This window comes from Mycobacterium sp. GA-1841 (genome assembly GCF_001954135.1).
In the GTDB taxonomy this organism is placed as follows: Bacteria; Actinomycetota; Actinomycetes; order Mycobacteriales; family Mycobacteriaceae; genus Mycobacterium.
The window spans coordinates 1-56,248 of the sequence record NZ_MBEQ01000121.1 but is presented as its reverse complement, the minus strand read 5'-3'; the positions used below and the strand labels follow the sequence as shown (position 1 = coordinate 56,248).

The 56,248-nt window shown below is 66.4% G+C and carries 59 protein-coding genes and 1 tRNA gene (1 of these 60 cut by a window edge); 31 read left to right on the top strand and 29 right to left on the bottom strand.

The window, feature by feature from the left end; all coding sequences use genetic code 11:
* The 8 genes from A5740_RS27710 to A5740_RS27675 form a co-directional block, all read left to right on the top strand.
* Nucleotides 1–269: the 3' portion of a cytochrome P450 gene (locus tag A5740_RS27710; RefSeq protein ID WP_076199580.1), read on the top strand. 943 nt of this gene lie to the left of the window's left edge; the window shows 269 of its 1,212 coding nt (coding positions 944–1,212); its start codon lies beyond the left edge, outside the window; its stop codon occupies nt 267–269.
* 20 nt (nt 270–289) lie between these two features.
* A complete protein-coding gene (locus A5740_RS27705) occupies nt 290–1,117 on the top strand; it encodes an SDR family oxidoreductase (protein WP_076199579.1) in 828 nt (275 codons plus the stop codon).
* A complete protein-coding gene (locus A5740_RS27700; protein WP_076199577.1) occupies nt 1,114–2,469 on the top strand; it encodes a cytochrome P450 in 1,356 nt (451 codons plus the stop codon). Before A5740_RS27705 ends, A5740_RS27700 begins: the two co-directional genes overlap by 4 nt.
* Nucleotides 2,470–2,473: 4 nt before the next feature.
* Nucleotides 2,474–2,680, top strand: coding sequence for a ferredoxin (locus A5740_RS27695; protein ID WP_036447484.1), 207 nt, complete (start codon nt 2,474–2,476; stop codon nt 2,678–2,680).
* Nucleotides 2,681–2,692: 12 nt separating this feature from the next.
* A complete protein-coding gene (locus A5740_RS27690; protein WP_076199575.1) occupies nt 2,693–3,232 on the top strand; it encodes a nuclear transport factor 2 family protein in 540 nt (179 codons plus the stop codon).
* A gap of 93 nt (nt 3,233–3,325) precedes the next feature.
* On the top strand, nt 3,326–4,459 hold the full coding sequence (locus A5740_RS27685) for an NDMA-dependent alcohol dehydrogenase (protein WP_076199573.1): 1,134 nt from the start codon (nt 3,326–3,328) through the stop codon (nt 4,457–4,459).
* A 130-nt stretch (nt 4,460–4,589) separates the two neighbouring features.
* Complete coding sequence (locus A5740_RS27680; RefSeq protein WP_076199608.1) at nt 4,590–5,015, top strand: nuclear transport factor 2 family protein; 426 nt, start codon at nt 4,590–4,592, stop codon at nt 5,013–5,015.
* Nucleotides 5,016–5,044: 29 nt separating this feature from the next.
* Nucleotides 5,045–5,872 carry an SDR family NAD(P)-dependent oxidoreductase gene (locus tag A5740_RS27675; RefSeq protein ID WP_076199606.1) on the top strand — a complete coding sequence of 276 codons (828 nt, stop codon included), beginning with the start codon at nt 5,045–5,047 and terminating at the stop codon, nt 5,870–5,872.
* Here A5740_RS27675 and A5740_RS27670 read toward each other — a convergent pair.
* The gene (locus tag A5740_RS27670) at nt 5,869–6,174 is read right to left on the bottom strand and encodes a hypothetical protein (RefSeq protein ID WP_076199604.1); all 306 of its coding nucleotides are present in this window, start codon (nt 6,172–6,174) and stop codon (nt 5,869–5,871) included. The genes A5740_RS27675 and A5740_RS27670 overlap by 4 nt on opposite strands.
* A gap of 107 nt (nt 6,175–6,281) precedes the next feature.
* Between A5740_RS27670 and A5740_RS27665 the strand changes: the two genes are divergently transcribed.
* Nucleotides 6,282–6,698 (top strand): HIT family protein, encoded by a 417-nt coding sequence (locus A5740_RS27665; RefSeq protein ID WP_076199602.1) that lies wholly within the window; start codon nt 6,282–6,284, stop codon nt 6,696–6,698.
* On the opposite strand, the gene A5740_RS27660 is transcribed toward A5740_RS27665, so the two are convergent.
* Entirely contained in the window at nt 6,658–8,091 is a 1,434-nt protein-coding gene (locus tag A5740_RS27660; protein WP_076199571.1) for a cell wall metabolism sensor histidine kinase WalK, read from the bottom strand. The two genes, A5740_RS27665 and A5740_RS27660, sit on opposite strands and share 41 nt — an antisense overlap.
* Before the next feature lie 30 nt (nt 8,092–8,121).
* A complete protein-coding gene (locus A5740_RS27655; RefSeq protein ID WP_076199600.1) occupies nt 8,122–8,841 on the bottom strand; it encodes a response regulator transcription factor in 720 nt (239 codons plus the stop codon).
* Between the two features lie 96 nt (nt 8,842–8,937).
* Between A5740_RS27655 and A5740_RS27650 the strand changes: the two genes are divergently transcribed.
* From A5740_RS27650 to A5740_RS27640, 3 genes are all read left to right on the top strand, one after another.
* Nucleotides 8,938–9,753 carry a hypothetical protein gene (locus A5740_RS27650; protein WP_076199569.1) on the top strand — a complete coding sequence of 272 codons (816 nt, stop codon included), beginning with the start codon at nt 8,938–8,940 and terminating at the stop codon, nt 9,751–9,753.
* 27 nt (nt 9,754–9,780) lie between these two features.
* A tRNA-Thr gene (locus tag A5740_RS27645) sits at nt 9,781–9,855 on the top strand.
* 40 nt (nt 9,856–9,895) lie between these two features.
* Nucleotides 9,896–10,300 carry an HNH endonuclease gene (locus A5740_RS27640; protein ID WP_076199567.1) on the top strand — a complete coding sequence of 135 codons (405 nt, stop codon included), beginning with the start codon at nt 9,896–9,898 and terminating at the stop codon, nt 10,298–10,300.
* Here the strand turns inward: A5740_RS27640 and A5740_RS27635 are convergent.
* The 7 genes from A5740_RS27635 to A5740_RS27610 form a co-directional block, all read right to left on the bottom strand.
* Complete coding sequence (locus tag A5740_RS27635; RefSeq protein WP_076199565.1) at nt 10,297–11,955, bottom strand: ABC-F family ATP-binding cassette domain-containing protein; 1,659 nt, start codon at nt 11,953–11,955, stop codon at nt 10,297–10,299. The genes A5740_RS27640 and A5740_RS27635 overlap by 4 nt on opposite strands.
* 85 nt (nt 11,956–12,040) lie before the next feature.
* Nucleotides 12,041–12,436 carry a type II toxin-antitoxin system VapC family toxin gene (locus tag A5740_RS27630; RefSeq protein WP_076199563.1) on the bottom strand — a complete coding sequence of 132 codons (396 nt, stop codon included), beginning with the start codon at nt 12,434–12,436 and terminating at the stop codon, nt 12,041–12,043.
* Complete coding sequence (locus A5740_RS27625; RefSeq protein WP_067773077.1) at nt 12,421–12,660, bottom strand: hypothetical protein; 240 nt, start codon at nt 12,658–12,660, stop codon at nt 12,421–12,423. Before A5740_RS27625 ends, A5740_RS27630 begins: the two co-directional genes overlap by 16 nt.
* Nucleotides 12,661–12,726: 66 nt before the next feature.
* A complete protein-coding gene (locus A5740_RS28900; protein ID WP_175616384.1) occupies nt 12,727–12,882 on the bottom strand; it encodes a hypothetical protein in 156 nt (51 codons plus the stop codon).
* Nucleotides 12,883–12,920: 38 nt separating this feature from the next.
* Nucleotides 12,921–14,066 carry a cellulase family glycosylhydrolase gene (locus tag A5740_RS27620; protein WP_076199561.1) on the bottom strand — a complete coding sequence of 382 codons (1,146 nt, stop codon included), beginning with the start codon at nt 14,064–14,066 and terminating at the stop codon, nt 12,921–12,923.
* Nucleotides 14,067–14,171: 105 nt separating this feature from the next.
* Nucleotides 14,172–14,873, bottom strand: a complete 702-nt coding sequence (locus tag A5740_RS27615; protein WP_076199559.1) for a cutinase family protein — start codon at nt 14,871–14,873, stop codon at nt 14,172–14,174.
* 84 nt (nt 14,874–14,957) lie between these two features.
* A complete protein-coding gene (locus A5740_RS27610) occupies nt 14,958–15,572 on the bottom strand; it encodes a M15 family metallopeptidase (protein ID WP_076199598.1) in 615 nt (204 codons plus the stop codon).
* A 125-nt stretch (nt 15,573–15,697) separates the two neighbouring features.
* Here A5740_RS27610 and A5740_RS27605 point away from each other — a divergent pair, with 125 nt between their 5' ends.
* Complete coding sequence (locus tag A5740_RS27605; RefSeq protein WP_076199557.1) at nt 15,698–18,883, top strand: adenylate/guanylate cyclase domain-containing protein; 3,186 nt, start codon at nt 15,698–15,700, stop codon at nt 18,881–18,883.
* Nucleotides 18,880–20,586 (top strand): FAD-dependent oxidoreductase, encoded by a 1,707-nt coding sequence (locus A5740_RS27600; RefSeq protein ID WP_076199555.1) that lies wholly within the window; start codon nt 18,880–18,882, stop codon nt 20,584–20,586. Before A5740_RS27605 ends, A5740_RS27600 begins: the two co-directional genes overlap by 4 nt.
* Here the strand turns inward: A5740_RS27600 and A5740_RS27595 are convergent.
* Nucleotides 20,534–21,427 (bottom strand): DUF5995 family protein, encoded by an 894-nt coding sequence (locus A5740_RS27595; protein ID WP_139335382.1) that lies wholly within the window; start codon nt 21,425–21,427, stop codon nt 20,534–20,536. The two genes, A5740_RS27600 and A5740_RS27595, sit on opposite strands and share 53 nt — an antisense overlap.
* Before the next feature lie 217 nt (nt 21,428–21,644).
* Between A5740_RS27595 and A5740_RS27590 the strand changes: the two genes are divergently transcribed.
* From A5740_RS27590 to A5740_RS27570, 5 genes are read left to right on the top strand one after another with little or no spacing between them, the layout of a single operon-like run.
* Nucleotides 21,645–24,035, top strand: coding sequence for a xanthine dehydrogenase family protein molybdopterin-binding subunit (locus A5740_RS27590; protein ID WP_076199551.1), 2,391 nt, complete (start codon nt 21,645–21,647; stop codon nt 24,033–24,035).
* 2 nt (nt 24,036–24,037) lie between these two features.
* Nucleotides 24,038–24,739, top strand: coding sequence for an SRPBCC family protein (locus A5740_RS27585; protein ID WP_076199549.1), 702 nt, complete (start codon nt 24,038–24,040; stop codon nt 24,737–24,739).
* Nucleotides 24,736–25,623 carry a xanthine dehydrogenase family protein subunit M gene (locus A5740_RS27580; RefSeq protein WP_076199547.1) on the top strand — a complete coding sequence of 296 codons (888 nt, stop codon included), beginning with the start codon at nt 24,736–24,738 and terminating at the stop codon, nt 25,621–25,623. Before A5740_RS27585 ends, A5740_RS27580 begins: the two co-directional genes overlap by 4 nt.
* Complete coding sequence (locus tag A5740_RS27575) at nt 25,616–26,125, top strand: (2Fe-2S)-binding protein (RefSeq protein ID WP_076199545.1); 510 nt, start codon at nt 25,616–25,618, stop codon at nt 26,123–26,125. The genes A5740_RS27580 and A5740_RS27575 overlap by 8 nt, the downstream gene beginning before the upstream one ends.
* A 38-nt stretch (nt 26,126–26,163) precedes the next feature.
* Complete coding sequence (locus A5740_RS27570) at nt 26,164–27,051, top strand: NAD(P)-dependent oxidoreductase (RefSeq protein ID WP_076199543.1); 888 nt, start codon at nt 26,164–26,166, stop codon at nt 27,049–27,051.
* 4 nt (nt 27,052–27,055) lie between these two features.
* Here the strand turns inward: A5740_RS27570 and A5740_RS27565 are convergent, their stop codons facing one another.
* Nucleotides 27,056–27,892 (bottom strand): SDR family oxidoreductase, encoded by an 837-nt coding sequence (locus A5740_RS27565; protein ID WP_076199541.1) that lies wholly within the window; start codon nt 27,890–27,892, stop codon nt 27,056–27,058.
* 39 nt (nt 27,893–27,931) lie between these two features.
* Nucleotides 27,932–28,840 (bottom strand): enoyl-CoA hydratase, encoded by a 909-nt coding sequence (locus tag A5740_RS27560; protein WP_076199539.1) that lies wholly within the window; start codon nt 28,838–28,840, stop codon nt 27,932–27,934.
* Between the two features lie 253 nt (nt 28,841–29,093).
* Here A5740_RS27560 and A5740_RS27555 point away from each other — a divergent pair, with 253 nt between their 5' ends.
* From A5740_RS27555 to A5740_RS27540, 5 genes are all read left to right on the top strand, one after another.
* Complete coding sequence (locus A5740_RS27555) at nt 29,094–29,471, top strand: intersectin-EH binding protein Ibp1 (protein ID WP_076199537.1); 378 nt, start codon at nt 29,094–29,096, stop codon at nt 29,469–29,471.
* Between the two features lie 125 nt (nt 29,472–29,596).
* Nucleotides 29,597–29,875, top strand: a complete 279-nt coding sequence (locus tag A5740_RS27550; RefSeq protein ID WP_076199596.1) for a hypothetical protein — start codon at nt 29,597–29,599, stop codon at nt 29,873–29,875.
* Nucleotides 29,876–29,985: 110 nt separating this feature from the next.
* Nucleotides 29,986–30,375 carry an intersectin-EH binding protein Ibp1 gene (locus A5740_RS27545; protein WP_083654477.1) on the top strand — a complete coding sequence of 130 codons (390 nt, stop codon included), beginning with the start codon at nt 29,986–29,988 and terminating at the stop codon, nt 30,373–30,375.
* Between the two features lie 46 nt (nt 30,376–30,421).
* Nucleotides 30,422–30,586, top strand: coding sequence for a hypothetical protein (locus tag A5740_RS28640; RefSeq protein ID WP_139335381.1), 165 nt, complete (start codon nt 30,422–30,424; stop codon nt 30,584–30,586).
* Nucleotides 30,587–32,038 (top strand): trehalose-6-phosphate synthase, encoded by a 1,452-nt coding sequence (locus A5740_RS27540; RefSeq protein ID WP_076199535.1) that lies wholly within the window; start codon nt 30,587–30,589, stop codon nt 32,036–32,038.
* 94 nt (nt 32,039–32,132) lie between these two features.
* Here A5740_RS27540 and A5740_RS27535 read toward each other — a convergent pair whose 3' ends face one another.
* The 12 genes from A5740_RS27535 to A5740_RS27480 form a co-directional block, all read right to left on the bottom strand.
* Nucleotides 32,133–32,618 (bottom strand): mammalian cell entry protein, encoded by a 486-nt coding sequence (locus A5740_RS27535; protein ID WP_076199533.1) that lies wholly within the window; start codon nt 32,616–32,618, stop codon nt 32,133–32,135.
* A 3-nt stretch (nt 32,619–32,621) separates the two neighbouring features.
* Nucleotides 32,622–33,326 (bottom strand): mammalian cell entry protein, encoded by a 705-nt coding sequence (locus tag A5740_RS27530; protein ID WP_076199531.1) that lies wholly within the window; start codon nt 33,324–33,326, stop codon nt 32,622–32,624.
* On the bottom strand, nt 33,326–35,014 hold the full coding sequence (locus A5740_RS27525) for an MCE family protein (protein WP_076199529.1): 1,689 nt from the start codon (nt 35,012–35,014) through the stop codon (nt 33,326–33,328). The genes A5740_RS27530 and A5740_RS27525 overlap by 1 nt, the downstream gene beginning before the upstream one ends.
* Nucleotides 35,014–36,210 (bottom strand): MCE family protein, encoded by a 1,197-nt coding sequence (locus tag A5740_RS27520; RefSeq protein WP_076199527.1) that lies wholly within the window; start codon nt 36,208–36,210, stop codon nt 35,014–35,016. Before A5740_RS27520 ends, A5740_RS27525 begins: the two co-directional genes overlap by 1 nt.
* Entirely contained in the window at nt 36,200–37,612 is a 1,413-nt protein-coding gene (locus A5740_RS27515; protein ID WP_076199525.1) for a virulence factor Mce family protein, read from the bottom strand. The genes A5740_RS27520 and A5740_RS27515 overlap by 11 nt, the downstream gene beginning before the upstream one ends.
* Nucleotides 37,609–38,667 carry an MCE family protein gene (locus tag A5740_RS27510; RefSeq protein WP_076199523.1) on the bottom strand — a complete coding sequence of 353 codons (1,059 nt, stop codon included), beginning with the start codon at nt 38,665–38,667 and terminating at the stop codon, nt 37,609–37,611. Before A5740_RS27510 ends, A5740_RS27515 begins: the two co-directional genes overlap by 4 nt.
* On the bottom strand, nt 38,660–39,709 hold the full coding sequence (locus tag A5740_RS27505) for an MCE family protein (protein WP_076199521.1): 1,050 nt from the start codon (nt 39,707–39,709) through the stop codon (nt 38,660–38,662). Before A5740_RS27505 ends, A5740_RS27510 begins: the two co-directional genes overlap by 8 nt.
* Nucleotides 39,709–40,914, bottom strand: coding sequence for an MCE family protein (locus tag A5740_RS27500; protein WP_076199519.1), 1,206 nt, complete (start codon nt 40,912–40,914; stop codon nt 39,709–39,711). The genes A5740_RS27505 and A5740_RS27500 overlap by 1 nt, the downstream gene beginning before the upstream one ends.
* 15 nt (nt 40,915–40,929) lie before the next feature.
* On the bottom strand, nt 40,930–41,772 hold the full coding sequence (locus tag A5740_RS27495) for an ABC transporter permease (RefSeq protein WP_076199517.1): 843 nt from the start codon (nt 41,770–41,772) through the stop codon (nt 40,930–40,932).
* A gap of 28 nt (nt 41,773–41,800) precedes the next feature.
* Complete coding sequence (locus A5740_RS27490; RefSeq protein ID WP_076199515.1) at nt 41,801–42,565, bottom strand: ABC transporter permease; 765 nt, start codon at nt 42,563–42,565, stop codon at nt 41,801–41,803.
* Between the two features lie 286 nt (nt 42,566–42,851).
* Nucleotides 42,852–43,769 (bottom strand): 3-oxoacyl-ACP reductase, encoded by a 918-nt coding sequence (locus A5740_RS27485; protein ID WP_076199513.1) that lies wholly within the window; start codon nt 43,767–43,769, stop codon nt 42,852–42,854.
* Between the two features lie 14 nt (nt 43,770–43,783).
* Complete coding sequence (locus tag A5740_RS27480; protein WP_076199592.1) at nt 43,784–43,975, bottom strand: ferredoxin; 192 nt, start codon at nt 43,973–43,975, stop codon at nt 43,784–43,786.
* 165 nt (nt 43,976–44,140) lie between these two features.
* On the opposite strand from A5740_RS27480, the gene A5740_RS27475 reads away from it, so the two are divergent.
* From A5740_RS27475 to A5740_RS27460, 4 genes are all read left to right on the top strand, one after another.
* Nucleotides 44,141–45,319, top strand: coding sequence for an acyl-CoA dehydrogenase family protein (locus A5740_RS27475; RefSeq protein WP_076199511.1), 1,179 nt, complete (start codon nt 44,141–44,143; stop codon nt 45,317–45,319).
* 8 nt (nt 45,320–45,327) lie between these two features.
* Entirely contained in the window at nt 45,328–46,410 is a 1,083-nt protein-coding gene (locus A5740_RS27470; protein ID WP_076199509.1) for an acyl-CoA dehydrogenase family protein, read from the top strand.
* Nucleotides 46,411–46,412: 2 nt separating this feature from the next.
* Nucleotides 46,413–47,912, top strand: a complete 1,500-nt coding sequence (fadD17, locus tag A5740_RS27465) for a long-chain-fatty-acid--CoA ligase FadD17 (RefSeq protein ID WP_076199507.1) — start codon at nt 46,413–46,415, stop codon at nt 47,910–47,912.
* A gap of 90 nt (nt 47,913–48,002) precedes the next feature.
* Nucleotides 48,003–48,977 carry an NAD-dependent epimerase/dehydratase family protein gene (locus A5740_RS27460; protein ID WP_076199505.1) on the top strand — a complete coding sequence of 325 codons (975 nt, stop codon included), beginning with the start codon at nt 48,003–48,005 and terminating at the stop codon, nt 48,975–48,977.
* Here A5740_RS27460 and A5740_RS27455 read toward each other — a convergent pair.
* The gene (locus A5740_RS27455) at nt 48,963–49,517 is read right to left on the bottom strand and encodes a helix-turn-helix domain-containing protein (RefSeq protein WP_076199503.1); all 555 of its coding nucleotides are present in this window, start codon (nt 49,515–49,517) and stop codon (nt 48,963–48,965) included. The genes A5740_RS27460 and A5740_RS27455 overlap by 15 nt on opposite strands.
* Nucleotides 49,518–49,560: 43 nt before the next feature.
* On the opposite strand from A5740_RS27455, the gene A5740_RS27450 reads away from it, so the two are divergent.
* A complete protein-coding gene (locus tag A5740_RS27450; RefSeq protein WP_175616383.1) occupies nt 49,561–50,277 on the top strand; it encodes an AraC family transcriptional regulator in 717 nt (238 codons plus the stop codon).
* On the opposite strand, the gene A5740_RS27445 is transcribed toward A5740_RS27450, so the two are convergent.
* Nucleotides 50,214–50,609: a VOC family protein gene (locus A5740_RS27445; RefSeq protein ID WP_076199501.1), complete on the bottom strand. Its 396-nt coding sequence runs from the start codon at nt 50,607–50,609 to the stop codon at nt 50,214–50,216. The two genes, A5740_RS27450 and A5740_RS27445, sit on opposite strands and share 64 nt — an antisense overlap.
* 128 nt (nt 50,610–50,737) lie before the next feature.
* Here A5740_RS27445 and A5740_RS27440 point away from each other — a divergent pair, with 128 nt between their 5' ends.
* The gene (locus tag A5740_RS27440) at nt 50,738–52,297 is read left to right on the top strand and encodes a succinic semialdehyde dehydrogenase (RefSeq protein ID WP_076199499.1); all 1,560 of its coding nucleotides are present in this window, start codon (nt 50,738–50,740) and stop codon (nt 52,295–52,297) included.
* A gap of 78 nt (nt 52,298–52,375) precedes the next feature.
* On the opposite strand, the gene A5740_RS27435 is transcribed toward A5740_RS27440, so the two are convergent.
* The gene (locus A5740_RS27435) at nt 52,376–53,497 is read right to left on the bottom strand and encodes a nitronate monooxygenase family protein (protein ID WP_076199497.1); all 1,122 of its coding nucleotides are present in this window, start codon (nt 53,495–53,497) and stop codon (nt 52,376–52,378) included.
* Complete coding sequence (locus tag A5740_RS27430) at nt 53,497–55,185, bottom strand: acyl-CoA synthetase (RefSeq protein ID WP_175616382.1); 1,689 nt, start codon at nt 55,183–55,185, stop codon at nt 53,497–53,499. Before A5740_RS27430 ends, A5740_RS27435 begins: the two co-directional genes overlap by 1 nt.
* A 33-nt stretch (nt 55,186–55,218) precedes the next feature.
* Here A5740_RS27430 and A5740_RS27425 point away from each other — a divergent pair, with 33 nt between their 5' ends.
* A complete protein-coding gene (locus A5740_RS27425) occupies nt 55,219–56,019 on the top strand; it encodes a crotonase/enoyl-CoA hydratase family protein (RefSeq protein WP_076199493.1) in 801 nt (266 codons plus the stop codon).
* Nucleotides 56,020–56,248: the final 229 nt, after the last annotated feature.

Below are 56,248 nucleotides of genomic sequence, written 5' to 3'. Positions count from 1 at the left end.
TCGGCTCGGCGAACCGCGACGAACGCGTCTTCGAGGATCCCGACGAGTACCGGATCGATCGCGAGATCGGCCCGAAACTGGTGAGTTTCGGCAGTGGTGCCCACTTCTGCCTCGGCGCGCATCTGGCGCGCATGGAGGCCCGGGTGGCACTGACCGAGTTGTTCAAGCGAATCCGCGGATACGAGGTGGATGAATCCGCGGCTGTGCGGGTGCATTCCAGCAGTGTCCGTGGATTCGCTCATCTCCCCATCACCGTCCAACCCCGCTAGGCCTGAAAGGTCCCGGACTCATGCCTCGTTTTGAACCCCTACCCGAACGTCGGCCAGCCCTGGTCGCCGGCGCCTCTTCCGGAATCGGTGAAGCCACCGCGATCAGGCTCGCGCGCAACGGTTTTCCCGTCGCCCTCGGTGCCCGCCGGGTGGAGAAACTGGAGGAAATCGTCGGCAAGATCCGCGCCGACGGCGGCGAAGCCATCGCCGTGCACCTCGACGTGACCGACCCCGACTCGGTCAAGGCCGCCGTCGAGCAGACCACCTCCGAACTCGGTGACATCGAGGTACTGGTCGCCGGCGCCGGCGACACCTACTTCGGCAAGCTCGACTCGATCAGCACCGAGCAGTTCGACTCCCAGATCCAGATCCATCTGATCGGAGCCAACCGGTTGGCCACCGCGGTGCTGCCCGGCATGATCGAACGCCGGCGCGGCGACCTGATCTTCGTGGGATCCGATGTGTCCCTGCGCCAGCGCCCGCACATGGGCGCCTACGGCGCCGCCAAGGCCGCTCTGGTCGCGATGGTCAACAACTATCAGATGGAGCTGGAAGGCACCGGCGTGCGCGCCTCGATCGTCCATCCCGGTCCGACCAAGACCTCGATGGGCTGGAGCCTGCCGGCCGAGCTGATCGGCCCCGCGCTGGAGGACTGGGCCAAGTGGGGCCAGGCGCGCCACGACTACTTCCTGCGCGCCGACGACTTGGCGCGTGCCATCACCTTCGTCGCCGAGACACCCCGCGGCGGCTTCATCGCCAACATGGAACTTCAGCCCGAAGCTCCGCTCGCCGACGTCAAGGACCGCCAGAAGCTCGCCCTGGGTGAAGAAGGGATGCCAAACCAGTGACTGCCCTCAAAGAAGTACAGCGCGTTTCGGGTGGCGAAGAAGACGAACACGGCCACCTGGAAGAATTCCGCACCGACCCGATCGGCCTGATGCAGCGCGTCCGTGACGAATGCGGCGACGTGGGTTGGTTCCAGCTGGCCGACAAGCAGGTGGTGCTGCTGAGCGGCGCGGAGGCCAACGAGTTCTTCTTCCGCTCCAGCGACAGCGAACTGAACCAGGCCGAGGCCTACCCGTTCATGACCCCGATCTTCGGTGAGGGCGTGGTGTTCGACGCGGACCCCGAGCGCCGCGCCGAGATGCTGCACAACACCGCGCTGCGCGGTGAGCAGATGAAGGGCCACGCGGCCACCATCGAGAACGAGGTCAAGAAGATCATCGCCGATTGGGGCGACCAGGGCGAGATCGAACTGCTCGACTTCTTCTCCGAGCTGACGATCTACACCTCGACGGCGTGCCTGATCGGGCTGAAGTTCCGCGAGCAGCTCGATCGTCGGTTCGCCGAGTACTACCACCAGTTGGAGCGGGGCACCGACCCGCTCTGCTACGTCGATCCCTACCTGGACATCGAGAGCTTCCGCATCCGCGACGAGTCGCGCGTCAAACTCGTTGCGCTGGTGCAGGAGATCATGGACGGTCGCATTGCCAATCCGCCGAAGGGCAAAGAGGACCGCGACCTGCTCGACGTACTGGTGTCGATCAAAGATGAGGAGGGCAACCCCCGGTTCACGGCCAACGAGGTCACCGGGATGTTCATCTCCCTGATGTTCGCCGGGCACCACACCAGTTCGGGTACGTCCTCGTGGACGCTCATCGAGCTGCTGCGCAACCCCGACGTGTACGCACAGGTGCAGCAGGAGCTCGACGACCTCTACGCCGACGGCCAGGAGGTGAGTTTCCATGCGCTGCGGCAGATTCCGAAGCTGGACAACTCGCTCAAGGAGACCCTGCGCCTGCACCCGCCGCTGATCATCCTGATGCGGGTGGCACAGGACGAGTTCGAAGTGCAGGGCTTCCCCATCCACAAGGGTCAGATGGTGGCCGCATCCCCGGCGATCTCCAACCGGATCCCGGAGGATTTCCCCGAACCGGACGCCTTCGATCCTGCCCGCTATGAGAAGCCGCGCCAGGAAGACCTGATCAACCGGTGGACCTGGATCCCGTTCGGCGCCGGTAAGCACCGCTGCGTGGGTGCGGCTTTCGCGCAGATGCAGATCAAGGCGATCTTCTCAATTCTGCTGCGCGAGTACGAGTTCGAGATGTCGCAGCCGGCCGACAGCTACCAGAACGACCACTCCAAGATGGTCGTCCAGCTGGCCCAACCGGCCAAGGTCCGTTACCGCAAGCGCAGGTAGCACCATGGGCTGCTACCGCGTTGAGGTCGACGAGGATCTGTGCCAGGGCCACGCCATGTGTGAGCTCGAAGCGCCCGACGTGTTCCGGGTGCCCAAACGCGGCGTCGTCGAGATCCTCGACCACGAACCCCCCGACGAGCTCCGCGATGCCGTGGAGATGGCCGTCGAGATGTGTCCTACCCGAGCACTATCAATCATCGAGAACGACTGAGAGGTAATGACAATGGCGTCAAGAGAAGAACTGGAAGCCTGGTCGGATCGCTGGCTCAAGGCCAACCAGGAGGCCGAGAAGGCCGGCGACTGGAAGCCGTTGGCGGACTTCTACACCGAAGACGCCACCTACGGCTGGAACATCGGGCCCAAGGAAGACGTGATGTGCGTCGGGCGCGACGAGATCCGCGACGTGGCACTCGGTTTGGAGATGGAAGGCCTGGAGAACTGGGTCTACGAATACCAGCGGGTGCTGATCGACGAGAAGCAGAACGAGATCGTCGGCTTCTGGAAGCAAATCGCCAACAAGAGCGACGGCAGCACAAGCGAGATCTACGGCATCGGCGGCAGCTGGTTCCGGCTCAACGATCAGCTGCTCATCGAATGGCAGCGGGATTTCTTCGATTTCGGCCACGTGGCCAAGGGGTACGGGAAGCTCATCGAATCCGGCGACCTGACGCCGACCATGCAGAAGCGCATCGAGCGCAGCCTGTCCGGCGAGAAACTCCCCGGTTATTACCCGCTGGGTCAAGCGCCGGTCAAGATCTGGTAGTTCCCGGCCAAGCAGTTGCTTGGGGGTGGGTGTGACCCACGCAACTAATGGCTCTAGTCTGTGGTCATCGGCTCTAGTGGAAGGCACGTGCGCATGAAGACAAAAGGCGCTCTCATCTGGGAGTTCAACCAGCCGTGGTCGATCGAGGAGATCGAGATCGGTGACCCCGTCAAGGACGAGGTCAAGATTCAGATGGAAGCCTCGGGCATGTGCCATTCCGATCACCACCTGGTGACCGGCGACATCCCGATGGCAGGGTTCCCGGTGCTCGGCGGCCACGAGGGCGCAGGCATCGTGACCGAGGTCGGCCCGGGTGTCGAACACCTCCAGCCCGGCGACCACGTCGTGCTGTCGTTCATCCCGTCCTGCGGTGAGTGTCCGGCCTGTCAGGAGGGGCTGCGCAACCTGTGCGACCTGGGTGCGCTCCTGCTGGCCGGCACCGCGGTGTCCGACGGCACGAATCGCATCCACGCGGTCAAGAACGGTCAGCCCGTCATCCCGATGACGCTGCTGGGAACCTTCAGCCCGTACATGGTGGTCCACAAGAGCTCGGTGGTGAAGATCGATCCGTCCATCCCGTTCGAGGTGGCCTGCCTGGTGGGCTGCGGTGTCACCACCGGTTACGGATCGGCCGTCCGCAGCGGCGACGTCCGCCCCGGCGACGACGTCGTCATCGTCGGCGTCGGCGGTGTCGGCACCGGTGCACTGCAGGGAGCGCTGGCCGCCGGTGCCCGCAACGTCTTCGCGGTGGATCCCGTTGAGTTCAAGCGCGACAACGCCCTGAAGTTCGGTGCCACCCACGCCTACCCGGACATCTTCTCCGCGATGGCCGGGGTCGCCGAGGTCACCCAGGGCCGGATGGCACACAAGACGATCGTCACCGTCGGTGAACTCAAGGGCGAGGACATCGACCACTACATGAACATCACCGCCAAGGGCGGCACCGTGGTGGCCACCGCGGTGGCCAACATGGCCGACAACGACGTCAAGCTCAACCTGTCAATGCTGACGCTGCTGCAGAAGCGCCTGCAGGGCACCATCTTTGGTGGCGGCAACCCGCACCACGACATCCCGCAGCTGCTGAGCATGTACAAGGCCGGCCGGCTGAACCTGGACGACATGGTCACCCGGCAGTACAAGCTGGAGCAGATCAACGACGGCTACAAGGACATGCTCGAGGGCCGCAACATCCGCGGGGTCATCCGCTACACCGACGCTGATCGGTAACCGCGGGCGCGACCGCTGATCTGACCCGATAGTCCGCGCCGAGCGTCACGCCAGAGTGGCTCCGAAGTTCGGGCGTCACTCCAGCGTGACACTCGGCGTGAATGCGTCAAGCACAACCGCCAGGAGAACCATGACCGAAACACAAACCGAGACCCCCGTCGTCCTTGCCTCCCGGTCGTCGTGGAAGTGCGTGCAGGCCGGTGATCGTGAGGGCTGGCTGGCGCTGATGGCCGACGACGTCCTGGTCGAGGACCCGATCGGTGAGGCCGTCACCAACCCCGACGGCACCGGAGTGCGCGGCAAGGAAGCCCTCGGTGCGTTCTACGACACCAACATCGGGCCCAACAAGCTGACCGTCACGTGCGAGGCGACGTTCCCGTCCAGCTCGCCGAACGAGATCGCCTACATCCTGGTGTTGCGCACCACGTTTCCCAATGGGTTCACCGCCACCGTGCGCGGTGTCTTCACCTACAAGGTGAACGACAAGGGGCTCATCACCAACCTGCGCGGCTACTGGAATATGGATGCCATGGTCTTCGCGCAGGAAGAGAACTGACCGGCGGAACGCTCGCCGGCCGCGGCGCGATCGTGGTCGGCGGCACCCGTGGCATCGGCCTGGCGGTCGCCGAACTGCTGGCCGCCCAAGGCGCCGGTGTGGTGGTCAACGGCCGTGACGCCGACGCCGCGCAGGTTGCGGCACAGCAGGTTTCGGGAGTGGCCCATGCCGGCTCCCCCGCTGACCCCGAGGTGGCCGACGCCCTCGTCGACACCTGCGTGGCCGAGTTCGGTCGCGTCGACATCCTGGTCAACTGTGCCGGCACCGCCGAACCGGCCGGCTCGTCGATCCTGACCGTGACCAGTGCCGAATTCCGGGAACTGCTCGACGCGCACCTCGGCACCGTGTTCGAGACCTGTCGTGCGGCGGCTCCGAAGATGGTGGCGCAAGGCGGCGGAGCCATCGTCAACACCAGCTCTTTTGCGTTCCTCGGCGATTACGGCGGCACCGGGTATCCGGCGGGCAAGGGCGCGGTCAACGGACTCACCCTGGCGATCGCCGCCGAGCTCAAGGAGCACGGGGTGCGGGCCAATGTGGTGTGCCCGGGGGCCCGCACCCGGTTGTCCACCGGATCGGACTACGAACAGCACATCGCCGAACTCAACCGGCGCGGATTGCTCGACGACGTCAGCATGCAGGGCGCGCTGGACGCGGCGCCACCGGAGTACGTGGCGCCCACGTACGGCTATCTGGTCAGTGACGCCGCACAGGACGTGACCGGCCGGATCTTCATCGCCGCCGGCGGGTTCATCGGTGAATTTGCCCGGCCGTCACCGGGTTTCATCGGTTTCCGCGACCACCACGGCACGCCGCCGTGGTCGGCGGCCGAGTTACACGAGCTGATCGCGGGCGGCTAACCGCACACGCCGCGGCCAGATCGGCCGCGCCATGCCGACCGGCTGCGCCGGCCGGTGTGGTGCAGGACGGGAAGTTTCAGCGGGCGGTAGTAGGTGAGCACCACCCAGTCCTCGTCGTAGGGCGAGGGGGTGCAGGAGTGGTACTTCCAGCCGTCCAGGCTGCGGCCGGCGATGTCGGGGTGGTCGACGACGTCCCACCACGTATCGGCCGGCACGTCCAGGTCGATCCACTCGAAGTGGGTGGGTCGCCCGGGTGGGGCTTGGTCGTCACTGTCAGTTTCCCGCTTGACCGCGTCGGTCACGATCGACATCCTTCAGGCAAAATTACTAAGCCCTGCTAGTCAACCGGGTTGTCGTTTCCTGCGCAACGAGATCAGCGTCTCATTCGTCCATCACTATGCTCGTGGCCATGGCGTCCGTCTTCACGAAGATCATCAACGGAGAACTGCCCGGACGATTCGTCTACCAAGACGATGAGATCGTCGCGTTCCTCACCATCGCACCGATGACCCAGGGTCACACCCTGGTGGTTCCGCGCGCCGAGATCGACAACTGGCAGGACGTCGAGCCGGCGGTGTTCGGCCGGGTGATGGAGGTGTCGCAGCTGATCGGCAAGGCCGTGTGCCGGGCGTTCGGCGCCGAGCGCGCCGGCGTCATCATCGCCGGTCTGGAGGTACCGCACCTGCACGTGCACGTCTTCCCGGCCTACAACCTGACCGACTTCGGCTTCGCCCACGTCGACAACAACCCGTCAGCCGAGTCCCTCGACGAGGCACAGACGAAGATCAAGGCTGCGCTGGAAGCTCTGCAATCCTCGGCAAGCTGACGGTGAACCGGCAGCCCTGACCCGGCGCCGTCGTCACCCGCACCGTTCCCCCGTGGGCCAGCACCAGCGAATGCACGATCGACAGGCCCAGACCGGTGCCGCCGCTGGCGCGGGCGCGTGAGGTATCGGCCCGGTAGAACCGTTCGAATATCCGTAGCGCATCGTCGGCGCTCATACCGGGTCCTTCGTCGCACACCTCGATGATCGCGTCGTCGCCCTCGGTGCCGACCCGCACCGTGATGCCGGCGGTCTCCGGGGTGTGTTGCACCGCGTTGGCGACGAGGTTGCTCAGCACCTGACGCAACCGGGCCTCGTCGCCCAGCACCTCGGGCGTGCCCGGTCCGTCGAACACCTCCATGCGCACGCGCCGTGCCGGGGCGATCGACTGGGTGTCGTGGACGGCGTCGGTCGCCAAGGTCAGCAGGTCGACCCGATGCTGGTCCAACGGTCGCTGGGCATCGAGCCGGGCCAGCAACAGCAGATCCTCCACCAACAGCCCCATCCGCCGGGACTCGCTCTCGATCCGGCCCATCAACATCTCGATGTCGCGGGCCGCCCCCTGCCGGTACAGCTCGGCGAATCCGCGGATCGTGGTCAGCGGGGTCCTCAGTTCGTGGCTGGCATCGGTGATGAACCGTCGCATGCGTTCCTCGGAGGTACGCGCCTGTTCGGCGGAGGCCTCCGACGACGCGACGGCCCGCTGGATCTGGGCGAGCATGCCGTTGAGCGCCAGGGACAGCCGGCCGACCTCGGTGCGTGGATCACGTTCGGGGACACGGCGATCCAACTGTCCGGCGGCGATCGCGGCCGCGGTCTGTTCCACCTCGACCAGCGGACGCAGGCTGCGGTGCACCACGGCGTAACCCACGATGCCGAGAAACAACAACACGACCGTGCCGATGCCGACCTGCGACCAGATCAACGCGCGGACCGACGACTGGACGTCGGACAGGTCGATCGCCACGGTGGTGCGTTCCCCGTTGGGGCCCTGCACCGTCATGGCCCGCCACTGAACGTCGGACGGCCCGACCGACTCGACGGTCACCGGTTCGGCGCCGACATCGTTGTCGTCGGGGAGCGAGGGTTCAGCCTCGCGGTCGTTGATCGCAATCCAGGTCCGGCCGTCCTGGTCGACGCCGCGCACATAGAAGTTCGACGGCGGGCGCGCGGGGTTCGGCCCTTCCAGCGGAGTCGATGGCATCTGGTGAGGCTCCTGCGCCCAGCCCCGTGAGGCGTCGAGCAGCGTCTGGTCGACGCGGCTGATCTCGGTGTGACGCATGATCGAGGTCACCGCGATGCCGGAGGCCAACAATCCGCAGGCCACCAGGAACAGCGCGACGGCCACCAGTCCGACGCGCAGCGGCACCCCATGCCGCTCTACCCGGTCAAACACCCCAAAAGTATGCCGCCGACAACCGAGGCGTCAGCGTGGCTCGCGCAAAACGTAGCCGACGCCGCGCAGGGTGTGCAGCAGGCGCTTTTCCCCGGTGTCGATCTTGCGCCGCAGGTAGGAGACATAGGACTCGACGACGTTGACGTCACCACCGAAGTCGTACCGCCAGACGTGGTCGAGGATCTTGGGCTTCGACAGCACGGTGCCGGCATTGATGATGAAGTAGCGCAGCAGGGTGAATTCGGTCGGTGACAGCGAGACGGGCTCGCCGGCCTTCCACACCTCGTGGGTGTCCTCGTCGAGCTCGATGTCGGCGAAGGACAGCTTGGCACTGCGAGGTTCCTCGACGCCGCGGCCAGAGCGACGCAGGATCACCCGCAAGCGGGCCACCACCTCTTCGAGGCTGAACGGCTTGGTCACGTAGTCGTCGCCGCCGAGGGTCAGCCCGGCGATCTTGTCCTGCAGGCTGTCGCGGGCGGTCAGGAACAGCGCCGGCGCATCGATGCCGTCGGCGCGCAGTCGGCGCAACAGTCCGAAGCCGTCCATGCCGGGCATCATCACGTCGAGGATCACCGCGTCGGGACGAACTTCCCTGGCCTTGTCGAGGGCCGCGGCGCCGTTGGACGCGGTGTGCACCTCGAACCCCTGGAACTTCAGACTGACCGAAAGCAACTCCACGATGTTGGCCTCGTCGTCGACGACGAGGATCCGGGCTTCCGGGACGCTCTCAGGTAATGCAGGCATGGCCATTCCCTGATGTTGGTGGTGCGTGTTGAACTCAACCTGCATGCACGCTGTGCACTTCCTGTGAGTTTAGCTGTGATCCGGGTAACTACACTGACGCACATGAACCTCGGCAAGACGCTGGTCCAGGTTGCCACCGCGCCCGTGCGCATCGGGCTGGCCGTGGCAGATGCCGGGCTGGGCATCGCCGGCGAGACGCTCAACGCGGTGCAACGGGGCATCAGCGATTCCAATCCGTTGGCTGGCAGATCGTCGATGGCAGGACTGTTGGGACTCGACGACGCGGTGGAGCGGGCCAACCGGCTGGCCCGGCTCCTGGACGACGACGCGCCACTGGGTCGCGCGCTTGCGCCGGACGGTCCGGTGAATCGTTTGCTGCGCCCCGGCGGTCTGGTCGACCAGATCACGGCCGAGGGCGGTCTGCTGGACAGACTGACCGCCGACAACGGCGCGGTGGCCCGCGCCGTCGCCCCCGGCGGCCTGGTGGATCAGATCACCCTGGAGGGCGGTCTGCTGGACCGGCTGACCACCGACGACGGCGCGTTGTCCCGGGTAATCGCCCCCGGCGGGCTGGCCGATCAACTGCTGGCCAACGACGGGCTGTTCGAACGGGTACTGCGGGAGGACGGCGTGGCCGATCGCCTGCTGGCCGAGGGCGGCCTGCTCGACACCCTGACCGATCCCGACGGGCCACTGCTCAAGCTCGCCGACGTGGCCGACACGTTGAACCGGCTGGCGCCCGGCTTGGAGGCATTGGCACCCACCATCGACGCCCTGCACGATGCGGTCATCACGCTCAGCCAGGTCGTCAACCCGTTGAGCAACATCGCCGACCGCATCCCCCTGCCCCGGCGATCGTCACGACGGAGCACTCCGCGTCCGGTGGTGTCACAGCGCATTGTCGACGCCGACGAGTGACCCGTTAAGCTAGGGCACGTTCCACCTGCCTCCTTAGCTCAGTGGTAGAGCAACATACTTGTAATATGTAGGTCATCGGTTCAATCCCGATAGGGGGCTCCACGCGCGCCGTTTTGTCGGTGCCTGCCAGTAACTTCCCGATATGAGGCTCTGTCAAGGCTGTGGCTCGCCATTGGCGAAGCGCAGTCAGAAGATTTACTGCGGCAACGCATGTCAAGCCGCAACCCGGCGGGACGCCAGGACAAAGCAGTGGCTTGAGTCCGGCGAAGCTCGCGTCCGCGGCGAGCAAGGCAATTACATCCGGCAGTATCTCGCCGCGGCGCAATCGGGCTGTTGCGCAATTTGCGGCGCCGCCAGCACATGGCAGGATCTTCCCCTGACATTGATCATGGACCACATCGACGGGAACCCCACCAACAATTGCCGGGAGAACCTTCGGCTGGTCTGCCCGAACTGCGACTCCCAGCTGCCGACGTACAAGAGCCGGAATCGCGGTAATGGACGGCACTTTCGTCGCCAGCGCTACGCCGATGGCCAGTCGTATTAGAGCTCGGATACTCGGCCGTTCTCCACCGCCCAGCGGCGGTCCAGCCGTACGTTCTGCAGCATTCGCCGGTCGTGGGTCACCAGCAGGAGCGCGCCCTCATAGCTCTCCAGCGCCTGTTCGAGTTGCTCGATGGCGGGCAGGTCGAGGTGGTTGGTCGGCTCGTCGAGAACCAGCACATTGGTGCCGCGAGCCTGCAGCAGCGCCAAGCCTGCGCGGGTGCGCTCTCCAGGTGAGAGCTGGTCCACCACGCGTTCCACGTGGTCGGCCCGCAAGCCGAACTTGGCCAACAGAGTTCGTACGTCTGCGGTCGACCAAGATGGCAGATACTGCTCGAAACGATCGACCAGTCGCGCGGTACCGGTGAAATCCGCACGGGCCTGGTCGATCTCGCCGATGGCGACGTTGGCCCCCAAAGCCGCGCGGCCCTCGTCGGGCTGTTGCCGGCCGAGCAGCAGCCTCAGCAATGTCGATTTGCCCGCCCCGTTGGGTCCGGTGATACCGATCCGGTCGCCGGCATCGACCTGCAGCGACACCGGTCCGAGAACGAAATCCCCCTGCCGCACAACGGCATTGTCGAGAGTCGCCACCACCGAGCTGGACCGTGGCGCGGCGCCGATGGTGAACTGCAGTGTCCATTCCTTGCGCGGTTCGTCGACTTCCTCCAGTCGGGCGATGCGGCTCTCCATCTGCCGGACCTTCTGCGCCTGCTTCTCACTGGACTCGCTGGCGGCTCGGCGCCGGATCTTGTCGTTGTCGGGCGCCTTGCGGATCGCGTTGCGGATGCCCTGGCTCGACCATTCGCGCTGGGTGCGCGCGCGAGCCACCAAGTCGGCTTTCTTCTCGGCGAACTCTTCGTATTGTTCGCGCTTGTGCCGGCGGCTCACCTCGCGTTCTTCCAGATAGCTTTCGTATCCGCCGCCGTAGACGGTGTTGTTGTGCTGCGCCAGATCCAGTTCCAGCACCCGAGTGACGCTGCGGGCCAGGAACTCCCGGTCGTGGCTGACCAGCACCACGCCGCCGCGAAGGTCACGGACAAACTGTTCGAGTCGGGCCAGCCCGTCGAGGTCGAGATCGTTGGTCGGCTCGTCGAGCAGGACGACGTCGAAACGCGACAGCAACAGTGCCGCCAACCCCACCCGCGCCGCCTGGCCGCCGGACAGCGCGGTCATGGATACCGAATCGGGTTGCGCCATGTCGAGTCCCAGGCCGGCCAGGACCGGCGGAATCCGGTCGTCGAGGTCGGCCGCGCCGGCAGCGAGCCAATGATCCAGGGCGGCAGCGTAGACGTCGGACGGGTCCACGCCCGGCACAGCCGTATCCGGCTCGGCCAGTGCCGCGGCCGCCGTTTCCATGGCCCGGGTGGCGTCGGTACAGCCGGTGCGGCGTGCGATGTAGGCCGCGACCGTCTCCCCCGGAATGCGTTCATGTTCCTGTGGGAGCCACCCGATGAACGCGTCGGCCGGGGCGACGCTGACCGTCCCCGCGAGCGGCGCGAGCTCCCCGGCCAGGATTCGCAACAGCGTGCTCTTGCCCGCGCCGTTCGCGCCGACAACTCCGACCACGTCGCCCGGCGCCACAGTCAGATCCAGGTTGTCGAACAGGGTGCGATGGGCGAATCCGCCGGCCACATCCTTGGCGACGAGCGTTGCGGTCATGGCCCTATGGTCGCATCGCGGTGGGTGGCGTTGAGCGTTGCCGCCCGGGCCTGAAGCGGTTCCACCGATATGGGATTGGCGGACGTCACACTTCGGTGAGGTCGACCAGGCTCAGCTGGGGGATTCGCTCGAAGTGGCGTCGATTCCGCGTTGCAAACGGCAAGTTGTTGCGGATACAGATTCCGGCTTGCAGGCAATCGGCGAAACCGATCGGCGTGCCCGCGTCGCGTAGAAGTGACGCGGCTTCACCTGCTCGCAGCCCAGCAGCCATGTCGAGCGGCAGAGTCCGCGCTTTCAGCAGCTTGAGTATCTCTTGATGGCGCCGGTGAAAATCGGTGCCCATGCGAAGCTCGAAAGCAGTTAGAGCCGTCAGCCGGATCCGCCGAGAACTGATCAGTTCACGCACGAGCGAAACGCCAGCACCCTTACCTCGCAGAAAATCGATCACCAGATCGGTGTCGACAACTACGAGGCCCGCCACGTCTCCCGCATTTCCCGAATTGCCTGTGTTGCCAGGTCTGCGTCGGCATCGGTGAACGTGCCCTCCAAGCTGAGCAGGGCGTCGACCTCATCCGGAGCAACACTCGCCAAGTAGGCATCGAGTGCCTCTTGAACGATGGATGAGAACCCGCGTACGCCTCGCTGCTGCGCCAACGCGCTCAGTGCACGGTGCTGAGGTTCGGTGATCTCGACGGTCGTGCGCATGCATGCATTCTAGCATCAATGCAGGTAGAGGCATCAACCGGGAATTATTTTCCCTGAGCCCCGCCGTCAGTTCTCGTCGGCGATCTGCTCGCGGCTTTCGTGTAACCCGGGACCATCCGGATCCCCGCCCCGATGGTCGAGCTCGTCCTGGACTTCCTGCTGTCCCTCGGTCGCTTTGCGTGCATCCTCGGGTATCGGGCGCCCATTTTCGCGTTGCTCCATGGCCCGTTTATTCACCCGCAGCAGCCCCGGCCAAACGTTCAGACCCGGGTGGTCAGTTTCTTCAACGTCTGGTACTCGGTGACTTTGTACGGCCGGCCGTCGGGTTGCAGCAGATCGCTGAACCACACGTTGGGCACCTTGGTGTAGGGCTTGTCCCACGAGTCCCAGGGGAAGTAGGTCTGGGTCTTTCCGGCCACCAGTCCCCAGCTGTACGCAGCAACGTTGTGCCGCTTGGCCACCGGAAGCACGCCCTCGACCGTGCTGCCCTGGTCGCGGGCCAGGTACTCGGTGCACAGGATCGGTCGACCCAGTGGGGCGAGCTCGTCGATGCGGGCCTCGAATTCGGCGGGACCGGCGTAGGAATGGAACGAGATGACGTCGGAGTTGTCGAGTTGGAAGGCGGCCATCTCGCTGCGGCCGGCCCGGTCCCAACTGCCCTGCCACACGCCACTGGTCAACGGCTGGGCGGCATTGACCGACCTCGCCCAGGAGAACACCTCGGGCAGGAGGCCGCCGACCGCGTCGATCTTGTCCTTGCGCTCGACCTTGCGGTATTGCTTGGCCGGGTTGTCCGGTTCGTTCCACAGGTCCCAGCCCAGCACGCGGTTGTCGTTGCGGAACTGGCTCATCACCCCGATGACGTAGTCACGCAGCACGGCCCGGTAGCGCGGGTCGTCGATGCGTTGTGCGCCGGGACTCTGCACCCAGCCCGAGTTGTGCACTCCCGGGGTCGGTGCGCGTTGGGCGCCGACCTGGGGCCGCGGATCCCAGCACGAGTCGAAGAAGACGAACAGCGGCTTGATGCCTTGGCGGGCCGCGATCCCGACGAATTGACTCAGCCGGCTTTGGAATCCGGTGCGGTCCTGCGCCCACAACAGATCGTGCAGGAACACGCGTACGGTGTTGAAGCCCAGCAGCCGGCAGGCCCCCAACTCGCTGTCGATGCGCCGCGCGTCGTAGGTTCCCGGCCCGAACATCTCGAGCTGGTTGATCGCGTTCGAGGTGATGAAGTTGGTGCCGACGAGCCAACCCTGCGCCTGGTACCACGCGTTGGCCCGTTCGACGGGCCATTGACCAGGAGCTGCGGTGGCGCGAGGGAGGACGGAAATCGCGGACAGTGCCGGAGTGAGGGCCGCTGATGCTGCCAGTACCAGCGGGATCTTGAGGGCCGTTCGACGGTGCACTTAGTGAACATAGTGGCGCCGGCAAAGACTCCGGCCTCACGTATCACATTGCAACCATTGAGGTTTCATATCGTTATCAACGCCGGTGAAGGCACCTGCCGGCGTCTAGAGCCGGCCCACCGTGAAATCCGCGGCCTGTCCCGGCATCCCGTTGAACACGTAGGCGGTGTGCGCGAAGGTGGGCACCCCGGCGGGCGTCCCGTCGCAGATGGTGTCACCGGGCTCGCACAGTTCGATGGTCTTGTCCTTGTATCGGGGACCGATCACCATGGGCGGCGCACCGATGCCGCGCATGAACTCGTCCGACGGCGTCCCGAGCAGCACCACCGAGGCCACGTGGTCGGACACTTCGAGCGGCATGGGGTCGGGGATGTACTGCTTGTATTCGGTCGGGATGCCGTCCGGCACGGCGGCGGAGGTGACGAATCCGGCGACCACCGCCCCCTGCGAATATCCGCCCAGCACCACCCTGGTGTCGGGGCAGTTCTTGGCGGTGGCCTCGATGTGGTCGGCGGCGTCGCGGATGCCGTCGACGACGGTCCTGGCGAACTCGATGCGATCACCGAAGTTGCCGCTGGCCGGGTAGTTGACCGGATACACCTCGACGGACCGCTCACCGGTACGCGCCCGCAGCGCGTCGACGAAGCTCTGGCCGGGGCCGCCCACTCCGGGTGGCTCGTAGGTGCCGCGGGCGAACACCACCTCGACGTCGGGGCACGGCTGCGCCGATGCGCGGGGCAACGGTGCGACCAGAACGGCGGAGGCGGTGACGAGCGCCGCTCCCATGAGCAGTTTGAGGACGTTCATATCGACTCCCGGCCAGTTGGGCCTGCTGGCCCGTGACGAACGTTGCCGTTCCCCATGCCGGCAATTCCCAAACCCGGGCGGGGCCTACGCCAGGGGCACACCCAGATGCGGTCGCGGATCACCGGCGCCGGGTCCGTCGAAGTGCCACCACTCCCCCCGGTAAGCCGTGAGGCCACCGGCACGCATGGCCTCACGGAGCCGAGCCCGATTGGCTTGCGCCGCCGGGCTGACCCCGTCGGTGGCGTACGCCAGGCTGCGCGGGGTGAAGTCGTCGAAACCGGTCCCCATGTCCGCTCCGGCGATCGTGACGTCGACCGAGCGGCCGGCCTCATGGCTGCGGGCGTAGTCGCCCGGCCGGGCCACCCAGTTCGGATTCGGCACCACCTCGAACATCCGCACCTGCACCTCGTGCGGGCGGTAGCAGTCCCAGAACACCAGGGTCTCGGGCCGCAGCGCAGCGGCGGCAACTGCCAGTCCTGAGGCCATCGACTCATGCACAAGGCACGGCGCCCCGACCGGGTACAGCTGCTCGCCGACGAAGTTGTCGCTGGTGCCGTAGCGCAGATCGATGATCGCGTCGGGGACGATCGACCGCACGTCGACGAGTCCGGCCTCAGCCGCCGGTGTGGCGCCGGCCGACGGCGCCGGAGCGACGAGCACACTCAACAGCAGCATCAGCGCGAGCAGGGCGGGTCGCATCGACACATTGCACCACAACGGATTTGATTGCCGGTTCAAGCAAAATTTCGGCGTTAACGTCAATTTCACCGGCCCGGTTGTCTGCAGAGATAGGCTTTTCCTGTTCCCCCGCAGGAGAACCGGAGATGAGCCCCGAACATAGCCCGACATCGATCGACGAACTGCTCGACCGAGCGGTACGTGCGTGCAACCGTGGCGACCGTGCCGCAGCAAATTCTCTGGCCGAACAGGTTCTGGCGGTCGACCACCACAATGCCGACGCCGAAGACCTGCTCACGGCGGCTGCCGACCAAGGTGAGATCCGCCGGCTCACCCTGATGTTCATCGACCTCGTCGATTCGACGCTGTTGTCCACCCGGATCGAACCCGAGACCTACCATACCGTGGTCGGACGGTATCGGGCCGAGGTGAAGCGACTGGTCAATCACTATGAGGGACATATCAGTTCGACGAAAGGCGACGGCCTGCTGGCCGTGTTCGGTCATCCCAAAGCCCACGAGGACGACACCCGGCGGGCGGTGGCGACGGGGCTGGAGATCACCCAGGTCGTGGCCCGCCTCAGTGAGCAGGCCAAGCGTCGGTTCGGCGTCGGGATCGATGTCCGGGTCGGCGTCCACCGGGGCATCGTCTACCTCGACACCGACCAGGACGACGTCTACGGTTTCGCCGCCAACTTCGCCGCCCGGATCTCGTCGCTGGCAATGCCGGGATCCGTTGCTGTATCCGACGTGGTCGCGGCGTTGGTGAACGACACCTTCGAGCTCACGGTGCGTCCACCGGCGGCCGTCAAAGGTGTCGCCGGCTTGGTGGGCCACCACCTGGTGCTCGCCGAGCATCTCCAGGCGGTCTTGACGAAACCGGCACCGCTGGTCGGACGGCACCGCGAACTGGCCTGGTTGCAGCACGCCTGGCAGCAGGTGTTGAACGGAGATTCAGAACGCCCGGGCGTCGCCTTCATCGGCGAGGCCGGCATCGGAAAGACCCGCCTGGCGCACGCCGCGGCGGCGCTGGCGCAGGACAGCGCCGGCACGGTCATCGAGCTTCGCGGCTCACCGCTGCACACCGATGCGGGTCTCTATCCCGTCCGGCGTCTGCTGGAGGGACGCTGCGGCATCACCCGACTCACCGGTGCCGCCGATCGGCTCCGCCTGCTGGAGGCCGAACTGCGCTCGCGCGCAATGGATCCCACGACGTACGTGCCGCTGCTCGCCCCGGTCCTCGGCGTGGGACCAGAACACGGATACCAGCCGGCCGCGGCCGAGGGTCGCAGCCTCTATGAGTCGATCGGCAGTGCCAGCCGCCGGTACCTGTTGGGTTGTCTCGACGGCAACGCCGGACTGATCATCGCCGAGGATCTCCAGTGGTTCGACTCATCGACCATCTCGCTGATCGAATCGCTGTTCTCCGCCGCGGACGGCCGGCTGCTGATGGTGTTGACCACGCGCGAGCAGAAGGGGCTCCAAACCGGTTGGCCAGTCGAGGTTTTCGAGCTGAAGCCACTGACCGTCGAGGAGTCCGACGCGCTCATCGAGGCCATCGATCCCGAGCTGACGTCAGCGCAGCGCAGCGCAGTGCGCCGGCGCAGCGAGGGAATCCCGTTCTACATCGAACACGTTCTGGCAGCGCTGGAGGCGTCCGGACACGATCCCGTCCCCGAGGCGCTCTACGAGCCGTTGTTCGCCCGGCTGCACACCCGCTCCGGCGCCGTGCCCGTGGTGGAAGCCGCCGCGGTCATCGGCCGCAGCGGCGACCTGGCCCTGCTGCGGGCCGTGGTGGGAGAGGACCGCGATGCCGAACTCGTCGTCGCCGAATTGGTGGAAGCCCAGGTTTTCGAGACCGACGGCATCGACCGGTGGCGATTCCGCCACGAATTGCTGCGGGAGGTGGCCGCCGAACTCGCCCCGCCGAGCATGCAGCGGGCCCTGCACGAACGCGTCGCAGAAGAGCTGGTCCGGGCCGCCTCGGGCGTACAGCCGGACTGGCATCTGGTGGCGCGCCATTACGAATGTGCACACAACTTCGGCGAGGCGGTCGCGGCCTACCGCAAGGCGTCGGTGGACGCCCGTCGCCGCGGCGCGGCCGAAGAGGCCTGCACGTACCTGACGAACGCGCTCAGCCAGCTCATGCGCTGCCCACCAGGGCCGACGCGGGACAAGACGGAGATCGCCGTCCGGCTGGAACGTGGTTTCCTGATCGGCGCCGCGCACGGCAGCATGAGCGGCGATTGCCCCGCCGACTACCAGCGCTGCCTGGACCTCGCCACCACCAGGTCGTACCAGGACGAATTGTTCTGGGCGCTGAACGCTTTGGTGAGCTACTGCATACCACGCGCCGAACTCCAGCGCGGCCGCGAACTGCTCGACTCGTTGTCCGGCCTGATCACCAAGGAACGACCATGGCTGCATACGGCCATCGCGTCGTCCATGGGGTCCATCGCATGGCTGCAAGGTGATTTCGCCATTGCACGTAGCCACCTCCTCAGCGCCCTCGAGGACAGTTCGGCCGCTGATCCACGGGAGCTGGACACCACGTGGTGGGGCAACACCGATCCGATTTCGGGCGCGCACACCTACCTCGCCCTCAGCGATCTGCTGCACGCCGACCTCGCCGGCGCCGAGAGTCATCTGGCCGAATCGGTGCGCCGGTGCGGCCTTCTCGAATTCCCGGTCGACGCATTCAACCGGGCCCACACGTATTTCAAACAGATCTGGGTCTGTCTGGAAAGCGGGCAGATCGAGGAGGCGATGACGTTGTCGGCCGGCATGCGCCGCTGCACCGAGGAGTCCGGCCTGGACCTGTGGCGGGTGGTCAGCGCCACCGTGTACGCCACGGTGAAGGCCATCACCGCCCTGCAGTCCGGTGCCGATCCGGTGGCCCTGATGGCGGCCGCGGACAACATCGCCAGGCGGGTCGACGGGTCTCGTGTCATGCATCTCAACGTCTATCTGAATTTTCACGACGCGATCATCGGCCGGTTGCTGATCGCGGCGGGGCAGCCGGATCTGGCTCGGGAGCGGCTGGAGCAGTCATTACTCATCGCGGGAGGAACGGGGATGCACTTTCACGACGCGGAACTGATGCGCTTACGCGCCCACACGTTCGACGAGGAACCCGCGCGACGTACCGCGCTGGCCGACGCGTTGGCGTGTGCTCGTGGCCAGCAGGCGTTGCTGTTCGAACTGCGCTGTCACCTGGATTCGTTCACGCTGTTGACAGAGGGGGACTCCGACGGGCTGGCCGCGGCGGTGCACCGCCTCCCGCAGGACGCCCGGTTCCCGGAACGCCAACTGGCAGAACAGCTCCTGTCATGACCACGGTGGCGGTGCTGGGCGGCGGTATCGGCGGTCTGACCGCAGCCCATGAACTGGCCGACCGCGGATTCGACGTGACGGTCTACGAGCGGCATCCGGCGTTCGGCGGCAAGGCGCGCTCGATGCCGTTTCCCGGGTCGGGCACCGGAGGACGCAAGGACCTGCCTGGTGAGCACGGATTCCGGTTCTTCCCGGGGTTTTACCGGCATGTCCCGGACACGATGGTGCGGATCCCGCACAACGGTCGGACGGTCGCCGACCATCTCGTCACCGCCACGCAGATGATGCTGGCGCAAGACCACGGCGCCAACGAGATCATCGTGGCCACCCAACTCGCCTCGGCATTCGGTGATCTGTCGGCCACCATGAAGGCCGTCTGGCAACTGGGTGTGGGGTTGGGTATCCCGCCGCACGAGATGTCGGCGTTCGTGGAACGGCTGCTCACCCTGCTGGCCTCGTGCGACGAACGTCGCTTTGGCCAATGGGAACAGACGAGTTGGTGGGACTTCATCGGCGCGGCCAACCGCTCACCGCAGTTCCAGAAGTTTCTGGCCAACGGGATGACCCGCACGCTGGTGGCAGCCAAGGCCACCGAAATTTCGGCGCGCACCGGTGGTTTGGTGCTGTGCCAGTTGCTGTTCGACCTGGTGCGCCCGGACGGGAAGGTGGACCGGGTGCTGGACGGGCCGACCAGTGATGTGTGGATCGATCCGTGGACCGCCCATATCGCGGGTCTGGGGGTCAACCTGTGCCACGGCTACGAGGTCACCGGGATCGATTGCGACGGAACCCGTATCACCGGCGTGACCATGTCCGTCGACGGCCATACCGAGCAGATCACGGCCGACCATTATGTGGCGGCCATGCCCAAAGAACGCCTTGAGAAACTGCTGACCCCGACATTGTGTGCCGCCGAGCCGCGGCTGACCGGCCTGTCGAGGCTCAAGACCGACTGGATGAACGGCGCGATGTTCTACCTGGACGTCGACAAGCGACTGGTCCATGGCCACGCCATCTTCATCGACTCCAAGTGGTCGTTGACCGCGATTTCCCAGGCACAGTTCTGGCGCAACTTCAACTGGGCGAACCGTGGCGACGGGCGCGTGGCAGGCATTTTGTCCGTGGACATCTCGGCGTGGGAGGTGCCCGGCAGCAACAAGCACAACGCCAAAATGTGCAGTCGGGATGAGATTCGCGCCGAGGTGTGGAAGCAGATCACCGACCACATCGACGACGGCTCCCTGACCGAGGCCAACGTGGTCGATTTCTTTCTCGATCCGGCGATCACGTTCGGCCCCGGGCCGAAGAGGTCCGAGTCGAAGAACGACGAGCCCTTGCTGATCAACATCAAAGGCTCGTGGGCGGACCGCCCGGATGCGGTCACCGCCATCCCGAACTTCTTCCTGGCGGCGGATTTCGTCCGGACCTACACCGACCTGGCGACGATGGAGGCCGCCAACGAGGCCGCGCGGCGCGCGGTCAACGGGATCCTCGAGGCCACCGGTTCGCCGGAGACCAAGTGCCCGGTGTGGCCGCTGCGTGAGCCGCGGGCGTTGGAGCCGTTCCGCCGGCTGGACAAGCTGCAGTGGAGTCTGGGCCGGGGGCCCGTCAAACCGCCGATCCAGATCGGTCTGGACGGCATCGCCGGTACTACCGGCGCCCTCGCGCGCGGGCTGCTCTCGTGGTGGAGCGGCTCAGGCTGAGCTCCTCCCGCAGAGACTCCGCCGACATGTGCGGCTTCTCGGCGATGCCGGCAAGCGCTCGCAGGTTACCGGCCACGTCTTGGTTCTCACGTGAGGTGATGCCGCGCAGAAGCAGCGCCACCGGCGGCCATTTCTTCGGCGGCTCCAGGTAGAAGGCGCCAAGACCGGACGCCCAGGCGAGCTGGTGGGTCCGTTTCGCGTGGGCGTCCTCCGGATACATGGCCAGCGCGGTCGCGAAATTCCAGGCTCCCTCCCGGAACTTGGTCAACGTCTCCTTGATGAACACGTCTTCCTTGGGGATCGCCCAGCGCAGCCACCGCACGCTCGGCGAACGCCGTTCGACGATGTCGAGCATGTCCCGGGTTTGCAGGGACACCAAGTCGTTGACGCGTTCGAAGTCGGCATGGATGTCGCCCAGCCGGTTCGCGGCGAGCTCGACCACCGCGTTCCCCAGGTCGTAGCAGATGTGCGCGTTCAGGCTGGCGACCATGTGCTGCAGCATCGACGCTTTGTGGTTGTGCTGGTTGAGAAACGCGATCTCCCACGGCAGGGTCAGTTCCTGCGGATCGTAGAAGCCCCGATGAAAGAAGGCGTTCAACGCGTCGAAGTATCGCTTGGCGAACACACAGTCGAGTTGCTCGATCCACTGTGCATCGGTGAAGTCGCCGGCGTGCGCTGCCCGCTGGATGGCGATCGTGCCCCGCTTGTACAGGGCGGCGAAGTATCCGATCGTGCTGTTGGCCCGGATCGACCAGTCGATGACCAGGTCCAGATTGTGGACCACGCCGTCGAACGTCGTGGCGTTCTCGAGGGGCTGCAGAACATCGGTTTGCATCGTCATCGTCATCCCACCTCCGTTGTCGGACGGAGTACAGAATCACTCCTGTCCGGGGACTCTGGCGTGAGTAGCCGACTACCCTAACCAGCGCGGGAAATGACGCTCTCCTCTTCTGAGATATCGCTTACCGATGTACGATAATCGCACTCTTGAGTCGTCGTCGCAGCCCCGACGGCCACTTACTTACGCGCAGAAGCAACCGAGGGATTGGAGCGACCCTATGGCGTCAGCCGTACCGGAGACCGTCGCGACCCGCTATGCCGGCAGACGAGTCGAACGGGTGGAGGACACCCGCCTGCTGACCGGACGCGGAACCTACGTCGACGACATCTCCCGACCTGGCCTGCTGCACGTCTGCTTCGTCCGGAGTCCCTACGCGCATGCCAGGTTCACCACCGTCGACGCCACCGCCGCCCTGGCCCTGCCCGGGGTGCACGCGGTGCTCACCGCGGCCGATCTCAACCCCGAGGTCAAGGAGGCCTGGCACGCCGTCGCCGGCAAGGATGTGCCGGACACGCCACGGCCACCCCTGGCCGAGGGTGAGGTGAAGTTCGTCGGTGATCCGGTGGCCCTCGTCATCGCCGAGAGTCGGTATGTCGCCGAGGACGCCGCCGACCTCGTCGACGTCGACTACGAGCCCCTGGCGGCGATCGCCGACTTCCGCCAGGCGCTGACCTCCGACGTCAGCGTCCACGAGGCGTTCCCGGACAACAACGCCGGTGGCATGGCCGGCATGCCACCGGACGAAGAGGTCTTCGGTTCGGCCGCGCACGTGGTGAAGGAACACATCTATCAGCAGATGCATGTGCCGGTGCCGATCGAATGCCGCGGCATGGTGGCGGAGTGGTCGGCCACTGGCACTTCGGCAGGCGAACTGACCATCTGGGCCTCCACCCAGACCCCGCACGAACTGCGCGCGTTCGCCGCCCGCCTGCTCGGCATCCCGGCCCAGCACGTGCGGGTCATCATGCGCGACACCGGCGGCGGATTCGGTCAGAAGGTCGTGCCGATGCGTGAGGACATGTGCGTCATGCTGGCCGCGCGCAAGGTTTCCACCGCGACGTCGAACGCGCGCTCAGGCACAGCGTTGAAGTGGATCGAGGACCGCCGGGAGAACCTGATGTCGGCCGGGCAGTCTCGGCATGTGGATGGAATGGCGCGCATAGCTTTTGATGACGACGGCAACATCTTGGCCGCCGACATCGACTTCATCCAGGACGTCGGCTCCTACCCCACCCCCTACCCGGTGCTCACCACCGCGGCCATCGGCATGTTCTTCCCCGGGCCTTACCGGGTTCCCAAAGCCAGCTTCAACTACAAGACGGTGTTCTCCAACACCGCGGGCCTGCACGCCTACCGCGGGCCCTGGCAGTACGAAACCCTGACCCGCGAAATCCTTCTCGACATCGCCGCCCGCAAGATGGGCATGGATCCGGTCGACCTGCGACGCAAGAATCTGCTCCGCGGCGACGAGATGCCGTACTTCAACCCCAACGGCATGCCCTACGACCACGTCGCCCCCATCGAAACGTTCGAGCAGGCCGTCAAGATCCTCGATCACGAGGGCTTCCGTAAGGAACAGGCCGAGGCACTGGCGCAGGGTCGCTATCTCGGGCTGGGCTTCTCGGCCTACATCGAGCCCACCGGCGCGGCCACGGGCCATCTGGCCAGCGAGGGCTGCACGATCCGGATGGAGCCCACCGGCAAGATCAATGTGTACGTCAATGGCGGGTCCACCGGAAACAGCTTGGAAACCACCGTCATTCAGCTGACCGCCGACGCACTGGGGGCTGATATCGACGATGTCGCCACAATCCAGGGCGATACCGCGGTGACGCCGTACGGCGCGGGCACCCAAGGCAGCCGCAGCGCCCCGATGACCGCGGGCGCGGTCAACGAGGCCGGCACGATCCTGCGCAACCAGCTGGTCGCGATGGCCGCGGCCCGTCTGGAGGTCGAGGAATCCGAGATCGAACTGGCCGGCTCGAAAGCGACCGCGCGCAACGATCCGGCGAAGAGCGTCACGTTCGCCGACCTGGCCTACCGCGCGCATTACGAACCACAGATGCTGCCACCGGGCATCTCGGCGAACCTGGAAGCAACCGCCCGCTACACCGCACCGCCCACCGCCCCGATCCACTGGGCCAATGCCACCCACGCCTGCACCTGCGAGGTCGACACCGTCACCGGCCACGTCACGCTCACCCGCTACATCGTCAGCGAGGATGTCGGTCCGATGATCAACCCCAACGTGGTCGAAGGGCAGATCGCCGGCGGTACCGTGCAGGGCATCGGCGGCGCGCTGCTGGAAAAGCTCTCCTACGACGACGCCGGAAACCCGCTGTCCTCAACGTTTGTCGATTACCTCCTGCCCACCGCCACCGAGGTCCCGGTGATCGAGTACGGCCACGTCGAGATCCCCGGCCCCGGGGTCGGCGGCTACAAGGGCGCGGGTGAGGGCGGCGCCATCGGCTCGACCCCGGCGGTGATCAATGCCGTCAACGACGCCCTGGCCCCGCTCGGAGTCACCCTGACGACGCTGCCGGCCACCCCGGCGGCCATCGTCGAAGCCATCGAACGTTCGCAGGCATCACAAGAAAGGGACCACTAATCGTGGAGCTCAACAACGAATTCCGGGTCGCGGTACCGGCAGCGAAAACCTGGGAGGTGCTCACCGATGTCGAGCGGGTGGCACCGTGCCTGCCCGGCGCCACCCTGCTGAGCGTCGACGGTGACGACTTCACCGGTGCGGTCAAGGTGAAGGTCGGCCCGATCACGGTGTCGTACAAGGGCGAGGCCACGTTCCAGGAAAAAGACACCGCCGCTCAGCGGGTGGTGCTCAAGGCCAGCGGCAAGGAGACCCGCGGCAACGGCACCGCCTCGGCCGTGGTGACCGCCCAACTCAAAGACGAGGGGGAATCCACGACCGTCGTCGTCACCACCGATCTGGCCATCTCCGGCAAAGCCGCCCAGTTCGGCCGCGGCGTGCTGGCCGACGTGGCCGGCAGCCTGATCGATCAGTTCGCGCGCAGCCTGGAAGCCGAGCTGACCGGCGGGACGACGCAGGCACCCACCGCCGGAACCGATGCCGGTGAAACCCCGCAAACACCGCAGGAGGCCGCGCCGATCAACGCGCTGGCCCTGGCCAAGGTGATGGCGGTGCCGATGGCCAAGCGTTTCGCCCCGGCCATCGGTGCGGTCGCCGCCGCCGGCGTGCTCGGATTCCTGTTGGGCCGCACGGGTCGCAACAAGCGCACGAGCAGCGGGATAACGTCCGAGGACCTGCACGCTGCGCTGCTGCGGTTGGTGTCATGAAAGCCGCCCCGTTCGCCTACCACCGGCCCGCGGATGTGGCCGAGGCCGTGGCGATGCTCGGTGAGTACGGCGAGGACGCCAAGATCCTGGCCGGCGGGCAGAGCCTGGTGCCGATGCTGGCCATGCGCCTGACCCACTTCGACAATCTGATCGACATCTCGCGAATCGCCGAGCTGAACGACATCACGTTGCAGGGCAACGAGGTTCGCATCGGCGCCGCGACCCCGCACGCCATGGTCGGGCTCGACGACGAGGTCGCCGAGTCGGTTCCGCTGCTGACGCTGGCCACGCCGCACATCGGGCACTTCCAGATCCGCAGTCGCGGCACCCTGGGCGGCGCGATCGCGCACGCCGATCCGGCCGCCGAATATGCGGCCGTCGCCCTGGCGCTCGACGCCACGATCGAGGCCACCTCCGCACGCGGCACGCGCGAGATCCCCGCGACGGAGTTCTTCACCGGCCTGTGGGAGACCTCGCTGGCCTCCGACGAGATCCTCACCGCAGTGCGCTTCCCGGTCGCAGCGGGCCGCAGTGGGTTCGGTATCGCCGAATTTGCACGGCGTCACGGCGATTTCGCGATCGCCGGCGCGGTGGTCGGTATCGAACTCGACGAGGATGACCGGATCACCCGCTGCGGCATCGGTCTGCTGGGCCTCGGCTCCACGCCGCTGCGGGCCACCGGCGCCGAAACTTCACTGCTCGGCACTCCGATCGGCGGCCTGGCCGCCGACGAAATCGGTGCACTGGCCATGTCCGAACTCACCGACATCCCCTCCGATCTGCAGGGTTCGGCGTCCTACCGGGCCCGGGTCGGTGCCGCCATGGTGTCCAGAGCCTGGACGCAGGCCGTCACGCACGTCACCGAGGAGGCGCTCCATGCATGAACTTCCCGTTGCACTTTCGGTCAACGGACGCGACTACCGCGATCAGGTCGAACCGCGCGTCACGCTGGCCGACTTCCTGCGGGAGAACTGCGGCCTCACCGGTACACACCTCGGCTGCGAGCACGGCGCCTGCGGGGCCTGCACGGTCCTGTTGGACGGTCAGGCGGTCCGGTCCTGTCTGGTGTTCGCGGTCCAGGTGGACGGCCAGGAGGTGACCACGGTCGAGGGCATCGCCGGCCCGGACGGAGAACTGTCACCGGTGCAGGCCGCCCTCAAGGAATGCCACGGCCTGCAATGCGGCTTCTGCACACCGGGTTTCGTCACCTCCATCACGGCGATGCTGAACGACAACCCGAGCCCCACCGATGAGGAGATCCGCGAGGGACTGTCGGGCAACTTCTGCCGCTGCACCGGCTACCAGGGCATCGTCAACGCGGTGCACCGGGCCTGCGAGGTAAACCGCGGGGCCGACCAGCAGCTCGACAACGCCGGCCAGCAGTAGGCCTTCACTTGCCGGGAACAACCGGTAAGAGTGGAGGCATGAGGATCGGTTTCATCGGCCTGGGCAACATGGGCGCGGCGATGGCCGCCAACCTGCTCAAGGCCGGGCACGAGGTCACCGCGTACAACCGCTCGCCCGAGAAGGTGACCGCGCTGGCCGCCCTGGGCGCCCTGCCTGCGGCATCGGTGGCCGACGCGTGTCAGGGCGACGTCGTGGTCACCATGCTGGCCGACGACGCCGCGGTCGAGGCGGTCTGTTTCGGCGACAACGGGATCGTGGCCACGCTGCCCGCCGACTCCGTGCACGTGTCGTCGTCGACCATCAGCGTCGCGCTCGCGCAACGACTCTCCGCCGCCCACGCCGAGGCCCGCAACGAGTTCGTCAGCGCCCCCGTGTTCGGCAGACCCGAGGCCGCTGCGGCGGCCCGACTGTTCATCGTGACGGCCGGGCCCTCAGCCGTACTCGACCAGGTCGGCCCGGTTTTCGAGGCGGTGGGTCAGCGTACGTTCGTGCTCGGCGAGGATCCCTCGGCCGCGAACCTCGTCAAGATCAGCGGCAACTTCCTGATTGCCTCGGTGATCGAATCCCTCGGTGAGGCAATGGCTCTCATAGGCAAGGCAGGGGTGGACAAACAGCAGTACCTGGAGTTGCTGACCTCGACGTTGTTCGACGCCCCGGTCTATCGCACCTACGGCGGACTGCTGGCCGGAGAGGAGTTCAGCCCGGCCGGGTTCGCCGCGGTGCTCGGGCTCAAGGACGTCAAGCTGGCGCTGAACGCAGGCGAGCAGCTACAGGTGCCGCTGCCCGTCGCGAGCCTGCTGCGCGACCGGTTCCTGACCCTGCTGGCCACCGGCGGCGGCGAGTTGGACTGGTCGGCCGTCGGCGCCCTGAGTGCGTGGGAGGCCGGAGCCGACCACCCGGCCTGACGGCCTAAGACTCGGCGACGACGCCCCGCAGGCCGTCGGCCCCGAACAACGGCTCCAGCATTCCGGAGATGTCGGGACCACGGCGCAGCCCGTGCCCACCGTCGACGTTGATGGTCTGGCCGGTGATCCAGCCGGAGGCATCGCTGAGCAGGAACACCGCCAGGTTGGCGATGTCGGAGACCTCGCCGAACCGCGGCAGCGGGGTGCAGGCCTTGTAGTCGTCGGTGACGGCGGGGACGTCCATGATCGGGCCGACCATCTCGGTGCGGGTCAGACCGGGTCGGATGCTGTTGACCCGCACCCAGGACGGTCCGAGCTCATCGGCCGCCAGCATCAACAGGTGATCGAGGGCAGCTTTGCTGACGCCGTAGGCGCCGAACCACCGGTGGATGTTGCTCGAAGCGATCGACGAGATGCCGACGAACGATCCTCCTCCACCGCGCACCATCTCCCGCCCCGTGTGCTTGAGCAGGTACATCGTTCCATTGACATTGAGATCGACGGTCTGGCGCCACAATTCGGAGTCGATCTGGGTGATCGGGCCGATGGTCTGCGAACCGCCGGCGCTGTGCACCACGCCGTGCAGCCGGCCATGCCAGGCGGTGGCGGCATCGACGGCGCGGCGGACCTCGTCCTCGTCGGTGACGTCGGCGGGTTCGTAGCGCACCGAGCCCGGACCGAGGGCTTCGAGTTCTTCGGCGGCGGCGCTGAGTTTGTCGGCGTTGCGGCCGACCAGCAGCGCGTTACCGCCGGAGGCGACGATCGCGGCCGCGGCACCTTTGCCGATGCCGCTACCGCCGCCGGTCACCAAATACGTACGATCCGCCAACGACAGCTGCACTGCTGGACTCCTTGCGAACTAGAACAGGTTCTCGTCAGGTCAAGGTGTATCACGGCGAGCCGGCTTGGGTGCGCCCAATGTGCGCCAATCGGGAACATCCGGCGGCATGCCGACCGGCCAGCGGTTCTCGTTGGCCGACGCCCAGTGCGCGTGCCCGAGCTCGTGGATGTGGAACGCGTGCCGCAGCGCCTCGGTGAAGCCCATCGCGTCGCTGGCCGCGTTGACCGAATCCTTCACCAGCAGGGCCGCCATCGTCGGCCGTTCGGCGATGCGGCGGGCGAATTCCAGCGTCTTGTCTTCGAGTTCGTCGCGGGCAAACACCTTGGACACCATGCCCAGTCGGTAGGCCTCGTCGGCATCGATCGAATCACCGGTCAGCAACAGCTCTTTGGCCTTGCGGGCACCGAATTCCCATGGGTGGGCGTAATATTCGACGCCCGGCATGCCCATCCGTACGCCGACGACATCGCTGAACTTCGCGTCGTCGGCCGCCACGATCAGGTCGCACGCCCAGATCAGCATCAGCGCCGCAGAGATGGCGTTGCCCTGCACCTGAGCGATGGTGATCTTGCGCAGATCGCGCCAGCGCCGGGTGTTCTCGAAGTAGAAGTGCCACTCCTGCAAGTAGGTTCGTTCGGCCACCCCGGCCGCGGTGGCTCCGTAACCGCGGAACGTGTGGTGCTGGCCGGGGCCCGGTTGGCGCTCGGCCAGCGCCTCCTCGGAGCCGAGATCGTGGCCGGCGGAGAAGTTCTTGCCGCGGGCGGCCAGGATCACCACCCGCACCGCGTCGTCGGCCTCGGCCCGGCCGAAGGCCTCGTCGAGTTGCACCAGCAGAGTGCGGGATTGGGCGTTCTGGGCGCCGGGACGATTCAGCCAGATCCGGGCGATGCGTCCGTCATCGAGTGTCTCGTATTCGACCTGGCGGGTTGCGTCGTCGGAACTGGCCATTGGATACCTCGCAGGTGGGGAAGGGCACTTAACAAACTGCACCTTACGTGTATCACGGCGACCGGCTCACACCGGCGTCACAGCTATCCTACAGTCGACTCACAGCCAGCTGTCGGCGGCGCCGTCCACACGCCACTTGCACAACCGTTTCCCCTTGTGACGAGTAGAATCTTGAAAAACCAACAACGGCGGACCAGCCTACGTCGGCCGGTCTTTCAGCAAACTTGTCAGACTCCGAAGGGACAGCGCGACAATGGCCATCTCCCCGCTTCGCATCCGCCGTTTCACCGTCGCGGCCGGTGTGGCCGCAGCGCTGCTGACAGCTCCCGGGATCACCGCCCTCGCCACGGGATCGCAGTCTCTCGCCTCCTGCCCCAACGGCGAGAGCGAGGACACCTACACCACGGTGTGTGTCCCCGACCTGGTGCCGAACTCACCATTTTCACCGATCCCGGGCAACCCGAACCTGCCCGCGGTGAACGCGCCGAACGGTGGTGGTGACATCCCCTGCACCGGCGCCAACTCGGGTGAGTGCATCGGCCTCGGCGAAGAGCAACAGGCCCAAGGCCCCGAACCGGTCCCGCAGTCGACGATCGGCAGCAGCCCGACCGTGCACGGTTCCATCGGCTGATCTCGCGCGGTCACAGTCCCGCCGCAGAGACCGCACAGTAACCGTCCAGCAGCCCTAAACTGCTGAGCGTGAAGTCACCTCTGCCCGCCGCACTGGCGGTGGCCGTCACCGGATTCGCCCTGTCGATGTGGTCGGGTACACCGACGGCACATGCGACGTGCACGTCCGGCGAGGAAGAGGATGTCTACACGACCGTCTGCACCCCGTTTCTGGTGCCGAATTCACCGTCCCCGTTCAGCGCCATCCCCGGTAATCCCGACCTGCCCGCGGTGAACGAGCCCGGCGGCGGCGGAGCGATCCCGTGCACCGGGCACAACGCCGGGGAATGCATCGGTCTGGCCGAAGAGGATGCCGCCGAGGGGCCGCGGGCCATTCCGCGCTCGACCATCAGCGCCAGTCCCTAGAAGCGGGGTCACCGCTTTGCCAGGCACCTCATAGAACTGATGCAGATTCTTCCCAGCTTCCATAGAATCCTCGGCGACGAAACAATCGAATACCTAGAGAAAGCGTGACGATGGCGACCCTCCCCATCTCGATGCGACGACTGATCCTCGGCTGCGGATTCGCGGTCGCTGTGGCCGCTGCCCCGGCCGTTGCCGTGCTGACCGTGCCGGCCTCGTCTGGCCCGGGGCTGGCGTGCCCGTCAGGCGAAGAAGAAGACCTCTACAGCGGACAGTGCGTCCCGCACACCGTGCCGAACTCCCCCAGCTCCTTCACCGGCATCCCGGGCAACCCCAACCTGCCCGCGGTGAGCGAGCCCGGCGGCGGCGGGGCCATCCCGTGCACCGGCGCCAACAGCGGCGAATGCATCGGCCTGGCCGAGGAGGCGCAATCCCAGGGCCCGGCGGTCACCCCCGAGTCGACGATCGGCAGCAGCCCGACCGTGCACGGTTCCATCGGCTGACTCATATGATGCGACCGGGTTTGGCCCGGTCGCATAGAGTTGTGTCATGCCTGCGAAAACTGATCCCGCCGACATCGACGACGTCGAGCCGCTCGCCGACAGCACTGCCAGCCAGGCGCGAAGGGTGGTGGCCACCTACGCCACCGACGCCGACGAATGCCGGATGTTCCTCTCGATGCTCGGCATTGGGCCCTCGAAGAACGAGGCGTAGATGAGCCCGGAGCGCGGCCGACCGGCCGCCTCCGGTAACTCCGACTTCGTCGTGGTGGCCAATCGGCTGCCCATCGACATGGAGCGGTTGCCGGATGGCAGCACAACCTTCAAGCGCAGCCCGGGCGGCCTGGTCACCGCGCTGGAGCCCCTGCTGCGGAAACGTCGCGGCGCCTGGATCGGCTGGGCCGGAATCCCCGACAGCGGCGAAGAGCCGATCGTCGAGGAGGATGTCCAGCTCTTCCCCGTCGAGCTGTCCGCGCAGGACGTCGCCGATTACTACGAGGGCTTTTCCAACGCCACGCTGTGGCCGCTCTATCACGACCTGATCGTCAAACCCGAGTACCACCGCGAATGGTGGGACAGCTACGTCGACGTGAACCGGCGGTTCGCCGAAGCCACGGCCCGGGCTGCCGCACCCGGTGCCACCGTCTGGATTCAGGACTACCAGCTGCAGCTCGTCCCCAAGATGCTGCGCATGCTCCGCCCCGATCTCACCATCGGGTTCTTTCTGCACATTCCTTTCCCGCCGGTCGAACTGTTCATGCAGATGCCCTGGCGCACCGAGATCGTCGAGGGTCTGCTGGGGGCGGACCTGGTCGGGTTCCACCTGCCCGGCGGGGCCCAGAATTTCCTGGTCCTGGCCCGTCGGCTGGTGGGGGCCAACACCTCGCGCGCCTCGATCGGCGTGCGGTCCCGTTTCGGTGAGATCTCCTACGGGTTCCGCACGGTGAGGGTCGGCGCTTTCCCCATCTCGATCGACTCCGCCGATCTGGATGCCAAGGCCCGCAACCGGACCGTCCGGCACCGGGCGCGACAGATCCGCGCGGAGCTCGGCAACCCGCGCAAGATCTTGTTGGGTGTCGACCGGCTCGACTACACCAAAGGCATCGACGTGCGGCTGCGCGCGTTCTCCGAACTTCTCGAAGAGGAGCGGGTCAAACGCGACGACACGGTCCTGGTGCAGCTGGCGACCCCCAGCCGGGAGCGCGTCGAGAGCTACAAGATGATGCGCGAGGACATCGAACGCCAGGTCGGTCACATCAACGGCGAGTACGGCGAGGTAGGCCATCCGGTGGTGCACTATCTGCATCGCCCGGTGCCGCGTGACGAGCTCATCGCGTTCTTCGTCGCCGCCGACGTCATGTTGGTCACCCCGCTTCGCGATGGGATGAACCTCGTGGCCAAGGAGTATGTGGCCTGCCGCAGCGATCTCGGCGGCGCGCTGGTGCTCTCGGAGTTCACCGGTGCGGCGGCCGAGCTACGCCAGGCCTACCTGACCAATCCACACCACCTCGAAGGCGTCAAGGATGCGATCGAGGCGGCCCTGAACCAGAGCCCCGAGGAGGGCAAGCGGCGGATGCGCGCGCTGCGCAGGCAGGTGCTGGCGCATGATGTGGATCGGTGGGCCCACGCGTTTCTCGACGCGCTGGCAAGCGCAAATCCAGCTTGAGCGCTGGCAAGCGCAAATCCAGCCTGAGCGCTGGCAAGCGCAAATCCAGCCTGAGCGCTGGCAAGCGCAAACCCGGCCTGAGCGCCGGCAAGCGTTAGATCGGGTTGATCGCGTTGATCAACCAGTCCCCGTCGACCTTGCGGTAGTCGACGCGTAGCCGACTGCCGTCGTAGAGGGGTTGACGGGACTTGTCCGTGACGGTGCGGTTCATGTAGACGAGCACCGATCCGGATTCGCGGGCCGCGGTCATCATGCCGACCCCGACCACGTTGATCTGGACCACCAGTTGACGCTTACGTGCCTCCGGGATCACCTTGGCAGTGGCGTCCTGCTCGAACTGGTGCCGAAAGTCCGGCGCCAGCAGTGGATACGTTTCCATCAGGCTGCGCTCGACGGTCTGGTAGTCGTAGCCGAACACCTTCGGGATCTGCTCGGCGGCCAGCGCGGGCAGCGCTGTCCTGGTGGCTTCCTGACCCCGCTGCATCACGCGGTTCCAGTACAGCGAGCCGCCGATTCCGCCGAGTGCGACGAAGGCCACCGACAGCACGCCGATCAGCAGGGCAACGAGTTTCGAGCGCATCTGTCAGTTTCCGCCGTCGGGGTACTTGAGGTCGTATCCGGTCATGTGCCCGCTGTCGTCCTCGTGCACGATGACCCGCAGTCGGTACGGCCGGGTCGGTGAATTGAGACCGTCCACGTCGGTGACCGTGACCCGCACCGCCACCAGAACCGAGGCGTTCTTGGCGATTTCGTCGATCTGCTCCAGCGCCGCGCCGTTGATCACCGCTTCCGAGCTGGCATTGGTGTCGCGGAACAACGCCTTGAGGTTGTCGGCGTTGTTGCCCTGACTCATCATGTCGCGCAGCGGGCCGCTGGTCCCGTCGATGAAACGGTTCACGCTTTCGTCGATGGTGTCCTGCGTGTAGCTGAACATGTTGACCACGGTCTGTTTGCCGGTATCGACGAAGCGCTCGTTGCGGGCCTGGACGTCGTCGACGGCACGTTGCTGGTCGAGCATCACGTAGGCCAGGACGCCGAGCGCGGCGGTGGCCAACGCCAGCACCGAGGCCGCCACCAGTGCCACCAGGGCGCGATGGGCGCGCCGCCGGGGCGGCGCCTTGACCGCGGTGGTCGCCCCCGCGCGACTGCTGCGAGGGGAGCCGGACGACGGTTCGACCACCACGGCCGTCGCGGTCGTCTCGGTCGCGGCCTTGGCGCCGGTCGGACCGGCCGCCCTGGACGCGCGCCTACGTACCGGCCTCTGGTTCGAGGCCGTTTCTTCGGACATCAAGCCTGCCTTGGATCCAGCATCAGGTCTACCCAGGTCTCCGCGGGTGCCAGATCTTCGGCGCCGGCTGCGTACACACCGGTGCCTCCGTCGGCGTCAGCGAAGACCCCACTGTGCTGATCGTAGGTGCCGATCCCGGGAGGGCTGGCCAGAGGTGGTGCCTCCGCCGGCAACGGCGCATCTGGAGCCGGCGCCGGAGCCGGTGCTTCCGGAGCCCCGGGAGGCGTCCGGCCGTACGGCGGCACGATCTGGTCCGGCGGCGCGAAGTACGGCCACGGCGGTGGCGGCGGTCCCGGCTTGTTCGGCGGCACCGGTAGCGGGAACGGCGCGTGCGGCGCCGGCCCCGGACCCGGCTGCACACCGGGCGGCAGCTGCACGGATGGCGGCCCCGGATCCGGATCGACCTGTGGCGGGATGTTCGGGAACTTGTTGGGCGGCAAGATGTTGCGCCCATCCTCGATGGGGGTGCCGTACGGGACCGGCGGACCGCGCCACGGGTTGCTGCCGATCGGCACATAGCCCTTGGGATCGCGGCACAGCTGGATGGTGGGTGCTCGCTTACCCGGGAACTCCATGCACGGATAGTTACGCGCACCGCGCACCACGGCCGGATCGTTCTGCGCGGTCTTGCAGTACAGGTCGGGCGGGAGCTCCCGCAGGGTCTCGTCGGCCGGTGAGCGGATCTGCGTCGCCGGGATGAAGCCCACCGAGCACGGCGGCGGATCGCCGAGGTCGATCTTGAAGTCCAGCTTGGCGCCCTCGTCGGCGGGCAGCCCACCGGCGACGGTGTTCAGCGCGGCCATCAGCGCCGGGAAGATCACCAGCGCCTGCTCGAGTGACTTGCTGTAGATCACCCCGATCCGGCCGAAGTTGGCCAGGTTGGCGGCCAGCACCGGGAAGGTCGGCCGGATACCGCTGAAGGCCGTGTTGGCGGCCTCGGTGGCGCCGGGAACGGTCTTGAGTGTCGTGCGCAGCTGCGGGTCGGCCTTGTTCACCTCACCGGTCAACCGGGCCAGCCCGTCGGCGAGCGACCGGATGTTGTCGCCGCTGCGCATCTGGGCTTCCAGGAAGGGCCCGGCCTGGTCGATGAGCTGGACGGTCTGCCCATAGTTCGCGTTGGCCTCGTCGATCAACAGCCGCGACGACTCGATCAGCCGGGCCAGCTCCGGCCCGGATCCGTTGAACGCCTTGAATGTCTCCCGCAACAGGTCCTGCAGTCGGCTGTTGCCGATACTGCTGACCAGGGTGTCGGCCTCGTGCAGCAGCCCGGCGATGTCCTGGCCCACCCGGGTGTTCTGCTGGTCGATCATGGCACCGTTGCGCAGCTTGCCCGAGGACGGATCTTCCGGCGGGATCAGGTCGATGTACTGCTCGCCGACAGCCGAGACGCTCTTGACCGTCGCGGTGACGTTGTCGGGTATCGCGGTATTGCTGTTGAGCTGCATATCGGCGATGACGCCGTCGGGAGCCAGCCCGACCGATTCCACCCGCCCCACGGTGACCCCGCGGTAGGTGACGTTGGCGTTCTGGTAGATGCCGCCACCGGAGGCGAAGTTCGCCTTGACGTGATAGGTGCCGATACCCACTGCCGCCGGCAGGTGCAGATAGAACAGCGAGATGGCACCGACGGTGAGGATCGTGACGACCCCGAAGATCATCAGTTGCAGGCGGGTGAGCCGGTCGATCATTACGGCGTCCCCTCGTCGTGTTGTGTCGCGGTGCCCGCCGGGATCTTGAACGGATCGGCGGCCTGGCCGGACAGGTTGGCCATCGCCCCGGTCAGGAAGTCCGGCGGATTGATGATCTCGCTCATGTGCTGCATGTTGGGGTCGAAGGCCCCGGTGGTGAAGATCGACTCACCGAACCGGCGCAGGGTCAGGTCGAAGGTGACGTACACGTTCAGATAGTCACCCCGCACGGCCTGGCGCAGGTACTTGTAGTGGAACGGGAAGGTGGGAAGGAACTCCAGGTCCTTGATGAAGTCGTCGGCGTTGTCGTTGAACGCCTTGATCACCGGATAGAGATCCTTGAGATCGGCCGCGAAGTCGTCCTTGGTCTCCGACAGGATGCGCGAACCCACCTCGGCGAAGCTGCGCAGCGCGGTGAACGCCTCGACTAAATTGGCCCGGTTGTCGTTGAGCACCTTGAGCGCGCCGGGCAGGGTATCCAGGGTGCGGCCGAGGTTGTCTTTACTGCGGGCCAAAGTGGAGGCGAACCGGTTCAACCCGTCGGCGGCGGCGATGATGTCGCCGGTCTGGTGGTCCAGCGACGAGGTCAACTCGGCCAGCCGGGGAATCAAATCGGTGAAGCTGCCTGCCCGTCCGGCGATCGCGGCGTAGGCCTCATCGGTGATGTCCTGCAGCGCACCGAGATTGCCCTTGTTGACCACCATGCCGAGTGAGGACAGCACCTCTTCGGTGGTGGGATAGCGGCCGGTCTGGGCCAGCGCGATGTTGGCACCCTCGTGCAACCGACCTTCCGGGGGTTCGTCGACCGGCTCGGCCAGCTCCACGTGCTGGGAGCCCAGCAGCGAGGTCTGGGCAACGCGCGCAACGGCATTCGCCGGAAGCTTCACGTCACCGTCGAGCGACAGCTCCACGGCGGCGTAGAAGGTGCCGTCCGGACGTTGCACGGCGTCCACGCCCGACACACTGCCGACGGTCACGTCGTCGACCATCACCGGTGAGTTCTGCGGCAGGGTCGCCACATCCGGCAGCTGCACCGTGATGGTGTAGGAGCCCGCACCATGCCCGGCGGTGCCGGGCATGTTGAGCGAGTTGAGTCCGCCGAACTGGCAGCCGGCCAACAGCACCGCACCGCTGCCGATCGCCAGCGTCCGGCCACCGATCCGGGAAGCTTTGCCCCTCAATGCTTTACCCCTCATCATCCACGGCCCCAGCCTCGGCAGGCGCGGCCGCGGCGGGCGCAGGCGCAGCTTCAGGCGCGGGCCCGGGCGCAGGACCGACGCCGGTTCCGGTTCCGGGTGCGGGCGCCGGCGCCTCCGGCGGCAGGACCAACGAGCTCAGCGTTGCGTCCGCCGGAATCTGCGGTGGCGTCACGCCCGGGGCGTTCTGCCACTGCAGGTACGGCACCGGCGTTTCGGACTTGGCCTCGGTTTCGGGGGTGTCGTAGATGATCTGCCCCTTGTAGGCGGTGATGGTGTTGACCGGATGGAACAGCACCGGCGGGTAGTTCATCGTGATCCGTCGCAGTACCGGAGCCATCCGCTGCCGGCAGATCTCGGCACGCTTGTAGTTCTCCGGATTCGCGCCGGTGTCGAAGTTTCCGCCGCACAAGAACTGCACCGGGTTGGCGAAGTTGGGCAGTGAGAGCAAACCACCGACAGTGCCCTGGGCCGGGTTGTAGATGTTGTAGAAGTTCGCCAACCCGTTGGGCGTGACGTGCAGGATCTGTTCGATGTCGTCACTGTGATCGGTGAGGATCTGGGTGAAGTCGGCCAGCTTGCCCACCTGGGCGATCAACGCGTCGTTGCTCTCGTTCAGGAACCCGCGGACATCACCGAGCGCCTGGTTCAGCGTGGACAACGTCTGGTCCAATCCGCTGGAGCTGTCGGCCAACACCTGCGACACCGACGCCACGTGGTTGGTGAACTGCACGATCTGCTCGTTGCTGTTGGCCAGCGCATCCACCAGGATCTGCAGGTTCTTCACCGTGCCGAACAGATCGGTGCGGGAATCCCCCAGTCGCCCGGCGGTTTGGGACAGTTCGCGCAAAGCGTTGCGGAACGAGTCGCCGTTGCCGTCGAACGTCGTCGCGGCCTGGTCGACGAACGCCGCCACCGGCCCCTGGACCGAGCCCGGCTGCGGGCCGAGCTGACTGCTCAGCTGGGTCAGCTGCTCTTTGACCTCGTCCCATTCCACCGGCACCCCGGTCCGGTCGAGACCGATGGACGCACCGTCGGCCATCTCGTCGCCCTCGGTGTAGGCCGGGGTCAGCTGAATGAACCGCGACGACACCAGGTTCGGCGAGATGATCAGGGCCTTGGCGTCCGCGGGCACCTTGATCCCGCGATCCAGTGTCATCTCGATCTTGACGTCCGAGGGCCTGGGCTCGATCGAATCGATCGTGCCCACCGGCACGCCAACGATTCGCACCTCGTCGCCTGGGTAGATGCCGACCGCATTGGTGAAGTAGGCGGTCAGCGTGTGTCCCTGACGCGACGGCCAGACCTGGTAGACGCCCACGGCGAGAACACCGATCAGCACCACAGCCAGCGCGATACGTAGCCAGCGACTCCGGCCGGGCGCCGAATTGTCTTGTGTCATGGCGATTTCGGCCTAACGATCGTCCGTTCGGAGATGTAACCGCGCAGCATGTCGGCCAGGCTGTCGGGCAGTTTGCCCGGCTGGAAGTAGGTGTCGAGCAGTACCTCGGAGATGGCCGCCGGCGGCAGACCGTACAGGTTGATCTGGAAGCCCGGGCCCGAACCGACGACCTCACCCAGCGCCGTCGCGTACCCCGGCAACCGCTTGAGCGCCTCTCCGATGTGTTCTCGACGCTCCAGCAGGTTGTCCATCACCAGGTTGAGCTTGTCCAGCGCCGGCTTGAATTCCTTGCGGTTGTCGGCGACGAATCCGGAAAGCTGGTGCGACACATCGTCGATCCCGGCGATCAGATTGCTCAGTGCCTGCCTGCGCTCGTCGAGCGCGGCGAACAGCTGATTGCCGTCGGTCAACAGCTGATTGACCTGACCGGCCCGTTGGGCCAGTAGATCCGATACGCGCTTGGCGTGCGTCAACAACCCCTCGAGGGCCTCGTCGCGCTTGTTGATGCTGCGGGACAGGTTCGCGACGCCGTCGAGCGCACCGCGCAACTGCGGCGTCGCGTCGCGCAGCGTGTCGGTGAGGACCTGCAATGCCTGCTCGAACTTCGGCTTGTCCAGCTCCGAGACATTGTGTCCCAGGTCCTGCAGGGCGGTGTTGAGCGTGTACGGGGTTGTGGTGCGGCCCAACGGGATAACCGTCGAGGTGCCGGAACCCTTGGGGCTCACCGCCAGCGACTTCTGCCCCAGCACGGTGTCCGTCTTGATCGCCACCAGCGACTGATCGCCGACTTTGATGTCGCGATCGACGGTGAAGCTCACCTTGGCGGTGTCACCGGCCAGGGCCACGTCGGTCACCTTGCCGACCGTGATTCCCGAGACGTTGACATCGTTGCCCGGGGAGATCCCGCCGGCATCGCTGAAGTAAGCCTCAAAGGGCTTGCCCTGCGGGAAGAACGGCAGACCGGTGTAGCCGAACGACACCAGTACCAGGCACGCCACCACGAAGATGCCGAGGATCCCGGTGCGCACGGGATTCGACTCGCGCGTACTAGCCATTGGTCGGCGCACACCTCCCCTTGGACGGGTCCGGCGGGCCGCCGAACGGAATCAGGATGTCGCTGCCGGCAGGGCCGTTGACCTTCAACCGGACCGAGCAGTAGTAGATGTTGAAGAACGAGCCGTAGGCGCCAAGTGCGTTGAGGCGCAGGTAGTTCTCCGCCAACGGCTCGATCACCTTGTTGACGTCGCCCTTGCGCTCGTCCAGACGCTGCGCCAGCGGTCGGGCGTTCTCGATCACACCCTGCAGCGGCCGGCGCGACTTCTCCAGCATGTCGGTCAGGTCGTTCTCGGCCGAGGCCAGCGGCTCGATGGCGCCGGCGATCGGGTCACGTCCCTCGGACAACCCGGTGATCAGCTTCTGCAACTCGTCGACGCTGGCGTCGAACTGGGCGCCCTTCTCGTCGACGGTGCCGAGCACGGTGTTGAGGTTGGTGATGACGTCACCGATGAGCTGATCGCGCGCGGCCAGGTTCTGGGTGAAGGCGCTCGTGCTGGTGAGCATGTTCGCCAACGCGCCACCCTGGCCCTGCAGCATCTCGATCACCGCGTTGGAGATCTCGTTGACCTTCGCGCCGTCGAGGCCTTTGAGCACCGGGCGCAATCCACCCAACAGCGCATCGAGATCCAGGGCCGGCTGGGTGTTCTGCACCGGGATGGTGGCCCCGGGCGGCAGCTTTCGCAGTTCGCCCGGGCCCGAGCTGATCTCCAGGTAGCGATCCCCGACGAGGTTCTCGTACCGCACGAGGGCCTTGCTCGAGGTGTAGAGCTGGTAGCGCTTGTTGACGTCGAATGCCACGTCAACGGAGTTGTCCGGGTTGAGCTTCACGTCGTTGACCGTGCCGACCGGCACGCCGGCAATGCGGACATCCTGCCCGGCCTTCAGCCGGGACGCCTCGCTGAACGTGGCGTGGTAGCTGTTGGACGAGGCGAACCGGAACTCGCCGAAGACCACCACCAACATCGCACCGACCAACAGCATGGCGACGGTGAAGATGCCGACCTTGAGCATGGTCCGGTCAGGACGCGCGTCCGAGGCCATCAGAACCGGTCCCTTTCTGCGAACGCACCGTTGAACAGGAACTGCAACGTCGCCGGAGCGTCGAACTGCACCTCGGTGTTGGGCTGGAACGGGACATACGCGTTGTCGGTCACCAGGAACGGCGAGCGGTACCAGCTGCCGCCGAACTGCTTGCTGGGGATGTTGGGCAGGCCGCGGCAGTTCGGTCCGCCGGAGGCGTTGACCATCGGCAGGCTCTCGGGGTAGGTGTAGGCCGGGGAGCCGGGCAGGAAGTTCGAGTTCACGTACAAACCGGGTCGGACACCGCCGATGATCGGGGCGAACCGGTCGACGCCGACGGAGACACCCTGCAGGAGGCAACCGAACTCGGGGGAATAGTCCCCGGCCACCTTGAGCGGAGCCCGCAGGCGCTGGATCGCGGCGATGTAGTCGTCGGCCGCCGGTTCCAGGGTGGCGGTGCCGTTGTTGGCCAGGCCGGTGGCTGCCAGCAGCGTGGCGTTGAGGTTCGTCTTCTCGTCGACGATCGTCTTGTTCAACGCGGGCACGTTGTCGATAACCCGGGCCAGGTCCGGTCCGGCGTCACCGTAGATGTTGGAGACCACGGCGGCCTTGGCGAAGTCATCCTGCAGCGTCGGCAATTTCGGATTCAGTTGCTGCAGATAGGTGTTGAGGCCCGCGAGGCTGGCGCCCAGATCGTCCCCGTGACCGCGTAGACCCTCGCCGAGGGCGGTCAGGGTGGCGTTCAAGCTCACCGGGTCGATCTTGTTGAGCACATCGGACAACGTCTGGAAAAGGGTGTTGACCTCGAGCTGCACGTCCTTGGCCGCCACGGTGCTGCCCGGCCGCAACGACTTCGAATCTGGTTGCGCCGGGGGCAGGAACTCGACCGACTTCGCACCGAAAATGGTGTTGCCCGCAATCCGCACGGTGGCATTGGACGGGATGTAGCGCATCTCGCCGCTCTTGATCGACAACGTCAGCTTCGCCTCGTTGCCGGCGTAGGCGATGTCGGTGACCTTGCCGATCTGGATGCCCCGGTACTTCACCTTGGCGTCGCGTTCCATCACCAGGCCGGCCCGCGGGGCGGTGAGGCTGACGGTGTCGGTCGGCGTGAAGGCCGCCGTGTACGACAGGTAGGTGAAGACCACCGCGGCAGCCACGATCGCCGCCAGGATCGCAGCGGCGATCCGGACGTGACGGCGGTGTTTGGTCGTTGCGTCTGACATAGAGGTTCCCGCCGCCTACCCGGAAAGGTTGAAGTTGCCGGACGCGCCGTACACGGCCAGGGAGATGAACAGGGTGATGGTGACGACGACGATCAGCGAGGTGCGCACGGCCTGACCGACCGCGATGCCCACACCGACCGGCCCGCCCGAGGCGTTGTAGCCGTAATACGTGTGCACCAGCATCACCGCGATCGCCATCACGATGGCCTGAAGGAAGGACCACAGCAGGTCGCTCGGTATCAGGAAGGTGTTGAAGTAGTGGTCGTACAGACCGGCTGACTGGCCGTTGATGAACACCGTGGTGAAACGGGCGGCGAAGAACGCGGCCAGCACAGACAGCGAGTACAGCGGCACGATGGCGATCAGCCCGGCCATGAGTCGCGTCGAGACCAGATAGGACACCGCGTGCACGGCCATCGCCTCGACGGCGTCGATCTCCTCGGCCACCCGCATCGCGCCGAGCTGGGCGGTGGCGCCGGCGCCGATCGTCGCGGCCAAGGCGATGCCGGCAATCACCGGTGCCACGATGCGCACGTTGAGGAAGGCGGAGAGGAAGCCGGTCAGCGCCTCGATGCCGATGTTGCCCAGCGACGAGTAACCCTGCACCGCGATCACGCCGCCGGAGGCCAGGGTGAGGAAGGCCGCGACGCCGACCGTGCCGCCGATCATCACCAGGGCACCGGCGCCCATGGTCATCTCGGCGACCAGCCGGATGGTCTCCTTGCGGTAGCGCGTGACGGCGTTGGGGATGTAACGCATCGTCTCGCCGTAGAACAGCGCCTGCTCACCGACGTTGTCGACGGACTTGGGCACGCCGCGGAACAGCCGGCGGAAGCGGAGAGTGGCGTCATAACTCATAGTTGTCTCTTCTTCGCGCAAGCGCTCATCAACGCACCAGCACTCTCACACCGATGGCCGTCATGATCACATTGATCACGAACAGGCAGATGAAGGCATAGACGACCGTTTCGTTCACCGCGTTCCCGACACCCTTCGGGCCTCCTTTGACGGTCAACCCGCGGTAGCACCCGACCAGGCCGGCGACCACGCCGAACAACAGCGCCTTGATCTCGGCGAGGACCAACTCACCGAGGCCGGTCAGCACCGTCAGGCCGTTGATGAAGGCGCCGGGGTTGACCCCTTGCAGAAATACCGAGAAGGCGTAGCCACCGGCGATACCGATGGCGCAGACCAGGCCGTTGAGCAGCAACGCCACGAACATCGATGCCAACACGCGCGGCACCACCAGGCGCTGGATCGGATCGATGCCCAGCACCCGCATGGCGTCGATCTCCTCGCGGATGGTGCGAGCACCCAGGTCCGCGCAGATCGCCGTGGCACCGGCACCCGCCACCACCAGCACGGTCACCACCGGGCCGAGCTGGGTGACGGTGCCGAACGCGGTGCCGGCACCGGACAGGTCCGCGGCGCCGATCTCGCGCAGAAGGATATTGAGGGTGAACGCCACCAGCACGGTGAAAGGGATGGCGACCAACAGCGTGGGGACCAGCGAGACTCGGGCGATCATCCAGGTTTGGTCAAGGAATTCCTTGAGCTGGAACGGCCGGCGGAACGTCTTGGCGAAGGTGTCCAAGGACATCTCGACGAATCCGCCCACGGCCCGGGCCGGAACCGCAAGCTGTTCGATCAACCTGGGCTCCGTTCTCGTTTCCAAACTGGGTCGCGCTACAAGGGCGCACGGACTTCGCGGAAATTCGTGCTAGCGAAAGATTGACAGCCACATTTCGTGGCCGCTCTCCCACCCCTTGGCCTTACGGTGCTCTTAGTGAGCCGGATCATATTAACTAGAACACGTTCGCACTGTCAAAGAATTCAAATTCTCAGGTCAGCGCAGCATTTTCCCAGTTCGGGAGATGCCGGTCGGACACCATTCTGGAACATGTTCTACCGAAGTTGAGCGTGCGGCAACGAGACTGTCAGTCTCGTGAACCCATCAGCTCGGTCGCCGAGAATCCACGCTCCGGATCACGATCAGCAAAGTACTCGTGCAGTGTCCCGCTGAGCTCTGCCGGGTTCCATGCAGAGGAATCCGCGGTGAAGTGCTTCTCTGCTGTGGGCGGCGCGACCAACGTGACAGTTGGACCATAGACGATGAAGAGCTGACCGTTGACCGCTTCGGACGCCGGCGAGGCCAGGAATCGCACGAGTGTGACCACGTGGTCGGTGGACAGCGGATCGACCTGACCGTCGGTCAGCTCGGGCGCGTCGCCGAAGACGCCGGCGGTCATCGCGGTGCGGGCCCGCGGGGCGATCGCATTCGCGCGGACACCGAAGCGCTCCAGGGCGCGAGCCGCCGACACCGTCAGCGCGGTGATGCCGGCCTTGGCGGCGCCGTAGTTGGGTTGGCCGACCGGACCCGAGAGACCAGCCTCCGACGACGTGTTGATGATCCGGCCATACACCGTGCCGTCGCCGGCCTTGGCCTTGCTGCGCCAGTAGGTGGCGGCGTTGCGGGTCAGCAGGAAGTGGCCGCGCAGGTGCACCGCGATGACCGCGTCCCACTCCTCGTCGCTCATGTTGAACAGGATGCGGTCGCGGGTGATGCCGGCATTGTTGACGACGATGCCCAGGCCGCCCAGACCGTCAGCGGTCGCGACCAGCTCATCGGCGGTCGAGCGCGCGCTGATGTCCCCGGCCACCGCGACACCCTTGGAGCCGGCGGCCGCGATCGCGTCGAGGACGTCGGAGTCCTCCAGCGCGGCGGCCATGTCGTTGACCACCACGGTGGCCCCGGCCTTGGCCAGGCCGATGGCCTCGGCGCGGCCCAGGCCTGCGGCCGCACCGGTGACCACGGCCACCTTTCCGGAGAGATCGATCTGAGCGTCGTCAGTCATATTTATGAATACCTCTAGTCTTTGCGGATCAGAGCTGCGCGGGGGCACTCGGCGACGGACTGCTCGGCCAGGTCCTCCTGGTCGGCCGGCACTGGATCGGACTTGACCACGGCATAGTCGTCATCGTCAAGATCGAACAGATCAGGGGCAATACCCACGCACACCGCATTGCCTTCGCAGCGATCACGGTCCACTTCAACTCGCATGGCGACCTCCTCACGACGTGTGCGCACACGGGGCTGCGTGCGTGCAGCCACAGAATACGACCCCACCTGACGGAAACCGGTCCGAGACCGGCCTGGATCATCAGACTAGAACGTGTTACAACCAGGTGAGAACTCAGGTCTATCGAGCAGTGAGGATGCAGCGGAATGCGGATCGGTTACACCCCCGAGCAGGAGGAGTTGCGCCGCGAGTTGCGCGCCTACTTCTCCAAGCTCATGACGCCCGAACGGGTCGAGGCCCTCAGCTCGTCCGAAGGCGAGATGGGCCGCGGCAACATCTACCGCGAGACCGTCGCACAGATGGGCAAGGACGGCTGGCTCACCCTGAGCTGGCCCAAGGAATTCGGCGGCCAGGAACGTCCGCCCATGGATGGGCTGATCTTCACCGACGAGGCCGCGATCGCCGGCGCCCCGGTGCCGTTCCTGACGATCAACAGCGTCGCGCCGACGATCATGCACTTCGGTACCGAGGAACAGAAGAAGTTCTTCCTGCCCAAGATCGCCGCGGGTGAGCTGCACTTCTCGATCGGCTACTCCGAGCCGGGCGCCGGCACCGACCTGGCGGCGCTGCGGACCACCGCGGTGCGCGACGGCGATGATTACGTGGTCAACGGTCAGAAGATGTGGACGTCGCTGATCGCTTACGCCGACTACGTGTGGCTGGCGGTACGCACCAACCCCGAGGCCAAGAAGCATCGCGGTATTTCCATGCTGATCATGCCCACGACCGCCGAGGGCTTCTCCTGGACGCCGGTGCACACCATGTCCGGGGTGGACACCAGCGCCACCTACTACCAGGACGTGCGGATCCCGGTCACCAATCTGGTCGGTGAGGAGAACGCGGGCTGGAAGCTCGTGACCAACCAGCTCAATCATGAGCGGGTGGCTCTGGTGTCGTCGCAGCCCATCTACGTCGCGCTGGACGGCGTCCGCGAGTGGGCGCAGAACACCAAGGACGTGCACGGCAAGCGGATCATCGACTCCGAGTGGGTGCAGCTGAACCTGGCCCGGGTGCACGCCAAGGCCGAAGTGCTCAAACTGATCAACTGGGAGCTGGCCTCCGCGGACGGCGCACCCTCGCCGGCCGATGCGTCGGCGGCCAAGGTGTACGGCACCGAGCTGGCCACCGAGGCATACCGCCTGCTGATGGAGGTGCTGGGCACCTCGGCGACGCTGCGTCCGGACAGCAAGGGCGCGCTGCTGCGCGGCCGCATCGAGCGGTTCCACCGCTCGGCACTGATCCTGACCTTCGGCGGCGGTACCAACGAGATTCAGCGGGACATCATCGGCATGGTCGCCTTGGGCCTGCCCCGGGTCAATCGGTAAGGGACATCATGGATTTCAAGACAACCGAAGCTGCCGACGACCTCGGTGGCCTGGTGCGCACGATCACCGAGTCGGTATGCACCCCTGAGCACCAGCGTTCCCTCGACGGCCTGGAGCAACGTTTCGACGCCGACCTGTGGGCCAAGTTGCGCGAGGCCGACGTGCTCTCGGCCGCGTCCCCCGAGTCGGTGGGTGGCGGTGGCTACGGCGTGCTCGAGCAGGCGGCCGTGCTGACCGCACTGGGCCGCCAACTGGCCGCCGTGCCGTACCTGGATTCGGTGGTTCTGGGCGCCGGCGCGCTCGCCGAGTTCGGCACCGAGGACCTGCGCGACACGTGGGCGCAGCCCGCGGTGGCCGGCGACAAGATCCTGGCCGTGGCCCTCGACGGCGAGATGGGCCAGGGTCCGGTGCAGGCCGGGGCCGACGGCTCCCTCACCGGCACCCGCACCCAGGTCAACTACGGGCCGGTGGCCGACGCGTTCCTGGTGCCGGCCGTAACCGAGGGCGACACAGGTGTGTTCCTGGTTCCGGCCGATGCGCCGGGGCTGACCGTCAGTGCGCTGAGTACCACCGGCAAGGGCAGTGTCGCGTACTTGGAGTTCACCAATGTCGAGGCTGGTTTGCGGATCGGCGGAGCCCAGGTGCTGGACTGGCTGACCACCCATGCCGCGCTGGGTCGCAGCGCTTTTCAGCTCGGCGTGTTGGAGCGGGCACTGGAGCTGACGTCGGAGTACGCCCGCGAGCGCGAGCAGTTCGACCGTCCGATCGGCAGTTTTCAGGCCGTGTCCTCGCGGCTGGCCGATGGCTACATCGACGTCAAGGGTCTGCGTCTGACGCTGACCCAGGCCGCCTGGCGGCTGTCCGAGGGACTGCCCGCCGACATCGACGTCGCCAGTGCGGCGTTCTGGGCCGCCGAGGCCGGGCACCGCGTGGCCCACACCGCGGTGCACGTGCACGGCGGGGTCGGCATCGACATGGATCACCCGGTGCATCGGTACTTCCTGGCGGCCAAGCAGACCGAGTTCGGTCTCGGTGGGGCGACCGGACAGTTGCTGCGTATCGGCCGCGAACTCGCCGACACCCCGGTATAGGCATGGGGGGTCCAACCGTCACCGAGCTCCTGGCACCGCTGGCCGGGGCCACCGATCGGGGCATCTACCAAGATGATTCGTTCGTCAGCTGGGCCGACCACCTCGCCGCCGGTGCGGCGCTCGCGGCGGCGCTGCGGCGACGGTTGGATCCCACTCGGCCCCCGCACATCGGGGCGCTGCTGGGCAACACCACGTTCTTCTCCAGCCTGCTGGTGGCTGCAGGCCTGACCGGGCTGGTGCCGGTCGGCCTCAACCAGACCCGGCGCGGCGAGGCGCTGGCCCGCGACATCGCCCATGCCGATTGCCAGCTGGTGCTGGCCGACTCCTCGGTGGCGGTCCCGCCCGGGGTGGACTACATCGACGTCGAATCCGAGGAATGGGCAACCGAACTCGCGTCGTACCGCGGGACCCCGGTGACCTTCGCCGAGTTGTCGGCCGATGACCTGTTCATGCTGATCTTCACCTCGGGGACCAGCGGTGACCCGAAGGCCGTCCGGGTCACGCACGACAAGGTGGCGTTCCCGGGGCGGATGCTCGCCGAGCGCTTCGGGCTTGGCCCGGAGGACACCGTCTACCTGTCGATGCCGCTGTTCCACTCCAACGCGATCATGGCCGGCTGGGCCGTCGCCACCGCGGCCGGTGCCTCGATTGCCTTGCGGCGCAAGTTTTCCGCATCCGGCTTTCTGCCCGACATCCGCCGCTACGGTGCCACCTACGCCAACTACGTCGGCAAGCCGCTCTCGTACATCCTGGCCACCGAACCGTCGCCCGACGACGCCGACAATCCGCTGCGGATTCTCTACGGCAACGAGGGCGCGCCACGGGATCTGACCCGCTTCGCCGAGCGGTTCGGGGTCGCAGTGGTGGACGGATTCGGTTCCACCGAGGGCGGTGTCGCGATCGCCCGCACTCCCGACACGCCCGAAGGCGCGCTGGGCCCGCTCACCGACCAGGTGGCGATCGTCGATGTCGACACCGGTCAGCCGTGCCCGCCGGGAGTGGTCGGCGAACTGGTGAACCCGACCGGCGCCGGCTGGTTCCGCGGCTATTACAACGATCCCGACGCCGAGGCCGACCGGATGGCCGGCGGCGTCTACCACACCGGTGATCTGGCCTACCTCGACGAGGACGGCTACGCCCACTTCGCCGGCCGACTCGGTGACTGGATGCGCGTCGACGGGGAAAATCTGGGCACCGCACCGATCGAACGAATCCTGTTGCGCCACCCCGATGTTGTCGAAGTCGCGGTGTTCGGTATCCCCGATCCGAACGTGGGTGATCAGGTGATGGCCGCCCTGGTACTGACCGCCGATGCCGTGTTCGAGCTGGACAAGTTCCGTGCCTTCCTGCATGAGCAGTCCGACCTCAGCCCCAAGCAGTGGCCGGCGTATGTGCGCATCGGCACCGCGTTGCCACGCACCGAGACGTTCAAGGTGATCAAGCGTCAGTTGTCGGTCGAGGGCACCGACTGCGCCGACCCGGTCTGGCCGATCACCCGTTAGCTGCCCGACCAGATCTCGGCACAAGCACCTGCGCCGCAACCCCGAACCGCCATTTCGATACCATTGGCATCGAAACTTGGGAGGCGCAGCATGCACATTGCAGTAACCGGCGGCACCGGCTATCTCGGAGCCCACACCGTCCGAGGTCTGCTCGAGGCCGGCCATCGCATCCGCCTGCTGGTCGCACCGGGCTGCGGTGACGACAAGGTGATCGGTCAGCTCGCCGCACTCGGCGAGGTGACCGTGCTCGAAGGCGACATCCGCGACAGCGACACCGTCGGACGCCTGTTGTCGGGCTGCGAGGCGCTGATCCATGCCGCGGGCATCGTCGGCACCGATCAGCGCCGCGAGCGACTGATGTGGGAGATCAACGCGTACGCCACCGAAGCCGTGCTCAACCGCGCCGTCGAGGCCGGACTCGATCCGATCGTCTCGGTCAGCAGCTACAGCTCGCTGTTCCCGCCGCCCGACGGGGTGATCTCGGCCGATACCCCACCGGCACCGGGCCGCAGCCCCTACGCCAAGACCAAGGCGTATGCCGACCGGGTGGCCCGCCGGTTGCAGGCCGCGGGCGCACCAGTGGTGGTGACCTACCCGTCGAGCGTGGTGGGGCCGGCCTTCCACACCGCCGCCGGGGTCACCGAGCGTGGCTGGGCGCCGATCGCCAAGGCCGGCCTGGCGCCCAGGATGACCGGCGGCATGCAGATGATCGACGTGCGCGACGTCGCGCTGGTGCACGAACGGCTGATGGCGCCGGGACGCGGACCCAAGCGCTATGTCTGCGGGGGCGTGATGGTGTCGTTCAACGAGATGATCGACGTGCTGGAACAGGGCGCGGGCCGCAAGATCCGGCGGATTGCCCTGCCGGGAGGCCTCTTTCGCGGGATCGGCTGGCTCTCCGATCAGATCGGCGGGGTGCTGCCCCTGGGCGATGGGATCAGCTACGAGGCCGCCATGCTGTTGACGGCCGCCACCCCGACCGACGACAAGAGCACGCTCACCGACCTCGACATCGAAGCCTGGCGCTCACCGCAGGCCGCGATGCTGGCGTCATTCGGGCGGTGACACTGCGAGCGCCTGGCTGAGCAGCCGCACCACCCCGTGCTGCAGCTGCGCTGAATCGTCGTCGACCGCCACGGTGGTCGTGAACATCGCGGCCCCGGCCGCCATGGACAGCGCAGCCTTCGCGTCGGCTTCCGACCCATATCCCCGGGCGACGAACAACTCGATCGCCGGCCCACTGAAGCCTTCCCACAAAGCTTTTCGCAGCGCCCCGTGCTCACGCAGGGCCAGCAGCAGCCCGGGCACCGCCGCGCTGACATCGGCCCGGTTGAACAGCTCGTGACTGCCGCGCACCACCCAGTCGATCCACCCGGTCAGATCGGTGCCGGAAAACGGTGACATGTCCGGCGCCTCGCCGAGGATCGCATGCAGCACCAGTTCGGCCTTCGAGGTCCACCGCCGGTTCAGGCTGGAGCGGGCCACCCCGGAGCGCGCCGCCACCAACCGAATGCTGAGCTCGTCCCACCCGACCTCGACCAGCAGATGCCGCGTGACCGCGAGCACCCGCTCGTCGATCGACGTATCGCGTGGCCGCCCGGTCATTCCCCGATTCAACCGCATGAACGACGCGGGTAGCGTCACAGATGTGGGCTACCGCGAACAGGATCCGCCGCCGCGGCTGCGCGATCTCGTCGAGTGCCGATGGATGCGCACCGGCCCGGCCGCACCCGGCCGGGTCCTGCCCGACGGCTGCATGGACCTGATCCGCATGGACGACACGGTCGTCGTCGCCGGCCCGGACACGACCGCGTTCATCACCGACGGCAGCCCAGACGCCGTGCGCGGGTTGCGGTTTCGCCCCGGGATGCTGCCGCGGCTACTCGGCGTCCCGGCGTCCGAACTGCGCAACACCCGGGTCGACCTGAGCGAGCTGACCCCGCTCCCCCGCCTCGGCTCACTCGAAGAGCTCGCCCTCGCACTGGCAGCACAGCCACCTCGTACCGAGACCGCCCCCTGGTCTCTGCCGATGCTGCGTGACGTCACGCGTCGGCTGGCGGCCGGTGAATCGGTCAGTGCGACGGCACGCCACATCGGCTGGTCGGACCGGACGCTGCAACGCCAATGCACGGCGATCTACGGATACGGTCCGTCGACACTGCGCCGGATTCTCCGGTTCCGGCGCGCAATCGCACTGATCGAGGCCGGCGTGAGTTCCAGCGCGGTGGCGGCCCAGGCGGGCTATGCCGATCAATCGCACCTGCACCGCGAAGCGCGCGTCCTCGCCGGCGTGCCGTTACGTCACTTGTCCAGCGCGGCGAACAGGTCCACCGAGGTGCCGTCGGGGTCTTCGACGGTCGCGTAGCGCTGCCCCCAGGGTGCGTCGAACGGCTTGAGCGTTCCCGGGTGGCCCGCTTCGGTCAGCTGCTCATAGAGCGTGTCGACGTCGGCGGGCGTGTCGAGACAGAACGCCAGCGCGACCCGCCCGGGTCCGGTCGGCGGCGTCCAGCCGGGGTGCATTCCGGCGATCACCTCCTCGGTATCGAATGCCAGCCGGTTTCCGCCCGGCAACGCCACCTCGACGTGAGGCCCGTCTGCCTCGGGGACATCCAGGCCGAGCAGCCGGTAGAAATCCAGTGATCGGTGCAGGTCTTCGGCGACGATCTCGATGACCGCCGAGTTCACGTTCAGAGCCATACCTGCAGGCTAGAGCGACGAGTCGGGTCCAGTCGTGAACAAATCGGACATCCTGGGCCTTTGTCGGACCGTCGGTACCGAGTAGGTTGGCGTTGACTGTTAGTTACTTGCCAGTAGGGAGAGTTCCGATGCCTGCTCCGTCCGCTGCGGATTTTGCTCGCCTGCGCGCACTCGTCGCGATCGACGACGGTGAAGTGAGTGCGCGCGCGACGAAAACCATCGACGAGGTCTTCACCGGCAGGGAGCTGACCACCATCCCGGTCGGCACCGCCGACGACGTGATCGCCGCCTTCGCCAAGGCCCGCGCCGCACAGACCCAGTGGGCCAAGCGTCCGGTCTCCGAGCGCGCTGCGGTCATCGCCCGTTTCGGCGAACTGGTGGCCGAGAACCGCGATTTCTTGATGGACGTGGCTCAGGCCGAGACCGGCAAGGCCCGCTCGGCCGCGCAGGAAGAGATCGTCGACATGATCTTGAACTCGCGCTACTACGCGCGGGAGTCGACCAAACTGCTGTCGCCCAAGCGGGTGCAGGGCCTGCTGCCGGGTCTGGTCAAGACCGTGGTCAACCACCACCCCAAAGGGGTCATCGGCGTCATCTCGCCGTGGAATTACCCGATGGCCCTGTCGATCTCGGATTCCATCCCGGCGCTGCTGGCCGGCAATGCCGTCGTGGTGAAACCGGACAGCCAGACCCCCTACTGCACGCTGGCCAACGCCGAACTGCTCTATCGAGCCGGGCTGCCGCGCGACCTGTTCGCGGTGGTGCCCGGGCCCGGTTCGGTGGTCGGCACCGCGATCGTGCAGAACTGCGACTACCTGATGTTCACCGGCTCCACCGCGACCGGACGCACGCTGGCCGAGCAGTGTGGCCGTCGCCTGATCGGCTTCTCCGCGGAACTGGGCGGCAAGAACCCGATGATCGTCACCAAGGGGGCCAACCTCGACGTCGTCGCCAAAGCCGCCACGCGGGCGTGCTTCTCCAATGCCGGTCAGTTGTGCATCTCGATCGAGCGGATCTACGTCGAGCGGGCGGTGGCCGACGAGTTCACCGCCAAGTTCGGCGAGCGGGTCCGCAACATGAAGCTGTCGGGTGGCTACGATTTCACCGCCGACATGGGCAGCCTGATCTCCGAGGACCAGGTCAAGACCGTGTCCGGTCACGTCGACGACGCAAAGGTCAAGGGCGCCAAGGTGATTGCCGGGGGCAACGCCCGCCCCGACATCGGTCCGCTGTTCTACGAGCCGACCGTGCTGACCGGCGTCACCGACGAGATGGAATGTGCCCGCAACGAAACCTTCGGCCCACTGGTGTCGATCTACCCGGTGGACTCGGTCGAGGAGGCCATCGAGAAGGCCAACGACACCGAGTACGGGCTGAACGCCAGCGTGTGGGCCGGCTCGAAGGCCGAGGGTGAGGCGATCGCCGCGAAGATCCACTCCGGCACCGTCAACGTCGACGAGGGCTACGCCCTGGCGTTCGGCAGCACCGCGGCGCCGATGGGCGGCATGAAGGCCTCGGGCGTCGGACGCCGCCACGGTGCCGACGGCATCCTCAAATACACCGAGTCTCAGACCGTCTCGACCGCCCGGGTGATCAATCTCGATCCGCCCCTGGGGATTTCACAGATCCTGTGGCAGAAAGCGCTGACACCGATGATTCGGGCGGTGCAGAAGCTCCCCGGCCGCTAGATCTCCCTGCCGAGCAGACGCAAAACTGCCCATTTCCCAGCGGAAATGGGCAGTTTTACGTCTGCTCGGCAGGAAAAGTCAGGCGTCGCGGACGGTGTCCAGGCGCTTGGTGGCCGCCTCGAAACCGCTCACCAGCTCGCCGATGATGTCGGCGACGGGCCGGATCTCGTTCATCCGGCCCACGATCTGACCGACCGGCATCGACACGGTGTCGGGGTTGTCCGACTCGTTCATCCGCTGATGCGCCTCGCTGACCAGGATGTTCTGCAGCGGCATCGGCAGCGGCTCGGGTGCATCCGGGGCATCCCAGGCATCGGTCCACTTGGTCTTGAGCAGCCGGGCCGGCTTGCCGGTGTAGATCTTGCGACGCACGGTGTCGGCGGTGGTGGCCTTGAGCAGGGCCTCCTGGATCGTGGAGGTGCCGCCGGGCAGGCGATGCCCCAGGTCGTACTCGGCCGACGTCAGGAACGCCGAACCCATCCACACGCCCGAGGCGCCCAGCGCCAGGGCCGCGGCGACCTGCTTGCCGGTGCCGATGCCGCCGGCCGCCAGCACCGGGGCCTTACCGTCCAGTGCGTCAACGATTTCCGGCCACAGCACCATCGAGCCGATCTCACCGGTGTGCCCGCCGGCCTCGTGCCCTTGGGCGACGACGATGTCGACCCCGTTCTCCACGTGGCGCAGCGCATGCTTGGCACTACCGGCCAACGCGGCCACCGGGACGCCGGCGGCATGGGCCTGGTCGATGACGTCCTTGGGCGGTGAGCCCAGGGCATTGGCGATCAGCTTGATCGGGTGCTTGAGCGCGACGTCGACGTGGCTGCGGGCTACCGAGTGCAGCCAGCCCAGCACGCCCTCGTTGCGCTCCTCATCCTCGGAAAGAGGCGGAACGCCGAGATCGGCCAGGGTTTTGGCGACGAAATCGCGGTGGCTCTGCGGGATGAGCTTGTTGATGTCGACGGCCGTGCCCTCGGTGGGAATCTTGGCCGGCATCACCACGTCCACGCCGTAGGGCTTGCCGTCGGTGTTGGCGTCCATCCACTGCAGGACTTCTTCGAGGTCGTCGGCGTCGTTGAACCGCACGCACCCCAGCACGCCCAGACCGCCGGCCTTGCTGACCGCGGCGGCCACCTTCTCCGACGGGGTGAACACGAAGATCGGGTACTCGATCCCGAACCGTTCACACAGCTCTGTACGCATCAGCTCTTGGCTCCCACATGGTTGGCGTGCACCTCGTCGGCGGCCCGCTCTTCGGTCTGGTCCTTGGCCCAGCGGTAGTCGGGCTTGCCCGCGGGCGACCGCTTGACCTCGTCGACCAGCCACAGGCTGCGCGGCACCTTGTACCCGGCGATCTCGCTGCGCACGAAGGCGTCGAGTTCGGCCAGTGTGGGACGGGCCCCTTCCCGCGGCTGCACGACGGCGGCCACGTGCTGACCGAAACGCTCGTCGGGAACCCCGACCACCAGTGCGTCGAACACGTCGGGGTGACCCTTGAGGGCGGCCTCGACCTCCTCGGGGTAGATCTTCTCGCCACCGCTGTTGATCGACACCGAGCCGCGGCCCAGCATGGTCACGCTGCCGTCGGCCTCGACCTCGGCGTAGTCACCGGGGATGGCGTAGCGAACACCGTTGAAAACTCGGAAGGTTTCGGCGGTCTTCTTCTCGTCCTTGAAGTAGCCGACGGGGATGTGCCCGCACTTGGCCAGGATGCCGCGCACGCCGGATCCGGGCTTGACCTCGTTGCCGTCCTCGTCGAGCACCTTGGTGTTCTTGTCGATGGTGACGCGCGGACCGCCGGTGTGCGACTGGCCCTTGGCCACGATGCTGGTGCCGCCGAAGCCGGTTTCCGAGGAGCCGATCGAGTCGGTGATGACGCGATTGGGCAGCAGCTCAAGGAATTTCTCCTTGAGGCTGGTGGAGAACAGCGCCGCGGTGCTGGCCAACAGGAAAAGCGACGACAGATCGTGGTCTTTGCCGGCGGCTTGTGCGGCCAACAGTGAATCCAGCAGCGGACGCGCCATCGCGTCGCCGGTGAAGAACAGCAGGTTGACCTTGTAGTCGTGGATGGCCTGCCAAACCTCGTCGGCATCGAATTCCGGCGTCAGCAGGACGGTTCCGCCGGAGAACAACGCCATCCAGGTGGCCGACTGGGTGGCGCCGTGGATCATCGGCGGAATGGGGTAGCGGATCATCGGCGGATTCGCCGCGGCCGCCTTGGCCAGGTCGTATTCGTCAGCCACCGGCTCGCCGGTGGCAAAGTCGGTGCCGCCGAACAACACTCGGTAGATGTCCTCGTGTCGCCACATCACGCCCTTGGGGAATCCGGTGGTGCCGCCGGTGTAGAGCAGGTAGATGTCGTCCTCGCTGCGCGGGCCGAAGTCACGCTCGGGTGAACCCTGGGCCAGCGCGTCGGAGAAGGCGACGCCGCCGTAGCGCTGGTAGTCGTCATCGGATCCGTCTTCGACCACGAGCACGGTCTTCACGTTCGGGGTCTCGGGCAGCACGTTGGCCACCCGGTCGGCGTAGCGACGCTCGTGGATCACCGCGACCATGTCGGAGTTGTCGAACAGGTACTTCAGTTCGCCCTCGACGTAGCGGAAGTTGACGTTGACCAGGATCGCGCCGGCCTTCACGATGCCCAGCATCCCGATCACGATCTCGATGCGGTTGCGGCAGTACAGGCCGACCTTGTCGTCCTTCTTGACGCCCTGGTCGATGAGGTAGTGGGCCAGGCGGTTGGCCTTCTCCTCCAACTGCCCGTAGGTCAGCTGCTCGTCACCGGAAATCAGCGCGACACGGTCCGGCACTGCGTCGATGGCGTGCTCGGCAAGATCAGCAATATTCAGAGCCACAGAACCTAAACTAGAACGTGTTACATTTCGAGACAAGTCTGGGTCGAAATTGTAGAGAGGCTGACACCCGTGAGCGAACCCCAAAAAGGTCCCGACGCCCTCATTGAGCAGCGCGGACACACCTTGATCCTGACGCTGAACCGGCCGGAGGCGCGCAACGCGCTTTCCACCGAGATGCTCTCGATCATGGTCGAGGCCTGGGACCGCGTCGACAACGATCCCGAGATCCGCACCTGCATCCTCACCGGCGCGGGCGGGTACTTCTGCGCGGGCATGGACCTCAAGGGCGCGACGAAGAAGCCGCCGGGCGATTCGTTCAAGGACGGCAGCTACGACCCGTCGAAGATCGAGGGTCTGCTCAAGGGCCGCCGGCTGACCAAGCCGCTGATCGCGGCGGTGGAGGGCCCGGCCATCGCCGGTGGCACCGAGATCCTGCAGGGCACCGACATCCGGGTCGCCGGGGAGAGCGCGAAGTTCGGCATCTCCGAGGCGAAGTGGAGCCTGTACCCGATGGGTGGTTCGGCGGTGCGCCTGGTACGCCAGATCCCCTACACCATCGCCTGCGACATGTTGCTGACCGGACGGCACATCACCGCCGCCCAGGCGCTCGAGTACGGCCTGATCGGTCACGTGGTCCCCGACGGCACCGCGCTGGACAAGGCGCTGGAGATCGCCGAGGTGATCAACAACAACGGTCCGTTGGCCGTGCAGGCGATCCTCAAGACCATCCGCGAAACCGAAGGTATGCACGAGAACGAGGCCTTCAAGCCCGACACGGCCAACGGCATCCCGGTGTTCCTGTCCCAGGACGCCAAGGAGGGCCCGCTGGCGTTCAAAGAGAAGCGGGCACCGAACTTCCAGATGAAGTAGGCACCTGACGACCTTGCGCTGAAGATTCCGGTCAGCATCAAGCCGCAATCTTCAGCGTTGTCATCAACTCCAGCCCGCATACCAAAACCGAGGCCCTGCTCGATGTTTCGAGCAGGGCCTCGGTTTTCGGTGGTCAGCGCCAATGTCCGGGTGGCGGCGGCCGCCAGGGCCGTGGCGGAGGAGGCGGTGGTCCCCAGAATCGCGGTGGTGGGGGTGGCCTCCAGAACGG

Coding starts and splice junctions, on each gene's coding strand:
- A5740_RS27705 (WP_076199579.1), top strand. CDS start 290: ATGCCTCGTTTTGAACCCCTACCCGAACGTCGGCCAGCCCTGGTCGCC.
- A5740_RS27695 (WP_036447484.1), top strand. CDS start 2,474: ATGGGCTGCTACCGCGTTGAGGTCGACGAGGATCTGTGCCAGGGCCAC.
- A5740_RS27690 (WP_076199575.1), top strand. CDS start 2,693: ATGGCGTCAAGAGAAGAACTGGAAGCCTGGTCGGATCGCTGGCTCAAG.
- A5740_RS27685 (WP_076199573.1), top strand. CDS start 3,326: ATGAAGACAAAAGGCGCTCTCATCTGGGAGTTCAACCAGCCGTGGTCG.
- A5740_RS27680 (WP_076199608.1), top strand. CDS start 4,590: ATGACCGAAACACAAACCGAGACCCCCGTCGTCCTTGCCTCCCGGTCG.
- A5740_RS27665 (WP_076199602.1), top strand. CDS start 6,282: ATGGCGTCCGTCTTCACGAAGATCATCAACGGAGAACTGCCCGGACGA.
- A5740_RS27655 (WP_076199600.1), bottom strand. CDS start 8,841: ATGGCCATGCCTGCATTACCTGAGAGCGTCCCGGAAGCCCGGATCCTC.
- A5740_RS27650 (WP_076199569.1), top strand. CDS start 8,938: ATGAACCTCGGCAAGACGCTGGTCCAGGTTGCCACCGCGCCCGTGCGC.
- A5740_RS27640 (WP_076199567.1), top strand. CDS start 9,896: ATGAGGCTCTGTCAAGGCTGTGGCTCGCCATTGGCGAAGCGCAGTCAG.
- A5740_RS27635 (WP_076199565.1), bottom strand. CDS start 11,955: ATGACCGCAACGCTCGTCGCCAAGGATGTGGCCGGCGGATTCGCCCAT.
- A5740_RS27625 (WP_067773077.1), bottom strand. CDS start 12,660: ATGCGCACGACCGTCGAGATCACCGAACCTCAGCACCGTGCACTGAGC.
- A5740_RS28900 (WP_175616384.1), bottom strand. CDS start 12,882: ATGGAGCAACGCGAAAATGGGCGCCCGATACCCGAGGATGCACGCAAA.
- A5740_RS27615 (WP_076199559.1), bottom strand. CDS start 14,873: ATGAACGTCCTCAAACTGCTCATGGGAGCGGCGCTCGTCACCGCCTCC.
- A5740_RS27610 (WP_076199598.1), bottom strand. CDS start 15,572: ATGCGACCCGCCCTGCTCGCGCTGATGCTGCTGTTGAGTGTGCTCGTC.
- A5740_RS27605 (WP_076199557.1), top strand. CDS start 15,698: ATGAGCCCCGAACATAGCCCGACATCGATCGACGAACTGCTCGACCGA.
- A5740_RS27600 (WP_076199555.1), top strand. CDS start 18,880: ATGACCACGGTGGCGGTGCTGGGCGGCGGTATCGGCGGTCTGACCGCA.
- A5740_RS27595 (WP_139335382.1), bottom strand. CDS start 21,427: ATGACGATGCAAACCGATGTTCTGCAGCCCCTCGAGAACGCCACGACG.
- A5740_RS27590 (WP_076199551.1), top strand. CDS start 21,645: ATGGCGTCAGCCGTACCGGAGACCGTCGCGACCCGCTATGCCGGCAGA.
- A5740_RS27580 (WP_076199547.1), top strand. CDS start 24,736: ATGAAAGCCGCCCCGTTCGCCTACCACCGGCCCGCGGATGTGGCCGAG.
- A5740_RS27575 (WP_076199545.1), top strand. CDS start 25,616: ATGCATGAACTTCCCGTTGCACTTTCGGTCAACGGACGCGACTACCGC.
- A5740_RS27570 (WP_076199543.1), top strand. CDS start 26,164: ATGAGGATCGGTTTCATCGGCCTGGGCAACATGGGCGCGGCGATGGCC.
- A5740_RS27560 (WP_076199539.1), bottom strand. CDS start 28,840: ATGGCCAGTTCCGACGACGCAACCCGCCAGGTCGAATACGAGACACTC.
- A5740_RS27555 (WP_076199537.1), top strand. CDS start 29,094: ATGGCCATCTCCCCGCTTCGCATCCGCCGTTTCACCGTCGCGGCCGGT.
- A5740_RS27550 (WP_076199596.1), top strand. CDS start 29,597: ATGTGGTCGGGTACACCGACGGCACATGCGACGTGCACGTCCGGCGAG.
- A5740_RS27545 (WP_083654477.1), top strand. CDS start 29,986: ATGGCGACCCTCCCCATCTCGATGCGACGACTGATCCTCGGCTGCGGA.
- A5740_RS28640 (WP_139335381.1), top strand. CDS start 30,422: ATGCCTGCGAAAACTGATCCCGCCGACATCGACGACGTCGAGCCGCTC.
- A5740_RS27540 (WP_076199535.1), top strand. CDS start 30,587: ATGAGCCCGGAGCGCGGCCGACCGGCCGCCTCCGGTAACTCCGACTTC.
- A5740_RS27535 (WP_076199533.1), bottom strand. CDS start 32,618: ATGCGCTCGAAACTCGTTGCCCTGCTGATCGGCGTGCTGTCGGTGGCC.
- A5740_RS27530 (WP_076199531.1), bottom strand. CDS start 33,326: ATGTCCGAAGAAACGGCCTCGAACCAGAGGCCGGTACGTAGGCGCGCG.
- A5740_RS27525 (WP_076199529.1), bottom strand. CDS start 35,014: ATGATCGACCGGCTCACCCGCCTGCAACTGATGATCTTCGGGGTCGTC.
- A5740_RS27520 (WP_076199527.1), bottom strand. CDS start 36,210: ATGAGGGGTAAAGCATTGAGGGGCAAAGCTTCCCGGATCGGTGGCCGG.
- A5740_RS27515 (WP_076199525.1), bottom strand. CDS start 37,612: ATGACACAAGACAATTCGGCGCCCGGCCGGAGTCGCTGGCTACGTATC.
- A5740_RS27510 (WP_076199523.1), bottom strand. CDS start 38,667: ATGGCTAGTACGCGCGAGTCGAATCCCGTGCGCACCGGGATCCTCGGC.
- A5740_RS27505 (WP_076199521.1), bottom strand. CDS start 39,709: ATGGCCTCGGACGCGCGTCCTGACCGGACCATGCTCAAGGTCGGCATC.
- A5740_RS27500 (WP_076199519.1), bottom strand. CDS start 40,914: ATGTCAGACGCAACGACCAAACACCGCCGTCACGTCCGGATCGCCGCT.
- A5740_RS27495 (WP_076199517.1), bottom strand. CDS start 41,772: ATGAGTTATGACGCCACTCTCCGCTTCCGCCGGCTGTTCCGCGGCGTG.
- A5740_RS27485 (WP_076199513.1), bottom strand. CDS start 43,769: ATGACTGACGACGCTCAGATCGATCTCTCCGGAAAGGTGGCCGTGGTC.
- A5740_RS27480 (WP_076199592.1), bottom strand. CDS start 43,975: ATGCGAGTTGAAGTGGACCGTGATCGCTGCGAAGGCAATGCGGTGTGC.
- A5740_RS27475 (WP_076199511.1), top strand. CDS start 44,141: ATGCGGATCGGTTACACCCCCGAGCAGGAGGAGTTGCGCCGCGAGTTG.
- A5740_RS27470 (WP_076199509.1), top strand. CDS start 45,328: ATGGATTTCAAGACAACCGAAGCTGCCGACGACCTCGGTGGCCTGGTG.
- fadD17 (WP_076199507.1), top strand. CDS start 46,413: ATGGGGGGTCCAACCGTCACCGAGCTCCTGGCACCGCTGGCCGGGGCC.
- A5740_RS27460 (WP_076199505.1), top strand. CDS start 48,003: ATGCACATTGCAGTAACCGGCGGCACCGGCTATCTCGGAGCCCACACC.
- A5740_RS27455 (WP_076199503.1), bottom strand. CDS start 49,517: ATGACCGGGCGGCCACGCGATACGTCGATCGACGAGCGGGTGCTCGCG.
- A5740_RS27445 (WP_076199501.1), bottom strand. CDS start 50,609: ATGGCTCTGAACGTGAACTCGGCGGTCATCGAGATCGTCGCCGAAGAC.
- A5740_RS27440 (WP_076199499.1), top strand. CDS start 50,738: ATGCCTGCTCCGTCCGCTGCGGATTTTGCTCGCCTGCGCGCACTCGTC.
- A5740_RS27435 (WP_076199497.1), bottom strand. CDS start 53,497: ATGCGTACAGAGCTGTGTGAACGGTTCGGGATCGAGTACCCGATCTTC.